Origin of the sequence: Paenibacillus sp. FJAT-26967 (assembly GCF_001541095.1) — a bacterium.
GTDB lineage: Bacteria > Bacillota > Bacilli > Paenibacillales > NBRC-103111 > Paenibacillus_F.
Genome location: NZ_LMXH01000001.1, coordinates 1,576,842 through 1,634,512, shown reverse-complemented (window position 1 = coordinate 1,634,512; position 57,671 = coordinate 1,576,842). Strand labels below are relative to the sequence as shown.

The 57,671-nt window shown below is 51.1% G+C and carries 54 protein-coding genes (1 of these 54 only partly in view); 5 read left to right on the top strand and 49 right to left on the bottom strand.

What is annotated here, in order from left to right; translation table 11 throughout:
- The 19 genes from trmD to AR333_RS07170 all read right to left on the bottom strand — a co-directional run.
- Nucleotides 1–720, bottom strand: partial view of a tRNA (guanosine(37)-N1)-methyltransferase TrmD gene (gene trmD, locus AR333_RS07260; protein ID WP_068774602.1) — the 5' portion only. The gene continues 93 nt to the left of window position 1, outside the view; 720 of the gene's 813 nt are visible here — the first part of the coding sequence; the start codon lies at nt 718–720; its stop codon lies beyond the left edge, outside the window.
- The gene (gene rimM, locus AR333_RS07255) at nt 717–1,238 is read right to left on the bottom strand and encodes a ribosome maturation factor RimM (protein ID WP_068774601.1); all 522 of its coding nucleotides are present in this window, start codon (nt 1,236–1,238) and stop codon (nt 717–719) included. The genes trmD and rimM overlap by 4 nt, the downstream gene beginning before the upstream one ends.
- A 184-nt stretch (nt 1,239–1,422) precedes the next feature.
- Nucleotides 1,423–1,653, bottom strand: a complete 231-nt coding sequence (locus AR333_RS07250) for a KH domain-containing protein (protein ID WP_068774600.1) — start codon at nt 1,651–1,653, stop codon at nt 1,423–1,425.
- Nucleotides 1,654–1,677: 24 nt separating this feature from the next.
- Entirely contained in the window at nt 1,678–1,950 is a 273-nt protein-coding gene (rpsP, locus tag AR333_RS07245) for a 30S ribosomal protein S16 (RefSeq protein ID WP_068774599.1), read from the bottom strand.
- Between the two features lie 75 nt (nt 1,951–2,025).
- A complete protein-coding gene (gene ffh / locus AR333_RS07240; protein ID WP_068774598.1) occupies nt 2,026–3,387 on the bottom strand; it encodes a signal recognition particle protein in 1,362 nt (453 codons plus the stop codon).
- A 75-nt stretch (nt 3,388–3,462) separates the two neighbouring features.
- Nucleotides 3,463–3,813: a YlxM family DNA-binding protein gene (gene ylxM / locus AR333_RS07235; RefSeq protein ID WP_068774597.1), complete on the bottom strand. Its 351-nt coding sequence runs from the start codon at nt 3,811–3,813 to the stop codon at nt 3,463–3,465.
- A 123-nt stretch (nt 3,814–3,936) separates the two neighbouring features.
- Entirely contained in the window at nt 3,937–4,929 is a 993-nt protein-coding gene (gene ftsY, locus AR333_RS07230; RefSeq protein WP_068774596.1) for a signal recognition particle-docking protein FtsY, read from the bottom strand.
- A 137-nt stretch (nt 4,930–5,066) separates the two neighbouring features.
- Nucleotides 5,067–8,645 (bottom strand): chromosome segregation protein SMC, encoded by a 3,579-nt coding sequence (gene smc / locus AR333_RS07225; RefSeq protein WP_068774595.1) that lies wholly within the window; start codon nt 8,643–8,645, stop codon nt 5,067–5,069.
- 231 nt (nt 8,646–8,876) lie between these two features.
- Entirely contained in the window at nt 8,877–9,578 is a 702-nt protein-coding gene (gene rnc / locus AR333_RS07220; RefSeq protein ID WP_068774594.1) for a ribonuclease III, read from the bottom strand.
- A 21-nt stretch (nt 9,579–9,599) separates the two neighbouring features.
- A complete protein-coding gene (fabF, locus tag AR333_RS07215) occupies nt 9,600–10,835 on the bottom strand; it encodes a beta-ketoacyl-ACP synthase II (protein WP_068774593.1) in 1,236 nt (411 codons plus the stop codon).
- 112 nt (nt 10,836–10,947) lie between these two features.
- Nucleotides 10,948–11,181 (bottom strand): acyl carrier protein, encoded by a 234-nt coding sequence (acpP, locus tag AR333_RS07210; RefSeq protein WP_068774592.1) that lies wholly within the window; start codon nt 11,179–11,181, stop codon nt 10,948–10,950.
- A 106-nt stretch (nt 11,182–11,287) separates the two neighbouring features.
- Complete coding sequence (fabG, locus tag AR333_RS07205; RefSeq protein WP_068774591.1) at nt 11,288–12,028, bottom strand: 3-oxoacyl-[acyl-carrier-protein] reductase; 741 nt, start codon at nt 12,026–12,028, stop codon at nt 11,288–11,290.
- A 37-nt stretch (nt 12,029–12,065) separates the two neighbouring features.
- Nucleotides 12,066–12,992 carry an ACP S-malonyltransferase gene (gene fabD / locus AR333_RS07200; RefSeq protein WP_068774590.1) on the bottom strand — a complete coding sequence of 309 codons (927 nt, stop codon included), beginning with the start codon at nt 12,990–12,992 and terminating at the stop codon, nt 12,066–12,068.
- Nucleotides 12,993–13,016: 24 nt separating this feature from the next.
- Entirely contained in the window at nt 13,017–14,003 is a 987-nt protein-coding gene (locus tag AR333_RS07195) for a beta-ketoacyl-ACP synthase III (protein ID WP_068774589.1), read from the bottom strand.
- Nucleotides 14,004–14,013: 10 nt separating this feature from the next.
- On the bottom strand, nt 14,014–15,003 hold the full coding sequence (gene plsX, locus AR333_RS07190; protein WP_068774588.1) for a phosphate acyltransferase PlsX: 990 nt from the start codon (nt 15,001–15,003) through the stop codon (nt 14,014–14,016).
- The gene (gene fapR, locus AR333_RS07185; RefSeq protein WP_068774587.1) at nt 14,987–15,601 is read right to left on the bottom strand and encodes a transcription factor FapR; all 615 of its coding nucleotides are present in this window, start codon (nt 15,599–15,601) and stop codon (nt 14,987–14,989) included. The genes plsX and fapR overlap by 17 nt, the downstream gene beginning before the upstream one ends.
- Nucleotides 15,602–15,783: 182 nt before the next feature.
- On the bottom strand, nt 15,784–15,957 hold the full coding sequence (gene rpmF / locus AR333_RS07180) for a 50S ribosomal protein L32 (protein ID WP_068774586.1): 174 nt from the start codon (nt 15,955–15,957) through the stop codon (nt 15,784–15,786).
- Between the two features lie 34 nt (nt 15,958–15,991).
- On the bottom strand, nt 15,992–16,504 hold the full coding sequence (locus tag AR333_RS07175) for a DUF177 domain-containing protein (RefSeq protein ID WP_068774585.1): 513 nt from the start codon (nt 16,502–16,504) through the stop codon (nt 15,992–15,994).
- A 58-nt stretch (nt 16,505–16,562) separates the two neighbouring features.
- Nucleotides 16,563–17,666: a SepM family pheromone-processing serine protease gene (locus AR333_RS07170; protein ID WP_084783524.1), complete on the bottom strand. Its 1,104-nt coding sequence runs from the start codon at nt 17,664–17,666 to the stop codon at nt 16,563–16,565.
- A gap of 127 nt (nt 17,667–17,793) precedes the next feature.
- On the opposite strand from AR333_RS07170, the gene AR333_RS07165 reads away from it, so the two are divergent.
- A complete protein-coding gene (locus AR333_RS07165) occupies nt 17,794–19,122 on the top strand; it encodes a hypothetical protein (protein WP_068774583.1) in 1,329 nt (442 codons plus the stop codon).
- A 52-nt stretch (nt 19,123–19,174) separates the two neighbouring features.
- On the opposite strand, the gene coaD is transcribed toward AR333_RS07165, so the two are convergent.
- Nucleotides 19,175–19,690 (bottom strand): pantetheine-phosphate adenylyltransferase, encoded by a 516-nt coding sequence (gene coaD / locus AR333_RS07160; protein ID WP_068774582.1) that lies wholly within the window; start codon nt 19,688–19,690, stop codon nt 19,175–19,177.
- A 17-nt stretch (nt 19,691–19,707) separates the two neighbouring features.
- Nucleotides 19,708–20,286 carry a 16S rRNA (guanine(966)-N(2))-methyltransferase RsmD gene (gene rsmD, locus AR333_RS07155; protein WP_068774581.1) on the bottom strand — a complete coding sequence of 193 codons (579 nt, stop codon included), beginning with the start codon at nt 20,284–20,286 and terminating at the stop codon, nt 19,708–19,710.
- 528 nt (nt 20,287–20,814) lie between these two features.
- Here rsmD and AR333_RS07150 point away from each other — a divergent pair.
- The gene (locus AR333_RS07150; protein ID WP_068774580.1) at nt 20,815–22,113 is read left to right on the top strand and encodes a hypothetical protein; all 1,299 of its coding nucleotides are present in this window, start codon (nt 20,815–20,817) and stop codon (nt 22,111–22,113) included.
- Nucleotides 22,114–22,582: 469 nt separating this feature from the next.
- On the opposite strand, the gene AR333_RS07145 is transcribed toward AR333_RS07150, so the two are convergent.
- Together AR333_RS07145 and AR333_RS07140 are read right to left on the bottom strand one after the other, a co-directional pair.
- Nucleotides 22,583–22,891: a hypothetical protein gene (locus tag AR333_RS07145; protein WP_068774579.1), complete on the bottom strand. Its 309-nt coding sequence runs from the start codon at nt 22,889–22,891 to the stop codon at nt 22,583–22,585.
- A 45-nt stretch (nt 22,892–22,936) separates the two neighbouring features.
- Nucleotides 22,937–24,289 carry a cell wall metabolism sensor histidine kinase WalK gene (locus AR333_RS07140; protein ID WP_068774578.1) on the bottom strand — a complete coding sequence of 451 codons (1,353 nt, stop codon included), beginning with the start codon at nt 24,287–24,289 and terminating at the stop codon, nt 22,937–22,939.
- A gap of 218 nt (nt 24,290–24,507) precedes the next feature.
- Between AR333_RS07140 and AR333_RS07135 the strand changes: the two genes are divergently transcribed.
- Nucleotides 24,508–24,963 carry a MarR family winged helix-turn-helix transcriptional regulator gene (locus AR333_RS07135; RefSeq protein WP_068774577.1) on the top strand — a complete coding sequence of 152 codons (456 nt, stop codon included), beginning with the start codon at nt 24,508–24,510 and terminating at the stop codon, nt 24,961–24,963.
- A gap of 113 nt (nt 24,964–25,076) precedes the next feature.
- Here AR333_RS07135 and AR333_RS07130 read toward each other — a convergent pair whose 3' ends face one another.
- The 8 genes from AR333_RS07130 to AR333_RS07095 all read right to left on the bottom strand — a co-directional run bounded on the left by AR333_RS07130 (nt 25,077) and on the right by AR333_RS07095 (nt 33,476).
- Nucleotides 25,077–25,832, bottom strand: coding sequence for an SOS response-associated peptidase (locus tag AR333_RS07130; protein WP_084783523.1), 756 nt, complete (start codon nt 25,830–25,832; stop codon nt 25,077–25,079).
- A 182-nt stretch (nt 25,833–26,014) separates the two neighbouring features.
- On the bottom strand, nt 26,015–26,515 hold the full coding sequence (locus AR333_RS07125; protein WP_068774576.1) for a hypothetical protein: 501 nt from the start codon (nt 26,513–26,515) through the stop codon (nt 26,015–26,017).
- A complete protein-coding gene (locus AR333_RS07120; RefSeq protein ID WP_068774575.1) occupies nt 26,512–27,768 on the bottom strand; it encodes a DNA polymerase IV in 1,257 nt (418 codons plus the stop codon). The genes AR333_RS07125 and AR333_RS07120 overlap by 4 nt, the downstream gene beginning before the upstream one ends.
- Nucleotides 27,769–28,000: 232 nt before the next feature.
- Nucleotides 28,001–28,288, bottom strand: coding sequence for a stage VI sporulation protein F (locus AR333_RS07115; RefSeq protein ID WP_068774574.1), 288 nt, complete (start codon nt 28,286–28,288; stop codon nt 28,001–28,003).
- Between the two features lie 125 nt (nt 28,289–28,413).
- Nucleotides 28,414–30,459: an ATP-dependent DNA helicase RecG gene (gene recG / locus AR333_RS07110; RefSeq protein ID WP_068774573.1), complete on the bottom strand. Its 2,046-nt coding sequence runs from the start codon at nt 30,457–30,459 to the stop codon at nt 28,414–28,416.
- A gap of 2 nt (nt 30,460–30,461) precedes the next feature.
- The gene (locus tag AR333_RS07105; protein ID WP_068774572.1) at nt 30,462–31,313 is read right to left on the bottom strand and encodes a DegV family protein; all 852 of its coding nucleotides are present in this window, start codon (nt 31,311–31,313) and stop codon (nt 30,462–30,464) included.
- A gap of 15 nt (nt 31,314–31,328) precedes the next feature.
- The gene (locus AR333_RS07100) at nt 31,329–33,098 is read right to left on the bottom strand and encodes a DAK2 domain-containing protein (protein ID WP_068774571.1); all 1,770 of its coding nucleotides are present in this window, start codon (nt 33,096–33,098) and stop codon (nt 31,329–31,331) included.
- 18 nt (nt 33,099–33,116) lie between these two features.
- Complete coding sequence (locus tag AR333_RS07095; protein ID WP_068774570.1) at nt 33,117–33,476, bottom strand: Asp23/Gls24 family envelope stress response protein; 360 nt, start codon at nt 33,474–33,476, stop codon at nt 33,117–33,119.
- 281 nt (nt 33,477–33,757) lie between these two features.
- Here AR333_RS07095 and rpmB point away from each other — a divergent pair, with 281 nt between their 5' ends.
- The gene (rpmB, locus tag AR333_RS07090) at nt 33,758–33,946 is read left to right on the top strand and encodes a 50S ribosomal protein L28 (protein WP_068774569.1); all 189 of its coding nucleotides are present in this window, start codon (nt 33,758–33,760) and stop codon (nt 33,944–33,946) included.
- Nucleotides 33,947–34,027: 81 nt separating this feature from the next.
- Here the strand turns inward: rpmB and spoVM are convergent, their stop codons facing one another.
- The 18 genes from spoVM to AR333_RS07000 form a co-directional block, all read right to left on the bottom strand.
- Nucleotides 34,028–34,108 carry a stage V sporulation protein SpoVM gene (gene spoVM / locus AR333_RS07085; RefSeq protein WP_036658759.1) on the bottom strand — a complete coding sequence of 27 codons (81 nt, stop codon included), beginning with the start codon at nt 34,106–34,108 and terminating at the stop codon, nt 34,028–34,030.
- 266 nt (nt 34,109–34,374) lie between these two features.
- Complete coding sequence (rpe, locus tag AR333_RS07080; RefSeq protein ID WP_068774568.1) at nt 34,375–35,037, bottom strand: ribulose-phosphate 3-epimerase; 663 nt, start codon at nt 35,035–35,037, stop codon at nt 34,375–34,377.
- Between the two features lies 1 nt (nt 35,038).
- Nucleotides 35,039–36,031, bottom strand: coding sequence for a ribosome small subunit-dependent GTPase A (rsgA, locus tag AR333_RS07075; RefSeq protein WP_068774567.1), 993 nt, complete (start codon nt 36,029–36,031; stop codon nt 35,039–35,041).
- A 21-nt stretch (nt 36,032–36,052) separates the two neighbouring features.
- Entirely contained in the window at nt 36,053–38,194 is a 2,142-nt protein-coding gene (gene pknB, locus AR333_RS07070; RefSeq protein WP_068774566.1) for a Stk1 family PASTA domain-containing Ser/Thr kinase, read from the bottom strand.
- The gene (locus AR333_RS07065; protein WP_068774565.1) at nt 38,191–38,952 is read right to left on the bottom strand and encodes a Stp1/IreP family PP2C-type Ser/Thr phosphatase; all 762 of its coding nucleotides are present in this window, start codon (nt 38,950–38,952) and stop codon (nt 38,191–38,193) included. The genes pknB and AR333_RS07065 overlap by 4 nt, the downstream gene beginning before the upstream one ends.
- 14 nt (nt 38,953–38,966) lie before the next feature.
- Complete coding sequence (gene rlmN, locus AR333_RS07060; RefSeq protein WP_068774564.1) at nt 38,967–40,034, bottom strand: 23S rRNA (adenine(2503)-C(2))-methyltransferase RlmN; 1,068 nt, start codon at nt 40,032–40,034, stop codon at nt 38,967–38,969.
- Between the two features lie 249 nt (nt 40,035–40,283).
- Complete coding sequence (rsmB, locus tag AR333_RS07055) at nt 40,284–41,804, bottom strand: 16S rRNA (cytosine(967)-C(5))-methyltransferase RsmB (RefSeq protein WP_068774563.1); 1,521 nt, start codon at nt 41,802–41,804, stop codon at nt 40,284–40,286.
- Between the two features lie 131 nt (nt 41,805–41,935).
- The gene (fmt, locus tag AR333_RS07050) at nt 41,936–42,886 is read right to left on the bottom strand and encodes a methionyl-tRNA formyltransferase (protein WP_068774562.1); all 951 of its coding nucleotides are present in this window, start codon (nt 42,884–42,886) and stop codon (nt 41,936–41,938) included.
- On the bottom strand, nt 42,883–43,371 hold the full coding sequence (gene def / locus AR333_RS07045) for a peptide deformylase (protein ID WP_068774561.1): 489 nt from the start codon (nt 43,369–43,371) through the stop codon (nt 42,883–42,885). The genes fmt and def overlap by 4 nt, the downstream gene beginning before the upstream one ends.
- Nucleotides 43,372–43,613: 242 nt before the next feature.
- The gene (priA, locus tag AR333_RS07040) at nt 43,614–46,226 is read right to left on the bottom strand and encodes a primosomal protein N' (protein WP_068774560.1); all 2,613 of its coding nucleotides are present in this window, start codon (nt 46,224–46,226) and stop codon (nt 43,614–43,616) included.
- Nucleotides 46,211–47,518 carry a bifunctional phosphopantothenoylcysteine decarboxylase/phosphopantothenate--cysteine ligase CoaBC gene (gene coaBC, locus AR333_RS07035; protein ID WP_068774559.1) on the bottom strand — a complete coding sequence of 436 codons (1,308 nt, stop codon included), beginning with the start codon at nt 47,516–47,518 and terminating at the stop codon, nt 46,211–46,213. The genes priA and coaBC overlap by 16 nt, the downstream gene beginning before the upstream one ends.
- A gap of 152 nt (nt 47,519–47,670) precedes the next feature.
- A complete protein-coding gene (rpoZ, locus tag AR333_RS07030) occupies nt 47,671–47,886 on the bottom strand; it encodes a DNA-directed RNA polymerase subunit omega (RefSeq protein WP_068774558.1) in 216 nt (71 codons plus the stop codon).
- Between the two features lie 7 nt (nt 47,887–47,893).
- Nucleotides 47,894–48,526, bottom strand: a complete 633-nt coding sequence (gene gmk / locus AR333_RS07025) for a guanylate kinase (RefSeq protein ID WP_068774557.1) — start codon at nt 48,524–48,526, stop codon at nt 47,894–47,896.
- Nucleotides 48,516–48,776, bottom strand: coding sequence for an extracellular matrix/biofilm regulator RemA (gene remA / locus AR333_RS07020; protein WP_009672664.1), 261 nt, complete (start codon nt 48,774–48,776; stop codon nt 48,516–48,518). The genes gmk and remA overlap by 11 nt, the downstream gene beginning before the upstream one ends.
- A gap of 31 nt (nt 48,777–48,807) precedes the next feature.
- Nucleotides 48,808–49,692 (bottom strand): YicC/YloC family endoribonuclease, encoded by an 885-nt coding sequence (locus tag AR333_RS07015; RefSeq protein ID WP_068774556.1) that lies wholly within the window; start codon nt 49,690–49,692, stop codon nt 48,808–48,810.
- A 31-nt stretch (nt 49,693–49,723) separates the two neighbouring features.
- Nucleotides 49,724–51,607: a bifunctional homocysteine S-methyltransferase/methylenetetrahydrofolate reductase gene (locus tag AR333_RS07010; protein WP_068774555.1), complete on the bottom strand. Its 1,884-nt coding sequence runs from the start codon at nt 51,605–51,607 to the stop codon at nt 49,724–49,726.
- Nucleotides 51,608–51,733: 126 nt separating this feature from the next.
- Entirely contained in the window at nt 51,734–52,570 is an 837-nt protein-coding gene (dapF, locus tag AR333_RS07005) for a diaminopimelate epimerase (RefSeq protein WP_068775160.1), read from the bottom strand.
- Nucleotides 52,571–52,771: 201 nt separating this feature from the next.
- The gene (locus AR333_RS07000) at nt 52,772–55,558 is read right to left on the bottom strand and encodes a calcium-translocating P-type ATPase, SERCA-type (protein WP_068774554.1); all 2,787 of its coding nucleotides are present in this window, start codon (nt 55,556–55,558) and stop codon (nt 52,772–52,774) included.
- A 173-nt stretch (nt 55,559–55,731) separates the two neighbouring features.
- On the opposite strand from AR333_RS07000, the gene AR333_RS06995 reads away from it, so the two are divergent.
- The gene (locus AR333_RS06995) at nt 55,732–57,489 is read left to right on the top strand and encodes an NFACT family protein (protein WP_068774553.1); all 1,758 of its coding nucleotides are present in this window, start codon (nt 55,732–55,734) and stop codon (nt 57,487–57,489) included.
- Nucleotides 57,490–57,671: the final 182 nt, after the last annotated feature.

Here is a 57,671-nt window from a genome sequence, read left to right as displayed (position 1 = left end):
CTTGTAGGTACGATAAAGAGACTGCAGGCGTCTCCACTCTGTAATGTTGGCATGGTGACCAGAGACGAGCACATCCGGCACCGTCCAGCCCCTGAATTCCACGGGACGGGTATAGTGCGGATATTCGAGCAGTCCCGTGCTGAAGGAATCGGTTACCGCGGACTGTTCATTGCCAAGTACTCCTGGCAGCAGACGCACGACACTGTCTATGACGACCATAGCCGGCAGTTCTCCTCCGGTAAGAACATAGTCGCCGATTGACAACTCATCCGTTACCAGAAACTCACGGATACGCTCGTCATAGCCCTCATAATGCCCGCAGATGAAGATCAGATGATCTTCTTTCGCTAGCTCCTCCGCCTTTTTCTGCGTAAAAGTTTCTCCCTGCGGACACATCAGAATAACCCGCGGCTTTGCGCCGCCTGGTCCTGTAGTAGGATTAGGAACGTTTTGTCCGGCAGCCGGGTCCGCATCCGTCGCATGAGCATCTACCGGCAGAATTGACTCTACAGCCGCAAAGATGGGATCTGGCTTCAGGACCATCCCGCCGCCGCCGCCGTACGGATAATCATCCACCGTATTATGCTTGTTGGTCGCAAAATCCCGAAAGTTAACCGTGGACAAACGGACAAGTCCTTTGTCCCGGGCCTTGCCCAGAATACTCGATGAAAAGACACCTTCGAACATAGCGGGGAATAAAGTCAGCACATCGATGTTCATAAGTCGAGGAGTCCCTCCAGCAGATGTACGGTCACTACCTTTTCCTTCACATCGACATCCAGTACCACATCATCTATGACTGGCAGAAGCAGCTGCTTCTTGTTCGGCCTGCCTACTACCCAGACGTGGTTAGCCCCCGGTGTCAAGATCTCCTGAATGAGGCCAAGTTCTTCGCCCTCTTCCGTAATAACACGGCATCCGATAATCTCATGATAGTAATATTCATCATCTTCCAGGTCGTCCAGATAACGTTCTTCCACTTTTAAAAGGGAACCTTTAAGAGGTTCAACCTCGTTAATATTAGCGAACTCTTTGAACTGTACGATGTACATATTTTTATGCAGTCGCGAAGTTTTAACTGTCACCGGAATGTGCTTTCCCTTGGCATCTTCAATAATAAGCTTGCTTCCGTCCGCATACCGCTGCTCCGGAAAATCCGTATGGGGCACTATTTTAAGTTCACCGCGCAAGCCGTGTGTGTTAACGATCGTCCCAACCGTATATAATTTATCGCTCATATTTATATATTTCCACCTCCGTACTGATTTCAAACCTTGCATCTATTAGAAAACAGGTGATCCAGAGCCCGTTCCCGTTCACCTCATCGAGCTCTGTCCTCCTACCTGTAAAGACCATTACTCAAGAAACCGGTTACCGGCCAAGATGAAAGAAAAAGGCTAGGAATGATCCTAACCTTTTCCTCTATGACATTATTTCCACCGTAATACGTTTGCTTTCCTTCACTGCTGCCGACGTGACGACTGTGCGAAGAGCTTTGGCAATACGTCCCTGTTTGCCGATAACTTTACCAACATCATTGGGATGAACAGACAGTTCGTAAACGATGCTGCTCTCGCCTTCCACTGCATTCACACGCACGTCTTCCGGATGATCCACGAGTGCCTTAGCGATAACGGTAATGACCTCTTTCATAAAGACCTCCGAAAATGAGCAGGATTACTTCTTCAGCTTAAGCTCGTGATGCTTAGTCATAAGACCTGCTTTGCTGAACAGGGAACGAACGGTATCAGACGCTTGCGCGCCGTTTTGGAGCCATTTCAGTGCTTTTTCCTCGTCGATTTTAACGACTGCAGGTTGAGCAACCGGGTTATAGTAACCGATCTCCTCGATAAAACGTCCGTCACGCGGAGAGCGGGAATCGGAAACAACTACACGATAAAAAGGAGCTTTGTGAGCACCCATACGCTTCAAACGAATGCGAACTGCCATGAACTATCACCTCCATCATAGAATAAACAAGTGTGTGCCGCCAATAACGGACACTTATATGTGGATCCCGTCGGTTTAGCCGAACGGGAACTTAAAACCTTTACCCATTTTCTTCATCTTATTCATTGCTTTCGGATTCATCATACCCGAGAACTGCTTCATCATCTTGCGCATATCATCGAACTGCTTGATGAGCCGGTTGACATCCTGTACAGAGTTGCCGCTGCCTAAAGCAATACGTTTACGACGGCTGGCGTTAATGATTTCAGGCTTACGCTTCTCTTCCTTGGTCATCGCCTTGACGATCGCTTCGACGCGTCCCATCTGCTTATCGTCTACCTTCACATCTTTGATGCCTTTCATCTTGCCGGCACCCGGAAGCATATCCAGCAGCTGGTCCAGCGGACCGAGCTTCTTGACCTGGTCCATCTGCTCAAGGAAGTCCTCGAATGTGAACTCCGCATTGCGCATTTTACGTTCCATTTCTTTGGCCTTGTCCGTATCGATACCGGCCTGCGCTTTCTCGATTAGGGTGAGCATGTCCCCCATGCCGAGAATCCGTGAAGCCATCCGCTCCGGATAGAAAGGTTCAAGCGCGTCCATCTTTTCGCCCATTGCGGCGAATTTAATCGGGCAGCCTGTAACCGCTTTGACCGACAGGGCCGCGCCACCACGCGTATCGCCATCGAGCTTCGTCAGAACGACGCCCGTCAGCTCAAGCTGCTTATGGAAGCTTTCCGCGACATTGACCGCGTCTTGACCCGTCATGGCGTCAACTACGAGCAGTGTCTCGTGCGGCCCCACTGCTTCGCGTACCTGCTGGAGCTCTTCCATCAGCGTTTCATCGATGTGCAGCCGGCCTGCCGTATCGACAATAACATAATCGTTATTGTTGTCTTTGGCATGCTGGAGACCATTCTTAGCAATCTCCACGGGGCTCACTCTATCTCCCATAGAGAAAACCGGAACTTTCAGCTGTTCGCCCAGAACCTGCAGCTGCTTAATCGCAGCGGGACGGTAAACGTCACACGCTACAAGCAAAGGCCTGTGATTCTGCTTCTGGAGCATTTTGGCCAATTTCCCGGACGAGGTTGTCTTACCTGCGCCCTGAAGACCGACCATCATAATAACTGTAGGCGGTTTGTTCGCTTTGGCCAGCTTCGTGTGTGTTCCGCCCATCAGCTCGGTCAATTCTTTGTTCACAATATCAATGACGACCATGCCGGGGGTGAAGCTTTTCATTACGTCTTGTCCGATTGCGCGTTCTTTAACTTTGGCAATGAATTCCTTCACGACCTTGAAGTTAACATCCGCCTCAAGCAAGGCAAGCCGTACTTCGCGAAGCGCTTCGCTGACATCCTCTTCCGTCAGTTTGCCTTTGCCTCTCAGCCTGTCGAAAACACCTTGGAGCCTGTTGCTCAAACCTTCAAATGCCACGTAAACCGCCTCCTTTCATGTCCGTCATCCATCTATATCTCTGTTCTAAACGTTCCATTCCAACATTCACAAGGGTTATTCCATATGAACGATACGGCGCAAATAATCCGAAGCGCAGTCAGCGAGATCTTCAGGCGAATCCTTCAGTTTCTCTTCCGCTTCACCCAGCAGCTTCAGCCGCCGTTCGTGTTTGCTCAGCAAGGCAAGCTTGCTCTCATAATCTTCGAGCGTAACCTCGGCACGCTTCACATGCTCATAAACGGCCTGCCGGCTTATCTTAAACTGCTCCGCGATTTCTCCCAAGGAGTAATCATCGTGAAAATACAGCTTCAAGACGGTCTGTTGTTTGTCCGTCAGCATAGGCTCGTAAAAATCGAACAGAAGATTGATTCGGTTCGTTTTCTCCAGAATTTGATCTTCCGTCATAGCCCGACCTCCGTCAAGGTTCTACACTTTACACCTGCAACAACAGTCCTTATGATAACGGATGCCGGAAAGGATGTCAAGCGTCTGACCTTGTCAGCAGTAAAAAGATAAGAATCGGCTGGATTACTCTGCCCTTTCCTTCTCTTCCGCTATCCATTTGCCGAAAAGCGCATGAACAAACTGTTCGGAATCAAACGCTTGAAGATCGTCCATTTTCTCGCCGAGACCCACGAATTTAACCGGAATGTTAAGTTCCTGGCGAATCGCCACGACAATACCGCCTTTGGCTGTGCCGTCAAGTTTCGTAAGCACCAGACCTGTCAGCCCCGTTTTGTCACCGAACATTTTGGCCTGCTGAAGCGCATTTTGCCCGGTTGTAGCATCTAGCACCAGCAGAACCTCATGAGGACCTTCCGGCACTTCACGGCGGATAACCCGGTAGATCTTATTGAGTTCTTCCATTAAGTTCACTTTATTCTGCAAACGTCCTGCCGTGTCACACAGCAGAATATCTGCGCCGCGGTTTTTAGCCGCCTGCACAGCATCGAACATAACGGCCGCCGGATCTGAACCGGCCTGCTGCTTGATCACATCTACTCCAACCCGCTGCCCCCACGTCTCCAGCTGCTCGATAGCACCGGCACGGAATGTATCCCCCGCAGCCAGAAGCACTTTCTTGCCTTGGGACTTGTACAGGTGCGCCAGCTTACCGATTGTGGTGGTCTTGCCGACACCGTTAACGCCTACAAAAAGAATAATTGTCGGACCTGATGCGGCCATGCTCATGGAACTGTCCTCACTGCCTTTTAGCAGCTCCGTCAGTTTCTCCGATAGAACCGGCTGAAGATCATTCGGGTCCTCGATTTTCCGTTTGCGCACTTCGCTGCGCAGTTGTTCAATCAGTTCCATTACGGTATTTACGCCAACATCTGCACCGATCAGAATTTCTTCCAGCTCTTCGTAAAACTCTTCATCGATTTTTTTGCGGCGGCTGAACAAATCATCTACCCGGTCAACAAATACGTCGCGGGTCTTCGTCAGACCCTCCTTGAATTTATTCGTAACGGCCTCCGTTTTACTGGAGATGCTTTCTTTTAATTTTTTAAAAAAACTCATACTCAGTTGTTCCTCGCTTTCCTGTTTCAATAGTCTGTCAGAGTTTATCTTGCATCTACTATGTTATAACCGATGCCGGGCTTGAAGCGCTTCAGACCAAAGTCGGGGAATTGTTCCCGCACAGCCCAGATATGCATCTATGAAGCGGAAATCATTGCTTCCTCATCCTCAAGACGTACGGAAACAAGCTTCGATACGCCACCTTCCTCCATCGTAACTCCATATAAGACGTCAGCTTCTTCCATCGTACCTTTGCGGTGGGTAACGACAATAAACTGTGTCGTTTCCGAGAATTCACGCAAATATTCAGCGAAACGGGTAACGTTGGCTTCATCCAGCGCGGCCTCAACCTCGTCAAGGACACAGAACGGTACCGGCTTGACGCACAGTATGGAGAACAGCAGCGCAAGCGCGGTCAAAGCCCGTTCGCCGCCGGAGAGCAGCTGCAGGTTTTGAAGCTTTTTGCCCGGCGGCTGCGCTACGATCTCGATCCCCGTCTCCAGGAGGTTCTCCGGATCCGACAAAATCAGATCGGCTCTGCCGCCGCCGAACAACTTCACGAAAACGACGACAAAGTGAGAACGAATCGCATCGAAGGTCGTTTTGAACCGTTTCGACATCTCCTGGTCCATTTCACGGATGACTTGATACAAGGTAGTCTTGGCCTCAACCAGATCATCCTTTTGAACAGACAGGAAATCATAGCGCTCCGATACCCGGGCAAATTCCTCGATTGCGCCCAGATTGACATCACCTAGTGCTGAAATCGAGCGTCTAAGTTCACGGACTTTGTTCTGGGCACCGGTAATATCCTCGGGTACAGGGTAGCGTTCTTTGGCAAGCTCGTAGCTCATCTCATAGTCTTCGCCCAGCTTCTTAAGCAAGTTCTCCAGCTCCACATCGAGTCGGTTCACGCGCACTTCATGCTGGACAGACTGCTCCTCCACTTGTTTAAGGCGTGTCCTCTGCTCCCGGGTTTCGTTCTCTGCTTGTTCAAGCTTGTCGGCCCAAACCGTGCGCTCGGAGCGCTTGAACTCAATCTCCTCCGTGCATTTCTGCTTACGGAGTCTTAAAGAGTTCAACAGTTCGACCTGCTTTACGGATTCCTCGGTGTGGTACTCCATCTCGGCGCGCAGCTGCCAGAGCTGGCGGCGGTTCATCTCCAGTTCCTCCTTGGCATCGGAAAGATCCTGCTGGAGACGTCTCTGCTGATCCTGCAGCGATTGTTTCTCCTGCGAAGCGGAAGCCACGCGCACCTTCAGATCGGTAAGCTGATTCTGAAGTTCCTCCTTAGCAGATTCATTCGCTCTGCGCGATAGTTCCGCATCACGAATCGCCTGCTGGAGAGCTTCTTCTTCCTGCTGCAGTTCATCAAGCTGCTGCCTGTTATCTTCAGCACGGCGCAGGTACTGGCTGCGCTCTTCAAGAAGGGTGGAGCGGTCGTCCTGCTCCAGAGTCAGTTGTTCTTCGATGCGGCGGACTTCCGCTTCAAGCGGTGTCAAATCCGCACGGATCTGCTGTTCCTCGATCCGCTTCTGCTCACCGCGCTCACGCAGTTCCTCAAGTTTGGCGTTGTCTTCGACAATCTCCTTGCGGGCTTGTGCGGCGCGCGACTTCAACTGCTGCAGCTGAGTTTCGGAGGTCAGAATGTCTTTATCCATCTCCTCGATCTGACGCTGGCGTCCCAGGAGATTAGAGGTTTTCTTCTGCAAACTGCCCCCTGTCATCGAGCCGCCGGGATTGACGATATCCCCTTCAAGGGTTACGACCCGGTAACGGTAGTTTGCTTTTGCCGCAATCTGGTTCGCATCTTCCAGACTATCTGCGATAATGACCGTCCCAAGCAGGCTTGAGAAGATATTATGATACTGCGGATCGAATTTGATGAGATCGACACCGATCCCGACGAATCCGCTTGCTGAATGCAAAGCACTGCGCTCTCCTTCTCCGATAGACCGGCCCCGTATAACATCCATAGGCAGAAAAGTAGCACGCCCCAGCTGACGCCTTTTGAGGAAAGCAATGGCCTCGCGACCGTAAGCTTCCGTCTCTACGACGACATTCTGCAGCGCCCCGCCGAGTGCAGTTTCAATCGCAACCTCGATTTCAGCCGGCACTTTCACCAGCTCGGCGATAGCCCCGTGTATGCCCTTCAGACCGTCAGGCCGGCTTTTGGCCTTGAGCACCTCTTTGACGCCATGCATGAAGCCGTCGTAATCGTTCTGCATTTCTTTCATTGTATCCCGCCTGGATGTCAGTGCATCAATCTTCTGTTCCCACTTGCGTAACATGCCTGCCGACTCTTCCAGCAGATTCTGTTTCTTTTTGAGATTCTCGCTCAGATCGAGATAAGCGGAACGGATCTTCTCGACTTCCTTACGTGTCTGATCCAGCTTATTTTGCAAATCCTTGCGCCGGGTAGCGATATCCGTCTGCATAGCTGCACGCTTCTGCCCTTCTTCTTCCAGACGGCCCAGGCGCTTAGCCAGGCTTTCAAGCTGCTGCTCCGCATATCGAATTTCATTGCGGCACTGCGCCATCGCGTTCATTTTATCCAGGAGTTCCGACTTCAGCTGGTCTTCTACCCCTGATTTAAGGCCGCCGCTCACGCCAAGCAGCCGGTTCTCTTCCTCCGACAGTTTAGCCTGATATTCAAAAAGCTGCGCGCCGATATGTACGATTTTGTCCCGGTGCTCCGAAAGCTCCGTTTCCTTCTCAGCAAGCCTGCTTTCTTGAAGCGTAATCGTCTGATCCAGCTGCTGTTCATTGGCGGCAAAATTCTTCTTCCGCTCTTTGAGTACTTCGCCGTGTCCTTCGCACTTCTCCAGGTTTTCACTAATATCGAGCAGCGTTCCCTGAAGCTTCTCCAGTTCTTCCTCCAGCCGCTTCGTTTCCCAGCGGTGTTTCTCCAGCTTTGCATCATGCTGACTTACGAACGTAGACAAACTCAGTTGTTCCTTCTTCAGCACAGTCAGCTTCTCATTGGTCTCTGTCCAGGATACATAAATCTGATCAATCTGATGAACGTAGACCGCGATCTCGCTATGTTTCAGCTCTTCCTTCAGCTCTTTATAGCGGACAGCTTTCTCCGCTTGCTCTCTTAAAGGGTTAATCTGATCTTCAAGCTCGGTAATCAAGTCATGAATCCGCAGCAAATTCTGCTCCGTTTCATTCAGCTTCTTTTCCGATTCTTTCTTGCGTGATTTGTATTTCACAATTCCGGACGCTTCTTCAAAAATACTGCGCCGCTCTTCAGATTTCGTACTCAAAATCTCTTCAATACGGCCCTGCCCGATAATCGAATAGGCTTCTTTACCGATCCCCGTATCCATAAATAATTCTGTAATATCTTTCAGACGGCAGGACTGCTTGTTTATAAAATACTCACTGTCGCCGCTGCGGTGTACCCGCCGGCTGACCGTGACTTCATTATAGTCAAGAGGAAGGGCCTGAGAGGTATTGTCGAGAGTCAGGGAAACCTCTCCGTAATTAACCGCCCGGCGCGCATCACTGCCTGCAAAAATAACATCCTCCATCTTACCGCCGCGTAAACTGCGGGCACTCGTTTCACCAAGTACCCACCGGATGCCGTCCGAGATGTTGCTCTTGCCGCTTCCGTTAGGACCGACGACCGCTGTTATGCCTTTTACGAATTCCAGCTCCGTACGGTCTGCAAATGATTTAAATCCGGATAATTCAATCCGCTTCAAGAACATATCTATTTTTCACCTCAAAACTTTTCATAGGAAAAGTTACTTCGTAAACTACCGATCCTTCACAAGGATCAACAAACCGGCCACCCTAAGATAGCCCAGGCTCTATTGTATCATAACCCGTGTTCAAAGCAGAGGGCAAAAGAAAAGAGCAGCTCGGCTGCTCTTCATCTCATTTATATCTTGCCGCTTCGAACTATGCTGGAGCACAGCTATCGCTAAACTGCATAGCGGCTAGTTTTCCATTAAGACATTCAACTTGGTTAATGCCTGCGAGGCTGCCTGCTGCTCCGCTTCTTTCTTGGAGCGTCCGGCGCCTTTGCCAAGCTGCTTGCCGTCCATACAAACCTCAGAGACAAATTCTCTCTCATGAGCAGGTCCGCGCTCCTCCACGATCCGGTATTCAAGCGAACCCATGTTGTGATGCTGGGTGTATTCCTGTAATTGGGTCTTATAATCAATGATCAGCAATTTGCCTTCTGCCGAAACATAAGGAAAAACGTGCTGGTTTAAAAATGATTTGACCGCTTCAAGCCCCTGATCCAGGTACAGTGCTCCGATAAAACCTTCGAACACATCGGCGAGCAGAGCAGGACGCGAACGTCCACCGGTCATCTCTTCACCTTTGCCTAACTGTACATAGATGCCAAAATTAAGTTTCTCTGCAAAATTCACTAATGAAGGCTCACACACAATCGATGCCCTCAGTTTCGTGAGCTCCCCCTCCGTACGGTGGGGATACTTGAAATACAAGTATTCGGAAACGGTCAACTCCAGGACAGCATCGCCTAGAAACTCCAGGCGCTCATTATCCTGATAGTTGGCCATACGATGCTCATTCACATAAGAAGAATGAGTAAACGCCTGCCTCAACAAATCGTGATTTTGAAAACGGATATTGACGTCGGCTTGAAGCTGGTTAACATCTCGGTTCATGTTCTCACCACCGGCCGCTTGTTAGGCTTCGAATTTTCTGAAAATAAGCGTAGCATTGTGTCCGCCGAATCCAAACGAATTGGACATGGCTACCCGCACATCGCTTTTACGCGGAACGTTCGGAACGTAATCCAAATCCAGTTCAGGATCGGGATTATCCAGATTAACCGTTGCAGGAATGATGCCGTTCTGCAGAGTCAAACCGCAAATAACGGCTTCAACACCGCCGGCTGCTCCAAGCAGATGACCGGTCATCGACTTCGTTGAGCTCACAGCTACTTTATAAGCGTGATCGCCGAACGCCTTCTTAATGGCCATAGTCTCTGACTTATCGCCAACTGGTGTACTGGTTCCATGCGCGTTAATATAGTCGACTTCTTCGGGCGCAATGCCTGCATCCTTGATAGCCTTAACCATACAGCGCGCTGCACCTGCGGGATCGGGCTCTGTCATGTGATGGGCGTCGCCGCTCATGCCATATCCGATAACTTCGGCATAGATGTGGGCACCGCGCTTCTGAGCGTGTTCCAGCGATTCAAGAATAAGAATCCCTGCCCCCTCACCCATAATGAATCCGTCCCGGTCCTTATCGAAAGGCCGGCTTGCTTTCTCCGGCTCATCGTTGCGCGTAGACATGGCACGCATAGCACAGAAGCCAGCCACTCCCGTAGGGCTAATGGTCGCTTCCGCACCGCCGCAGATCATGACATCGGCTTCACCGTACTTGATAAGCTTGTAGGAGTCTCCGATGGAATGTGTGCCTGTGGCACAGGCGGTTACTGCCGTGGAGTTCGGCCCCTTCGCTCCGGTAATCATCGAGATTTGGCCGGAAGCCATATTCGCGATCATCATCGGAATGAAGAACGGGCTAACCCGCTTAGGACCTTTCTCAAGCAGAATTTTGTGCTGCTCTTCCCAAGTCGACAAACCGCCGATCCCGGAACCCACATACACGCCAACCCGCTCCGGATCCGTGTCTTCTTGTATGTTCAGCCCTGAGCTTTTCAAAGCATTCAGACTCGCTGCCACAGCTAGCTGTACAAAACGGTCCATTCTTCTTGCTTCACGTTTATCTATATAATCTTCGGGGTTAAAATCTTTGACGGATGAGGCGATTTTTGTCGGATACTGGCTTACATCGAAACTTTCGATTTCGCTGATACCGGACTTGCCTGCAAGCAGATTACCCCAGAACGTATCCACATCTTGACCTAAGGAGCTGATTACTCCTACACCAGTAATTACGACTCTATTCACGTGTACCACCTCTGAAGTTTAAGGGTGTTCTCTCGTTTTTCTAGGATCAGAAAATGAGGAGAAGTCCCGCCTTTGAGAACGGGACTCTTTTAGAACGGGACTTGAAGGAATGTTACGTATGAGATTTTATGTAATTCACTACTTCTCCCACAGTCGTAATCTTCTCAGCATCTTCGTCGGAAATCTCCAGATCAAATTCATCTTCCAATTCCATAACTAATTCTACAACATCGAGAGAATCAGCACCTAAATCATCTTTGAAAGACGCTTCGAGGGTAACTTCAGACTCTTCTACCCCTAAGCGGTCGATGATAATTTTATTCACGCGATCCAGTACGTCGGACATCCGGCTCACCTCCTCCTTGGTATTATACGAGAATCCCAAACAAATTGCCATACTTGTCTAACCGGGTGCGGCACGTCCCAAGCGTTGCCCTTCGAAAAGAGCCCTGCTACATGTACATGCCCCCGTCGACATGAATCGTCTGGCCTGTCATATAGGCAGCTTCCTCTGATGCGAGGAACCGGACGATCATGGCAATATCCTCCGGCTTGCCCAGCTTGCCCAAAGGAATTTGCTGCAATAAAGCAGCCTTCTGCTCCTCAGGAAGCTTGTCGGTCATGTCGGTAGAGATAAAGCCTGGCGCTACCGCATTCACCGTGATACCCCGTGAAGCAAGTTCGCGCGCAGAAGCTTTGGTCAGCCCGATGACGCCTGCTTTGGCGGCCACATAGTTCGCTTGGCCCGGATTGCCCAAAACACCCACAACGGAGGATATATTGATAATCCGCCCTGAACGCTGTTTCATCAGAGGTCGGGTTGCTGCCTTGATACAATTAAAAACGCCTTTCAAATTCGTGTTAATAACGGCATCAAAATCTTCCTCTTTCATGCGCATGATAAGATTATCTCTTGTAATGCCCGCATTATTCACGAGGATGTCCAAATTACCCAGTGCTTCAATCGTTTGTTTGATGAGATCCTCAGCTTCCGCCGACTTGCTGACATCCGCACGGATTTTAACCGCCCGCTGTCCGAGAGCCTCGATCTCTTTGACAACCTCTTCCGCAGCCTGTTCGCTGCCTGAGTAGTTAACGGCTACATCGGCTCCCTTGGCAGCAAGCTCCAGGGCGATCGCCCGGCCTATGCCGCGGGAAGCTCCCGTAACGAGTGCTACTTTACCATTAAGCATCCCTTATCCCCCCATCCGTTTATTGAAATGTAAAAGGCTACAGTCCGGCCTGCAAGGCAGCTTCCAGACTGTTAATTGAAATCACCTTAACGCTGCGGTCCACTTTCTTGATCAGACCTGCGAGCACACTGCCGGAGCCGATTTCGTAGAATGTGTCTGTCCCCTGCTCAATCAGCCAGACAATGGTATCTTCCCACAGGACGGGGGAGTACACTTGGCGGACCAGGAGCTCCCTGATTTCGTCGGGAGACGATACGGGTCTTGCTGTAACGTTCGCCACTACAGGAACTGCCGCGTCTGCTAACGATATATCCGATAAAACATGCGCCAATTGCTCAGAAGCCGTCTTCATCAGCGAAGAGTGAAAAGGTCCGCTCACATCGAGCGCAATAGCACGTTTGGCACCCGCTTCTTTGGCGCGTTCGATGACAGCCTGCACACCTTCACGTGTGCCGGAGACCACGATCTGCCCCGGGCAGTTTACGTTAGCGAGCTCAACAACGTTTCCTTCACTGCTGATCCGCCGGCACAGCTCGTCCAAAGCCGCACGTTCCGCTCCCAGAACCGCCGCCATGACTCCGCGTCCGTTAGGCACCGCCTGTTCCATAAATTCTCCACGGGCGCGGACCACACGGACCGCCTCTTCGAAACTGAGGACACCCGAGGCGACGAGCGCCGAATATTCACCCAGGCTGTGACCGGCCGTGTAATCGGGCTGGATGCCTTTCTCACGAAGCACTTCCAGATATGCCGTGCTCGTGGTTAACAGTGCAGGCTGCGTGTGATACGTCATTTTCAATTCTTCTTCGGGCCCGTCAAAAATTAATGAAGACAACGAATAGCCTAACGCCTTGTCGGCTCCATCAAATATGTGCTTAGCTCCGGCATGAGCGGAATAAGCATCCCTGCCCATTCCGACAGCCTGGGCCCCCTGACCCGGAAATACGAAAGCGATTTTACTCATATGTGTAAGATTCCTCTCTGTCTATTACCAGACCAATACGGATGCTCCCCAGGTAAGACCGCCGCCAAAACCGACGAGAACCGTCGTGTCGCCTTCTTGGAGCCTTCCCTGCTCTACAGCTTCAGCCAGAGCCACTGGAACGGAGGCTGCGGACATGTTGCCGTAGCTATCCAGATTGATCATGCATTTGTCTTCCGTAAGGCCCAGCCTGTTAAGCGCGGATTGAATAATCCGGATATTCGCCTGATGCGGAATAAGCAGATCGATGTCATCCTTCTCAAGCCCCGCTTTGGCCAGCGCATCTTCAGCAGCCGAACCCATAATGCGGACCGCGAATTTGAACACTTCATTGCCCGCCATATGGATATAATGCAAGCGTTGATCAATGCTTTCGGCTGATGCCGGGAACCGGGAACCGCCGCCTGCGATCTTAAGAAGATTCCCCCCCGAACCATCTGCGCCCAGTTCAAAGGAACGAAACCCACGTCCTTCCGGTACAGCCCCGATAACCACAGCGCCCGCACCGTCACCGAATAAAATACAAGTATTGCGATCGGTATAATCCGTAATCCGCGAAAGCGTGTCCGCTCCCACTACAAGTGCATATTTATAAGTTCCCGTTGCGATAAAATTAGCCGCATTGGCCAGGCCGTAAATAAATCCGGCACAAGCCGCCGCAAGATCAAAAGCAGCTGCATTCTTGGCTCCGAGCTTGTCCTGCAGGATGCAGGAAGCAGAAGGGAATGCCATATCCGGAGAGATGGTAGCCACGATGATCAGATCAATCTGGTCCGCTGTGATGCCCGCGTTCTGTATAGCGATGCGGGAAGCTTCCAGAGCCAAGTCGGAGGTTGCCTGATCAGGGGCAGCTACTCTCCGTTCCCGGATGCCGGTCCGCGTAACAATCCACTCGTCGTTTGTTTCTACCATCGTCTCCAGTTCTTTGTTAGTTAAAACCCGCTCGGGTACATATTTACCGGTTCCTAGAACGCCTACTGGAATGCCATACATGTCGTTCCACTCACTTCCCGTTCTTGATTTCCACAGCAATTGCTCCAACCAAATTGTTCTGTAATGCCGTTCTGGCCTGGCGTACCGCGTTCTTGAAGGCGTTAGCATCGGATGAGCCGTGACTCTTGAGCACTAACCCTCCTAGTCCCAGAAGCGGGGCGGCACCATGCTCCGTATAATCAAACTTATTCTTGAATGCAGCAAGCCCCGGCTTGAGAATAGCGGCACTCAATTTAGTCAGTGTGCTTCGTGTGAATTCTGTCTTCAACGCGGAGAAAATGACCGAAGCAGTTCCCTCCAAAGTTTTGAGCATAATATTGCCGGCAAAGCCGTCACAAACAATGACATCGCACTCCGCTTGCAAAATATCGCGGGATTCAATATTGCCCACGAAATGAATAGGCGCTTCTTCCAACAATGGATACGCCGCTTTCGTCAGCTCATTCCCCTTCATAGCCTCTGTTCCGATATTGAGCAATCCAACACGCGGACGCTCAATTCCATGCACCTTGCTCCGGTAAATACTGCCCATAATGGCGTATTGAAGCAAATGTTCCGGGGTAGCATCCATATTCGCTCCCAGATCCAGGGCAAGCACCCCCACTCCATCAAGAGTCGGAATCATAGGCGCCAGTGCGGGTCTGTCAATTCCCGGGATGCGCCCGACAATAAGCAGGCCTGTCGTCATCAAGGCGCCCGTATTGCCCGCTGAAATCATGGCATCGACTGCGCCTTCCTTGACGAGACGGCCTGCAACCACCATTGATGCGTCTTTCTTCCTGCGTACGGCCTTGACCGGCTCATCATCCGCTTCGATTACTTCCGAAGCGTGCGCAATGTGCAGATTCGGCAGCTGCTCGGTTAAGAGCGGCTCAATTCTGGCTTTGTCGCCGACAAGCGTCAGCTCCACATCCTTGTATTCCTTGGCTGCCGCGACCGCCCCTTCAACGACGGCTCCGGGGGCATGGTCTCCGCCCATTGCGTCAATTGCGATCCGCATTGGTTGTTCCTCCTTCTGTCCGGTGCTGTTCTTTTCTAGAGTGAAAAATAACAAAGCTGCCTTCGAACACCACTTCATCGCCAATAAAAGTCTGTACGTCCACTTTAGCCTTACCTTTGGAGAGAGAACGCACATATGCCTTCGCGATACACTTCTCTCCAAGCATGGCGGATCGTATAAAACGAATATCTGCTGAGGCGGTTAATGCAATCGGATCGTCAATCACCGCTACAGCAAGAGAGTTAGCCTGAGCGAAAAGATGATGTCCGCGGGCTATCTGTGTTCTTGAAAATACATGCTCTTCATTAAGCTGGAACATGGAAATACCGCTTTTGTCGAGCTGAAGATCAATAACTTCCCCAAAAACTTCATCAATCGGCAGTGAACGTACCTGATCATAGGAACGCTCAGCCATATGTTTGATCCGTTCGCGAAGCTCGGGAATTCCAAGCTCCAGCCTATCCAGGCGAACAGTTTGAATACTCACTTGAAACTTCTTCATCAGTTCATCATCCGTCAGAAACGGATTATCTTCAATAGCCGCAAGCAGCTGCTGCTGACGGCTGCGCTTAGGAAGACGTTCGATGACAAGCACCACCCTGCTTGTAGAGTCGACTTGAAAGATATAGCCTCCTCTTATTACCTAGTACTAAATGTAGTATATATAATTTGCGGGCAAAAGGGAAGCCATCTAAATCTAAAACTGTTAAAACAAACCTTGCGGGCAAAAAAAAATAGCACTTCACCAAAGATGAAGTACTATCTGTACCTGAAACGAAATTAAGCTTGTACGATTTCTCTGCCTTTGTAAGTTCCGCAGTTTTTGCAAACGCGGTGAGACAGTTTAAGCTCTGCACACTGCTCGCATTTAACCATGCCCGGAACTTCCAATTTGAAGTGGGTACGGCGCTTGTCGCGGCGGGTTTTGGATGTCTTTCTAAACGGTACTGCCATGAATTCCACCTCCTTAACGTAATTCCAATCATCCTTATGATTTGAAAAAGTCAGCCAAACCGGCCAATCGCGGATCAATCCGCTCATTCTTGCAGCCGCATGGATTCTGGTTGCGGTTCGTTCCGCATTCAGGGCACAGCCCCTCGCAGTCTTCCCGGCAAACCGGCACCAGCGGCAGCTCCAGCTCGATCGTTTCTTCAATAAAAGGTTTCAAATCTACTTTATCTTCGTGAACCAGATGAATATCATCTTCATCACTCTCCGGAGCTTGAGCCACGATGTCCGGTTTCGAAGTAAAAATTTCCCTGAAGGGAATGTTCAGCGTCTGCTTGAACGGCTCCAAACAACGGGAACAGCCAAACTCAATCTCGACGGAGAGCTTGCCTGTAACTTCCACAGCGTCAACCGCTGCAGCTGCTTCCAGATCTGTCACTATCGGTCCTGCTGACAATATATCCTTGCGGCCCTTCAGCAGGAAGTCGCTGCTTAGCGATTCTTGACTGAAGGATTGTCCTTTGGCAGTAATGTCCTTTAAATTAATCCACATGTTTTATCACCTCAAACAAACAAAGATAATTATAGCCACTATTGCTTACTCTTGTCAATCATTTCGGCGGTAAGGATTCTAAATATTTAAGAGCGTCCTCCATTGTAGCCACGGGAACAATCTTCATCTTCGAGTCAATTTCCTTGGCGCGCTCTACCGCAGCGGTATAATTATAAATCGTTCCTTTATCGGTTTTGAGATCCTGCGGGGCAAAAAAGATTTCGGCACCTTCTTTGTCGGCGGCAATAATTTTGTGTTTGATCCCGCCGATTACTCCTACCGTGCCATCCGGGTTGATCGTTCCGGTTCCGGCTATCTTATGTCCCTTGGTGATGTCTCCCGGTGTCAGCTGATTATAGATCTCAAGAGAAAACATCAGACCGGCCGATGGACCCCCGATCTCTCCCGCCTTGATGACCACCTGCTTATCTTCCTTCTCGGCCTGGACGCTTTGCATTTCGGCAAGTGAGATCCCGATTCCGACACGTCTTTTGCCCGTATCTTTATCCGGAGGCAGGACGCCGAGCGGCATGGAAGCCTTCATCGTTTTGTCTCCCCGAAGGTAAGTGATCTCAATCATATCGCCTTCCTGCTTGCCTTCAATATAGCTCAGTAAATCCTTGGAACTTAAGATTTCTTTATCATCCGCTTTCAGAATCTTATCACCGGTTTGAAGATGCTTCTCTGCAGGCATCCCTGCCGTTAATCCGGTAACCAGGATGCCTTCTCCTTTTATACGATAAGGAATATTCGCTTTGCGGTAAGCAGCCTGGATCGCTTCGCTTTGAGAAGTCAGCATAACGAACTGCTGCTGCTGGGAGTAATCACGCTCCGACATCCCTTTGAGAACATCCTTCTTAAGCTGGAGCTCATCGTACGGATTCGCCAGTGACCAGAGGTAAGTGACAATATTCGCGTTAGCCACCCGCACGGTAACCAGCATAAGATCTCCCTTCTCTTCCGTATTCGTCTCATCCGGAACTTGCACCATCGGGTGAATGGCCTCAGCGGTACCCGGCATGTAAATAAAGAAGGGAAGCGGCACATAGAACAACACAGAAAAAGTAATTAAGCCGATAAGCAGCGATGTGACGAACCGTTTGGAACGTCTGGGGGGGCGCCTTCGCACCATATCCTTATCGCCTAAATCGTTCTCGGTCATCTTAAAGGTTCCCTCCCGTACGGTCCTGATAAATTTATGGATACAGAGTAGTGTATGCTTGCCGGGCTTGGTCTAAACATGCCCGGTCAGGCGTACACATGTACCAAATGAATTGAGGTGTTTAATTATGCCCAGATCAATAACGCGCCAGCCGAGCGGCAGCGGTTACCGGACTACGCTGCTGCTGGGGGCCATGGCCGCCGCGCTGGTTACTTCCATTATTGCTTTTCCCGACAAAGCCCTCCAGGCTTCCTTGGAAGGCATTACGATTTGGTGGAATATCGTTTTCCCGGCACTGCTGCCGTTCCTGATTCTTTCCGAACTACTGACGGGCCTGGGAGTCGTACATGCACTCGGAACCCTCCTGGACCCGCTTACGAAGCTTCTCCTGCGTCTTCCCGGGGTAAGCGGGTGGGTACTCGCTGCGGGAACACTGGGCGGCTTCCCTGCAGGAGCGACCCTCACGGCCCGGCTGCGCCGAGAGCGGCTCATCACGCGCCGCGAGGGAGAGCGGCTGCTTGCGCTGTCGCATCTGGCAAGCCCGGTGCTGATCATTACCGTGATCGGCACCGGCTTCCTGCACAGCCCGCGGCTGGGCCTGATGCTCGCTGCGGTCCATTACGGAGCCGCGCTGCTTCTCGCTTTTGCCCTGCCTGGAGCGCCCAAAGGGAAAGCGGATCACTCCGATGCCTGCGCGGAGGAAGATTCCGCTGGCGCAGACGGACCCGCGGGCGCCGGGCAGCCGAACAGCGGCGGTTCTCAAGTTCCGCCGCTGTGGAAAAGATCAGCCCGCACCCTGCTCCGCGCACGCCAAGAAGACGGCCGTGCCTTCGGCCAGTTACTGGGAGATTCCGTGGTGAACTCCGTTCAATCCCTGATGATTGTGGGAGGCTACATGATGATCTTCTCCGTCCTCATCCACATGATGACGTTCCCGGAAATAACGGGAGAGGTCGGCCGCTGGACCGGAATCACGTTTGCCTCTGACCTTGTTCACCATCTGGCCACGGGCTTATTCGAGATTCATCTGGGTACTTACGGGCTTGCGGGATCGGAAGCGGGCAAAGTACCTGCGGGAATCATTTTTGCCTCTATCGCGGCTTTGCTCGGATTCGGCGGGCTTGCTTCCCACGCTCAGGCAGTAAGTGCCCTGCAAGACACAGGTCTGCGCTACTTGCCGTTTCTTATCGCCCGTTTGCTCCATGCGTCGATCTCGTACGTGCTTGCCCTCTTGATGTGGAGAACGATCCAAGGCCCCCTCCTAAGGGGTACCCCTCAACTTATCGAGGTTTCCGGAGCCCCTTATGTACCGGCTGCAAGCAACCCAAGTCCATTTCATTCTGCCAGCCTGCTGGCCTTTTCCGGAATCCAGCTCAGTATGCTGCTCATTCTCCTTACGGGCGCCTGCCTGATCTCTGCAGCAATCTATCGCTTCAAACACACAGCCAGACGATAACGGCAAGAGGTCTTCCTGGGATGGGATCTATACAGCCGGATGTCCCGGCAAATTATGACTGGACCGAACCTGCAGCAAATTTAAGCTTCAGTTCCTTCTCCACTTCCTGCGGAACAAAGTGTGAAACCGGTCCATGGAAGCGCGCGATTTCTTTTACAATACTGGAACTAAGGAACGAATATTGCGGCGACGACGTCATAAAGAACGTTTCCACATCATCATTCAATTTCGTATTCATCGTCGCAAGCTGCAGTTCATATTCAAAATCAGAGACCGCACGCAGCCCCCGGACAATGATGTGAACATCCTTGGACTTCATATAATGGATCAGCAAATCGCGGAACCCGTCCACCTCAACGTTCGGAATATCCCGCGTTACTTGCGTTAATAACTGAATACGCTCTTCCAGAGAAAAAAGCGGGTTTTTGGACGTATTATTCAAAACCGCGACGATTAACTTGTCAAACACTTTAGCAGACCTGCGGATAATATCCAGATGGCCGTTGGTTACGGGATCAAAACTGCCCGGATAAACAGCAATTTTCAAATTCGGTTTTTCCTGAAGCACAGCTGTGTCAGCTCCTTTTATAAGTCGGTCTCCACCGGACTAGTCTCTTCACAAACATAAATCGTAATAGCCGTATCCCCATAATCGGATCGCCTCTGCAGGATAAAGCCTTCCATAGCCTCAGGAAGCACATCATCGGCATCATGTTCGACCACGATCGTTGCGCTCTCTTCCAGCAGGTGCAATATCCGCATCGTTTCCATCAGTTCTTGTATGATTTTAAACCGGTAAGGCGGGTCCAGAAAAACGAGATCAAACTTTATGCCCCGCTTTCCCAGCGCTTTAAGCGCTCTTCCCGCATCATTACGGTAAATCTCTGCCCGTTCCGCAAGCTTAGTCGCTTCCAGATTGTGACGGATCGTATCCAAGCTTTTTTTCTCTCGGTCAATAAAAATGCAACTATCCAGCCCGCGGCTTAACGCCTCAATGCCCAGGCCACCGGTCCCTGCAAACAAATCCAGCGCCTTCCCACCGTCAAAGTAAGGGCCGATCATAGAAAAGATCGCCTCTTTCACCTTGTCGGTCGTCGGGCGCGTGCTCATGCCAGGTACGGATTTTAATGCCCGCCCCCGGGCGTTTCCTGATATGACTCTCATGCTTTCCCCACCATTTACTTGTGTCAGTTTTCTGTTATCGTACCACAATCTAACTTCTCTGCACAAAAGGGACGAAAAAATTTCCAAAGTTTACGTATAAACTTCCTGATAGAGGGACATCATGGAATTATCGACATCGAAAGTGTCGTAGACAACCGCGGAGAAGACTTACGTTTCCCCATAAGCTCTTCGTCCGGTTTCTCCTCTCCCATGAAAGGCCCTCGTTGCGAAACGGGGGCCGATTTTTTTTGGTAGTACAGTAATTTACGCAGTTCTTGAAATAATTCCTAAAAAATTTATGGTTTCTTAATAATTCATATGATACATTACGTATCAAGGAGTGACTAAGCGAATGAAGGTAAGAAATGTTATGTCCATCATTTTGGGTATTTGTGTTTTTGTAATTCTTTGTGCCTTCCTAGGATTCACAAATGCGTTCTCGTTTATCGGATTATTGCTATTCTTTTTTATACTAAACACATTTAATGACTTCTTTGAACTATTAATAAATAGAGGTGATGACACTTAATGATTGCATTGAATATTCTTAACCTATCTTTTATGGCCTCACTTGCGTTTGTTTTAGGAGTGAAGTTTTTTAAGAAGAAACTTTTTACAGCGTTTGATTTTTTCGTTATTGGTATTATTGTGTACTACCTTATTCCTTTCTCAGCAACAGAAATTTTTCTGTCTGACAGAAATACATTTCAAACAAAAGTAGAGACAAAAGTTTACACATTCCTCGTGATCTTTATATCAACTTTGATAGCCTTAGTCGGTTATAAAATGACCGCCAAAGTAAAACTATTAAGGGTTGCAGATTTGAAACTATTTCCGGTGTTTAAGCAGGTTATCGGTGTTATAAGCATAGCAATCTTTTTCTACATAATCTGGATCTACGTCACAAAAATTGATTTTTCAAACCTGGAACATAACATGCAATTACGGGAGCTATTGAGCGGACTTGGACCATTCGCAGTATTGCTCCAGATCCCAAACGGTCTAGCCTTATATTACATATATCGGGCTGCCAAATACAAAGAAAATTACAAGCTGGCTACAATTTGGATGATCGTAGCTCTGATGACAACGTTCATCCGAGGCGAACGGACTGACTTAGTTTTTATCGCTTTATTCCCATTCCTGGCTTGGTACTTTTACAAGAAGACCGCCAAACCTATTATCGTTGGCATTGTTGTTATTTCGATTATCTTATCCATTTACTCGGCTAACTTTAAAGTTACCCACATAAACAATGACGAAGGGTACGGTCAAACCGCTATAAAAATGATCGAAGATGACTTTGATCGTAATTGGGTAACATGGGCCGCTATTGATAACGCGAGTCTGACTAAATCAGAATTACTCCCTTATCGGGGATCGGGTTATGTGTATACACTTTTAGGGTATGTGCCGCGGAGCATAGCACCATTCAAGGGTTACAATTCTCCTCAGTGGTTCACGCTTAATATATCGCCACAAATGGGGTATACGCTCTATGGGGTTTCTGATGTTTCGGAGCTTGACTGGGGGTATGCGTTTGGGTTTCAGGTAGAATCAATTTTAAATTTCGGATTCATTGGTTTAGTGTTCGTATCGTTTTTTGTAGGTGTTGCTTTGCGTTTCCTTCAAAACCTACTTGTACGTTTTGAAGTGCTTTATCCCATAATCGCCATTATGGCCCTGCAATTCTCTGCTCTAACTTCTTTTACGCTAATGACTATTCATGTACCCATATTAGTGACTGCGCTGATAATATATATGAGTGGTGACAGAAAAGAAACTTCTACGCGCTCAGCATTTGTAAATACAGCTATAGGGAGATAAACTCAGCCCAAAGCTGAATTTATCTCGGACCGGATTAGGTCGCTAATGCCATTATTACGAGCGATAATAATTGTGTTTAACCAAGCAAGCTCAGACTTAGTGAGCTTCCGAGTATAAGCTTTTCGGCCCAACTATAGTCAGTCCACCTTTTCTTTATAAGTCATGACGAATCACCTGGATTCACAACCTATAGACCAACATCCACTCCTTGCGGAAGGAACTGGCATACAATACAGTATCCTGATAGCGGAGAGGAGGTTTCTCGTATGGGAGATAACCGTCACAACCGTCGTCATAAGCACAACCCCGTTGTGGTTTTCCTTAAGCCCGGTCAAAAGGCTATTGTCATCTGTAAAAGACATAAACGCCGCCGGCCCGTTTAAGCAGCTGATTCTATAGAAATAAGGTCAGACCCTCCGGGGTCTGACCTTATTTTCGTTCAACTGATTAAAATCCAAGTCCCGCACAATCAGCACGTCTCACAAAGAGCAGGACCTGACCATTTATTCATCCGGCGCCGCTCGACCACTTCAAAATGATAAATGGTATTGCGGGTCAGCACCCGGAAATCCTGACCGTCCCGGTCTATGGCTTGAACACGGGTTGTCTGAAAAGAGCGATAATCGTCTACCCGGCTGAGCAGCATCGAGCTTCCGACTTCCGTAGGTTTCATTTCCTGAAGCAGACTGCCGGTCAGTTGATCGTAACTGAAGGAAGTGTGCCGCTTAGGCGTCATTCCATCATTCTCGTAAATTTGCAGAAGCTTAAGATATCTCATCGTCGTCCCTCCTATCTGAAGGTATGCCGCGGTATTGGCTAGTTATTATTGCGTTTGTGAAAAAATAGGCAGCCTCACGGTAAAAGTTACCCCTTGGCCTGCTGCGCTGGCCGCAGAAACGCTCCCGTTGTGGGCTTCGACATACTGTTTTACGATTGCCAATCCGAATCCGAGGCCCGGCTGGGCGGCTGCGGCTGCGCCATCGTATGCTGTCCTATAAAAACGTTCAAATAGATGCGGTATTTCTTCACCCGGCAAGCCCGCCCCGTCATCCCGCACGGTTACAACCACTTCCAGATCATTGGCCGTAACGGATACAACGGTTTCCGAGCGGGCTTGACGGAGAGCATTCCCGAGCAGATGAATAAATACCTGCTCCAGCTTGTAGCGGTCGCCATAGACGCTCACCTCTCTGGAAGCTGTGTAGCGGAGATGGATTCCGGCTGCTTTGGCCTCTTGCGTATGCCGCTCAATAAGCGGGTCCAGAATGCTTCTGAGCGAGAACCACTGCTTCTCCATCTCCAGACGGCCCGCTTCTGCCAGCATGAGCTGCTGCATATCCGTGACGAGATACGACATTCGGCTCACTTCCTCGAACAGGATAGCTGCCTTATCCGTCGTTAACCGGGCTTCGTCTATGCAAGCCTGCTCAAGCTGTGACTTCAGCAGCGTGAGCGGCCGCCGGAGCTCTTGAGTCAGATCCGCAATCATGCGTGGGCGTACACTCTCCATTTGACGAAGTTTATCTTCGATCCCCTTCAGAAGAGCATCCGCTTCAGATGCTTTTGCTTCCCAATCCAAGGACCCGGTCTCTCTGCTCCGTCTAAATGGCTCTTCCCCGCCATTTCCTCTTGCCAGGATGGCAAGACGGAACGAGATTCGTTCGAGCAGCGACTGAATTCTTCTGTTTCCCCGTTTAAGGGATATACCGACAACCAATCCTACCAAGAGTGAGCCTGCGGCTGCCGCTGCCCAAAAAGGCGGTTCCGGGTGCAGGAATCCCGGCTCATCAATGCTATAGAAGCCGATTGTAACATCCCCGTTTTTTAACGGACGCACATTCAAGGGTTTCGAGACGTCTCCCGCAGCTGCACTTTGTGTACGAGCGTCAAACAAGAGTCTCTGCTCCGCATTATACAGGCGTAAGCCCGAATCATTCCCCGTCTGCTGCGGATCGGCATCATCCTTCAACCGCTTGATAACGGGGGACCAGCTTTTATCAACACCGTACATGGCGTTTAAATACGAATCCCAGAACAAATGGTTTCTACTATTCAGCTTCTGCTGCTCTGTCCATAGGAAAGCATACGCTTGTCCGAGAATCATGCAGCCGGTCAACAGTGCTAGTAGAGAGCCGATCCATACGGGTTTCCTGTGTGGGTTTATTGTCCTTCTCATCTCTACCTCCGCAAGCTAGTCCGCTCTTTTTATTGTATCACATCGGCTCTTTAAAAAGCTTCTTTTCTCCCCGGCAGGGGCGGATAGTTTTTGTTCCACTTCTTACAAGCCGGGAGGAGGGGATCATTGACTTTTTTTCACGCAGCACTTAATATTTAAATATATTTAAATACTCATTAGTAAAATATACCTTTTGACGAAGGGAGGAGCGACTCTTCATGACGGATAACGAAATGATTGTCAATCGTATTTTGAAGACAACCATGTCATTTTACCGGAAGATTGGTCCGCAAACGTCTCACTTCAAAGAAATGGGACTAACCCCGCCTCAATTTCATGTACTGAACTGGATTGCCGAAGAAGGACCCGGTAAAATTACTCAGCTGGCCGAAATGATGGAGGTCAAACCGAGCGCGATTACGGTCATGATTGACCGGATGGAAAATAATCAGCTCGTGACCCGGCATCATGATGAAACAGACCGGCGAGTGGTAATGGTCTCCATAACCGAGCATGGCCTCAAAATCCTCAAAGAAGCGCGGCAGCGGGCTACAGAGAGTATCAGGAACTATTACTTCCGTCTGGACCCGAGCGAGCTGGAAGTTCTTCTGGCTATTTATGAAAAGCTCGAGAATATTGCCGATAAGGCCGAAACCTCTCCGAAACCAGACTGATCGGTATGTATAAAGAAAAGCCGGGATCCTAAAGAAGGATATCGGCTTTTTGTGCTTGAAATTTGGAATAAGAAACGAAAACGTCAGAGCATCCTTTATAAAGATTCACTACTTTAGAACAGCCAGCTTTGCTGGATAAGGGCCCCAGTCTTCATAGGCGTCCCTCCGCGCGAATCAACCGCTCCCGGAGATGCCTGCAGATCTACCCGTTCAACTAACGCGGGATTAACATTGCGGACATTTCCGACCAGCGAAGAGACTGGATAAGCCTCCATTTCTTCAGCGGCATAGGCACGGAGGAGCGGAAGCAGGGCCTCCGGCTCCCGTACGTCGCGGCTCAGCCATAATCCTTCCTCCTCCGGGCGAAGAATAACCGGCATGCGGTCGTGGATATCCGCGACGAGACGGTTCGGAGTGGTTGTCAGCACCGTGCAGGTACTGATCTTCCGGCCCTCCGGGGATGTCCACGTATCGTACAGGCCTGCCATCGCAAACAATCCCCCGTGTTTCAGCGTAATCCGCAGCGGCTGCTTACCTCCTGCCGTACGCTTCCATTCGTAAAAGCCATCCGCGGGAATCAGACAGCGTCTGCGCCGCAGCGGAACGCGGTAGGCAGGCTTATCCGCAGCTGTCTCGGCACGCGCATTGATCATTTTGGAGCCGATCCCTTCGTCCTGGCTCCATTCGGGAATAAGCCCCCATTTCAGTTCACCGATACGGCGGCGGCTCCCATCATGAATAACGGCAAGCACCATCTGACCCGGAGCCACGTTATATTTGGGCAGGTGATATGGTATGTGAGAGCCGTCGAGGTCAAACCGGGTCATCAACTCCTCCAGCGTGACCGTTATCGTATATCTTCCGCACATCCGGGGAGCCTCCCTTCCGTTTCGTTTCTGTTTCTTTCCGTCAGGTTCCAGCACGGGTCAAAGTTTCTCTGTGCCGGCTCAGATGCAAACGCAGCTGTTGCTCCTTTCATTGTACAGGATCCCGCTATCCTCGCAACTGCCTTCTTGAGCAGATCTGTAGTGTGCGGCACCCATAGTCCTTCTCAAGAGTTCCCCCTTGTAGACAGCTGTTGAGCTATCTCTTCAATATATCTTTGGATCTTAATGGATATCTCCGACTTGACCACGTCCCGGACAATGGCAATATCATCTTCGTATCCCCGGCAAATAAACTTAACCCGCAGGTTCCCGTCTATTTTCTCATCCTCATAGACTTTAATCCCCTGCTCGCGAAGCAACTTCTTCGTTTCGGAAATATCCCGCACAATCCGGTCGATAAGGATATTGGCAACTACTAGATACAACTTCTTCAGGGTATTATCCATTACTTGGGTTTGGGTTTTACGCAGGCTCGTTTCCACGATCGTCAGCATAATCGGAAGAATGGCAAAGTTCTTTATAAGAACGAGTTCTTCCAGCGCAGCCATCTGCCTCTTTTGTTCGGGGTGCTCCTTTCTTCTTTGTATAAGAGCTTCACGGTGCTCAGGCAAAAGCATTCTACTGGATTCCCACAATCCATTTCCCGATAATTTTTTGCTGTTCACTTGTAATGCCCCCCAATTTTGTGCGACCGTTCTATCGCCTGACCTGATGCCTGGTAAGAGGAAGCCCTCAGAATCGAAGTCGTTCCAAACCGATTTTTGATTTCGTCTGTTGCATGCTCAAGTTTACGGGTCTTCTCCCTATTCCCGAAAAAAGTAAGCTGGTACACATTATCCGGCGTAAGATCCGATAAAGTGACGGATAGTTTACGCACAGGGTGCCCGTTCCAATGCTTATAAAATATACGCCGGACGCCTTCATAAACCTCGCGGGTCATGTTGGTAGGATCCGGCAGCGTAGCTTGGCGATGAAAGCCCGTGGGCAGGTCATAATCCGCCCCCATCGCTCCAGTATGTATCACGCTTCCTGCAAAGCCTTTGGATCTGCAGCGCCGGCACACTTCTTCGGCCAATTCAAGCAGGACAACATCAATCTCTTCTCTGCTCGTATAATCCCTCGGCAGCGTCATGCCATGGCCGATTGCCTTCTGGGATTGATCGAAGGTTCCCGGCGATACCGGTGAATCATCAAGACCGTGCGCAGTGCGCCAGTAAACTTCCGCCTGGATATCACTGTTCTTCCCCAAACGTACTTTCATTTTCCTCTTAAACTCGGGCAGAGGCAGCGTGGCAATATCTCCTATTGTATAAATGCCCATCCGTGCAAAATGCGCCGTCATCCGGCTGGCTACCCCGTACATCTTGTTCACCGGCTGGGGCCAAAGCAAGGTTGCGATCTCTGATTGGGGCAGGGTAAAAATGCCATCCTCGGATTTTTTGGCATAAATGTCTGTCGCCATCTTGGCCAGAATCTTCGTTTCGGAAATTCCTACTCTTGTACGTACGCCGGTAGATAGCAGCACCCGTTCCTGAATCTGTTTGGCAATCTGGACAGCCGTACCGAATATTCCCGTACTGTCTGTAATGTCAATGAATTGCTCGTCACAGCTGAACGGCTCTACCAGATTCGAAAACTTCTCATAAATCTCCGTAATCAACAAAGAACAGTTGATGTACGTTTGCATCCGCGGCTTTAGGACGACAACGTCCGGACATTTGGCTACAGCAGTCCCCACTGTCTCGGCCGTCGTAATCCCCCATGATTTGGCCATCGGGCAGGCCGCAAGCACAATTCCGGCTCTTCTCTCCGGGTCTCCCGCTACAATGACCGGATATTCCGCATATTCCGGATGCGCAGCCTTCTCCACGCTTGCATAGAATGACTGACAATCCGATAGCAATACCAAGCGTGACATAAAATCACTCCAATAAGAATGTATGTTCCCTTATCTATTATACTCATAATACCGAACATATATTCGTTAATCAAGCGGTTAATCCTGTAAAAAAATCGGCTTTTATTGCACAATTCCGGAATATGTAAATAAATTAGAAAAACACCGTCCGCCCTCATGCAGCATCTGCATAAAGGACAGCTGGCGTTAATATGTGGACTTCATCAAAAGAGGCTTGCAACCTTCTTTCTGTTTAACGGAACATCCCCCACAGTTTGAGCAGATGAAACGTATTGTTAGGGTCTATTTTCTGGGCAATAACGAAATCAATCAGTACGGCTGCCTGCCCTTGAGTAAGCGGCTCTCCCACGATCTTAGACAGTTGAGACACGAACGAAGCCACCTTCTGCCGATTCTGTAAATCGGATTTTGTGACGCCCTGCAGCAGCCCTTTAACCCGCTCTTTGACTTCCGGTTTTTTCATTTTCGTTTTGATCCGCTCCACCAGAGCCGGGTCTATTCCGTATTGCTGATAGCTCACTTCAACACCTCCCGATATCCCATCCGTGCTAGCATATGTGGGAACCTGCCTAATCGTGCCTGTCTCAATCCAATTTCTCTCTCACAAAAAAGAAACCGACCGGCCTGAGGCCGATCGGTATAGATTTAATCCATGACATCCCCATCAAAAATAAGCTCGCGCTGCAGGAAGTCCCGCAGCGGCATGTACTCCGCAGCCGTCCAGAATTCCGGCCGGGCTACCAGCTCGGCCGCATCGTCGCGGGCCAGCTCCATCGTTTCGAAATCGACCATCATATCGGCGATCCGAAAATCCGGCAAACCGCTCTGCTTGGTGCCGAAGAAGTCCCCCGGACCGCGAAGCTCCAAATCCCGGCGGGCGATTTCGAAGCCGTCTACCGTGTCTGTCATCGCCTGCATCCGCTCCTTGCCGACCTCTGTCTTCGGATCGGCAATCAGGACGCAGAAAGACTGATGCTCTCCGCGTCCCACTCGTCCGCGAAGCTGATGCAGCTGGGACAATCCGAACCGGTCCGCGTCGTAGATCACCATCAGCGTCGCATTCGGCACATCAACTCCGACCTCGATGACCGTAGTCGAGACAAGGGTATGGATTTCGCCGTCCTTGAACCGGCGCATCACATCCTCCTTCTCGGCAGCGCTCATCCGTCCGTGCAGCAAGCCTACCCGCAGATCGGGGAATGCTTGCTGCAGCTGGACGTGGACGTCAATGGCATTCTGCACGTCCAGCTTCTCGGATTCTTCGATAAGCGGACAAATCACGTACGCTTGTCTGCCTTCATCCGCTTCGCGGCGAATGAAACCAAGCACACGGTCGAACATCTCGTGACGAACCCAGTACGTCTTGATCGGCTTACGGCCTTTGGGCAGCTCACGGAGCGTCGAGACGTCCAGATCGCCGAAAGCCGTAATCGCAAGCGTCCGCGGAATCGGCGTCGCCGTCATCGTCAGCACATCGGGGTTCATCCCTTTGCGCCGCAGGATGCTGCGCTGATTGACTCCGAACCGGTGCTGCTCATCGGTAACGACAAGCCCCAGCTTGCGGAAATACACATCCTCCTGAATGAGGGCATGCGTGCCGACAATAATGTCGATCATCCCCATTTGGAGGGAGGCCAGAATTTCCCGCCGCTGCCGTGCGGTCGTGCTGCCTGTAAGCAGAGCCACCTGGAGACCGTAAGGCTCGAACATCGCTTTGAGCGAGCGGGAATGCTGTTCGGCCAGAATCTCCGTCGGCACCATCAGCGAGCCTTGGCAGCCGGCTGTCACGGTCGCATATAGCGCAGCTGCCGCAACAACTGTCTTGCCTGCGCCCACGTCACCTTGAAGCAGCCGGTTCATCGTGAAGGACTCCTGCATATCATGCAGAATCTCCGCGATAACCTTCTTCTGCGAAGGCGTCAGGGTGAACGGCAAGGCACGGACAAAAGCGCGGACCTTAGGCAGGTCCACTTCCTGGGCAAGCCCGCTCATACGCTCGCGGGTGATCGCGCGAAAAGCGTGCATTTTGAGCTGGAACAGGAACAGTTCCTCGTACACCATCCGTTTCCGCGCTTCGTTCCCGTCTTCCATCCCTTCGGGCCGGTGGATAATCTCCATGGCCTTTCTGCGTGGAAGCAACCTGTATTTGCGCAGAAACTCGGCAGGAATGATTTCACTTACCATCGCGCTGTATTGCACAAGTGCCTGAGCAGTAGCCTTGCGCATCCATTTCTGTGTAAGGGACCCGCCAATCGAATAAACCGGCTGCAATGTGCCGGTTTTGGTCGTTCCCTTATCCGGAAATTCGGAATCCGCCACCGTCATCTGATGACGGCGCTGATCCCATTTTCCAGTCAATACAATATCACGGTTAGGAATCAGCTGATCTTTGAGAAACTGCCGGTTAAACCACACGGCGGTAACAAAAAAGTGGTCAATGACCACTTTACAGCTGAGTCTATTTTTGCGGCCGAACCGCTGTAAGACGGGCTGGGACATGATTTTACCCTGCACCGTAATTTTTTCTCCGTCTTTGACAAGCGTCAAATCGCGGATGGAATAGTCTTCATAACGATACGGGTAGTATTCGAGCAGATCGGCAACGCGGGTAATGCCAAGCGCCTGCAATTCCTCGGCCTTCTGTCCGCCGATACCACGGACTTCTGTCACCGGTATAAGATTTAAATCCATGACTAGGCAGGGCTCACGAATGCAGCCACTGTACCCGGACCTGCATGTGCACCGATAACCGGGCCGATTGAGATGTACTGCATGCTTTTAACCGTAAAGTTCTGCTCAATCAGGCGATGAAGCTCTTCCGCCGCTTCCATATTGTTGGCATGTGCCACACTGACATGAAGAGCGCCGCTAGGTACGTCCCGGTGCAGCATATCAATGATGCGGGCCATTGCCTTCTTCTGCCCCCGCACCTTATCTACGGATGCAATTTCCCCTTCGGGGTCAACCGATAGAATAGGTTTAATATTGAGCAGAGAACCGATCAAAGCGGATGCCTTACCGATTCTCCCTCCCTTTTGCAGAAATTCAAGCGTATCTACTAAGAAATAAATAGCGAACGTTTCCCGCATGCTGCGTACGATCTTCGTACATTCTTCCACGCTCTTGCCTTCCCGGGCCGCTTCGGCTGCAGCAACCACGAGTGCTCCTATGCCGTAACAAGCCGACTTGGAATCAATCACTTCCACTCTGTCCGTTTCAAGCATGGATTTGGCAAGCAGCGCGGACTGGTACGTTCCGCTCATGGCCGAGGACAGGTGGATGGATATAATTTGAACCTCCGGGTCTTCCGCAAGCAGCTTTTCATAGAGAGTAAGGAACTCCGCCGGTGACGGCTGGGAAGTCGAAGGCATGCTTTTGGCGGCAACCAGCTTATGATAGAACTGGTCGGGCTGAAGCGTGACCGCATCCAAATACGTTTCTCCGTCGAGATGAATTTTGAGCGGAACCATTTCAATACCCAGCTTTTCACGTGTGGCTGCGGGAATATCTGATGTGCTGTCCGTTACAATGCGAACACGGCTCATATGCGTACCCCTCTCTTACTCTACGGAAAATATATAGGCATAAAGCGGCTGACCGCCCGGATGGAGCTCGATTTCAATCTCAGGATGACGCTCTTCAATGTACGCGGTAAGACGGGCTGTGTGTTCCTCATCCGCATCCTCACCCGTCAGAATTGTGACGATCTCTGCGTCTTCGCCGATCATATGATCAATGAGCTTGCAGCTCGCTTCAATCAGATCCTGCTCGGATACAACGATTTTCCCATCCTGAATGCCGATAAAATGCCCTTCCTTGATCTCAATGCCATCAATGGAAGTATCACGGACCGCAAATGTAACTTGTCCGGACCGGACATTCTGAATAGCTTCGTTCATGGTCTGTTCGTTCTCTTCGGCGCCCGCTTTCTCCTGGAAAGCAAGAATAGAAGCGAGCCCCTGCGGAATCGATTTCGTCGGTATGACGACGATCCGCTTGTCCTCTACAAGATCTTTGGCTTGTTTGGCAGCCATAATGATATTGGAGTTATTGGGGAGAATAAAGACCGTTTCCGCAGGAATCTGCCCGATCGCTTTGACAATGTCCTCGGTACTCGGATTCATCGTCTGGCCGCCGGATAAGACAACATCCACACCCACGCTCGTCAGAATCTCATTGATCCCTTGGCCGAGTGCGACTGCTACGAATCCGTAAGGCTTCAGCTCAACAGGCGCTTGAACAACGGAGCGTTCCGCCTCTGCCTCAGCTTCGCGCTCATAAACCTCAGCAGCCTCTTCGAGAATATGCGAATGCTGGTCCCGCATGTTCTCGATTTTGATGCGGGTCAGATCCCCATAGCCCATAGCCAGATTCATAACTTCGCCCGGATATTCCGCATGAATATGAACTTTCACCAGTTCGTCATCCGCTACAACGAGCAGGGAGTCCCCGTGATTGCCCAACTGGCTGCGGAAATTAATTTCATTGAAATCAAGGCCTTTTGTCTTGCCCGGCACTATTTTCAAAAGAAACTCGGTACAATAGCCGAATTCAATATCATCGGTAGACATGTGCAGTTGAGCAGGGCTCGTTCTGTCCATATGATGCGCTTCATGCGCAAGCTGTAAGGACTCGATGTTCTTGTCCTTGGTCAGCTGCTCCAGTACGGGGGCATCCCCCGCCATTAGCGATTCCGAATCTTCCAGTTCACCTTTGAGCGCCGTCACGAAACCTTCATAAATACAAACCAGCCCTTGACCGCCGGCATCAACAACACCGACCTGTTTAAGAACGGGAAGAAGGTCCGGGGTCTTGGACAGCGTCTCGTTAGCCTGCTTCAACACCTCTTCGACCAGTTCCGTTATATCCGAGGTGCGTCTTGCTATCTGCACGGCGTGCTTGGCGGCTTCTTTGGAGACCGTGAGAACGGTACCCTCTACAGGTTTGACAACCGCCTTGTAGGCCGTGTCGACCCCCTGCTGAAGCGCCGCCGCAAACTGCTGCATATCCACTTCTTCGAGATCGTGTGCATATTTAGCAAAGCCTCTGAATAATTGGGACAGAATAACGCCGGAGTTTCCTCTTGCGCCCATCAACAGTCCCTTTGACAACGCCTCAGCGGCTTTGCCGATATGCGAAGATGGCTTGCGTTTCAGTTCCTCAACGCCTGAAGTTAAAGTCAGGTTCATATTCGTTCCGGTATCACCGTCAGGAACCGGGAAAACGTTCAATCCGTTCACCCGTTCCACATTTCTGCGCAGGTTGTCAGCTCCAGCAAACACCATCTGCATAAAATCATTGCCGTTTATTGTGTTAAAGCGCTTACTCAATGGTATTCTCCTTCCTGATTAACGGGATACCCTAACCCCTTGAACGAATATATGAACCTCGTCAACATGGAGACCAACAACTTCATTCAGCACATACTTCACTTTGGTCTGAACGTTGTGGGCTACGACAGATATTTTAGTTCCGTAGCTTACAATAATGTATAAATCAATCTCTACGCGGTCCTGTTCTCGGCGAACCTCTACACCACGCCCCAGATTATCACGTCCGAGCAGCTCAGCAATACCGTCTTTAAGCTGTTTGCGCGAGGCCATCCCTACCAAGCCGTAGCAATCCAGCGCGGCAGAACCGGCAAGTACTGCGACAACTTCGTCGGTTACATGTATTTTCCCTAACTCATTCGTAACTTCGATTGGCATGGAAATACCAACTCCTTCAAAAAAGGTCAATAGGACTAATCCTCATTGTACTATAACCGATGAAATAAATAAATGACAAAAATGGCGTCTATTCGTTGACTATCTCTTTTTCGCTATGCTATTATGTTTAAGTGTGTTTATTGAATGCGGTAGAACGAACCCAAACCGATGCCCTGAATTTACAGGCGACGAGCCACATGTTTACAACAAGCTGCCTTGCTTGTACTAGGCTTATGCTTACCATGCTGGCGGTTTCGTATACTTATAAGGAGGTGTCATTCATGTCTCGCAAATGCTTTATCACTGGCAAATCCCCGAAGACCGGAAACCATGTTTCTCACGCAAACAACAAGAACAAGCGTACATGGGGCGTTAACGTACAAAAAGTACGCATCCTGGTGGACGGTAAACCAAAGCGCGTTTACGTTAGCACCCGTGCCCTGAAATCCGGCAAAGTGGAGCGCGTATAATCGATTGCTCATCAAAGACAAAAAGCACCTTGAGGGGTGCTTTTTTTCGTGCCTTCATAGAGCTGGAACGGAAGCTTCATATTAGTTCTTGCTGAAGGTGTTTAGTATCGCTTTGACAAATCCGCCCAGAAATTTCGGCAGTTTGACTGTGTAGAATTTCATCCTCTACCCCTCCTTCATGTTTGCCAGCAAGCCGTGTCTCATCATCATCTCTAGTATATTCGCACATGGGCAAAAACGTGCTTGGCCAAGAACGAATATGCTGCTCCGTTCCTTGCTGCATCGGCACCACTTTCTTCTTATAACCCGACAAAAAAAGGCTACAAGAATTCTTGAATTCTCGTAACCCAGTGTATGCTCCATATCGGAGTTATATGACGCTTCGGCGCATTCTTGCCGTCCCGGTCAAAAGAGAAGGCCTGCGTGAATCAGGCTTCAGAAGCTTCTCGGATTGCGCGTATGGCTTCGGCACGGTCGGGACGGCCAAACACCGCATTGCCCGCCACAGCCATCGTAGCGCCCGCCTCGTGGACCAGAGGAGCGGTCTCTGCATTAATGCCGCCGTCCACTTCGATCACAACATGATCCAGCCCCCGTTCACTCAGGCTGCTCCGCAGCGCACGGATTTTGGCGAGCATGCCCGGAATGAATACTTGACCGCCAAAACCCGGATTTACCGTCATAATCAACACCAGATCCAGGCTTTCCTCCAGGACGTGCTCGATCGCAGTCAAGGGAGTCGCCGGATTAAGTACAACCCCGGCCTTAACCCCCTGTTCCTTGATCTGGTGCAGCGTCCGGTGGAGGTGGGGACAGGTTTCTGCATGAACCGAGATATAATCGGCGCCCGCTTTTGCAAAATCCGCAATATAGCGCTCAGGCTTCTCGATCATGAGATGAACGTCCAAAGGCAAAGACGTATGGGGACGAATGGCCGATACGATAGGCGGTCCCAGCGTAATGTTGGGCACGAAATGCCCGTCCATCACATCAACATGTATCCAGTCTGCACCCGCTTGTTCTACCTCCCGTATTTCCTCACCCAATTTGGCAAAATCGGCAGATAGGATGGATGGAGCTATTCGCAGCATCTCAGTACCTCCTTTTCTTTTCTTTCATTTCATTCAGAAACAACAGATAATGCTCATAGCGCGTAAGAGCAATCTCCCCCCGCTCGCTTGCTTCGCGTACTTTGCAGTCCGGTTCATGGAGATGCACGCAGCCACGGAATTTGCATTTCTCGGCAAAAGGCTGGAACTCACGGAAACACGATCCGAGATACTCAGCCTCCAGTTCAACAAAATCCAGCTGGCTGAACCCCGGCGTATCCGCTACATACCCGCCTTTGACAAGAGGAATCAATTCGACATGGCGGGTGGTATGTTTGCCTCGTCCGAGTCTATGACTGATCTCGTTCGTCTGGAGATCCAGACCGGCGACGATAGCATTGAGCAGGGAGGACTTGCCCACGCCGGATTGACCGGCGAAGACACTGATTTTGCCGTTGAGGTACTCCGCGACCTGATCCACGCCTTCTGCCCGTCTTGAGCTGGTCAAGAGGACAGGGTAGCCGATGCGGCGGTACAAGCCGATCGCCTCCTGCAGCCATTGGGGCATAGATGCAAGCAGGGCCGCTTCGTCCTCCTTGCCCGCCGTTAAGGATTCATAAGAGTCATCCCCTGAATCCGCTTCGCTGCCGGTCTCGGCCGTTCCGTTTATAAGATCGGCCTTGGTCAGGCAGATGGCCGCTTCGAGTCCGGTATTCTCAATGTGCACGAGAAATTTATCCAAGAGCTGTAAGTTCAGTACCGGCTCCACTACCGAGAAAACGAGCATAGCCGTATCTACATTGGCAATCGGAGGCCGGATCATCTCGGAGGAACGTTTATCAATCTCCGTTACCGTACCTTCACCGTTCTCCGTCAATTCGAACTTCACGCTGTCACCGACTAAAGGAGAGATCCCCCTTTTTTTGAAAACCCCTCTTGCCCGGCACTGGACAAGATCATCCTGTCCCAGTTTGCTGCCGTCCGGCAGCACGTAATAATATCCGCTGAGCGCTTTGACGATCAATCCTTGAGGCATTAAATCTGTATCCCCCTTCAATTAGTCGTCATGGTCTTCCTTCTCTTTGTCCTTGTCCTTGTCTTTGTCCTTATTCTTATCTACCTTGTCCTTACCGCCGGATTCCGTTACAAGCTTCCCGGGCTGCTGCTGAGAAGTTGCGCTGCTGGACGGTGTGGGAGAAGGACTGCCGTTCTTTTGATTCAGGTAATCCTGATAAGTCTTTGTTGTAACGCTAACGATTTTGTCATCTTCCTTAACCGTTATTACGGCGTTTTTTTCGGGAGAGACAATGACCGTGACATCTACGGCCGATGCCTGGCTGATCGTTTCAGCCCGGTACTGCTCATTGTCTCTTTGGGCATCCGTAACGATGACCTTAAACGTAGAGGTTTTACCGGGAGCAGAAGGAACAAGCGGCAAGTTTACGACCATTTTACCGGCTTCCTGCGGCATACCGGAGCTGACGATCAAACCGATGGTTTGACCGATTGGCACATCATTATCCGCTTCGTACGGGAATTGTTTGATTACTTTGCCTTTGGCGACCTTGTAATTCGGCTCTTCCGTAATAGCACCGACCTTGAGTTTGCTTACACTGATCCGGCTGACCGCTTCCTCTTTGGAAAGGCCGACCAAGTTAGGCATTTTGATTGTTTCCTTGCCCTTACTGGCTACGAGCTTCACGGATATTGCCGCCGCATCAAACTCTTCATTTTCCTTCGGAGTCTGCTCTAAGACCGTGTTCGGCTCCGCCTTGTCGGAGAAATCGTAAGTGATCTTAATTTGCTCTTCTTTAAGCCCGAATCCCTGCATCAGCTGCGCCTTCGCATCTTCCGCATTGAGTCCCGTCAAAGCCGGCATTTTCTTAAGTTCAGGCCCCTTGCTTACTTTAAGCCGTACTTGGGACTGTTCTTTCAACTTAATACCGTCGCCCTTGGGGGTCTGGTCCGTCACCGTGCCTGCGGCTTTAGGGTCAAAGACCTCCTCCACCTCGTAAACGAGTTTGGCAGCCGTCAATTTGGCTTTGGCCTGCTCTAACGTACTGCCAATCACATCAGGCACCGGTACCTCGGCAATAACCGCTTTCTCTTGAATAAAATAGATGGCGGCCCCGAGAAGGACGGCGATAGCCAACAGAATTCCGATCCATATCCCTGCTTTTTTACTGTTTTTTTTCTTAGGCAACGGGTCCGCCCTGGAAGATGCTGCCGCTTTGGGGGCCTGCTGGCTTTCTTCCTCATCCTCTTCGTCATCAAAAACATGCACGCTCTGGTTAGGACGAATAGCGGGGATGACAATCGTATTCTCATCATCGTCATGATGAATGTCGTTATAAAAACTGATTTTAGGCTCATTGCGGCGATTCGGCTGCAAACAGGTTTCCAGATCCTCCGTCATCTGACGGGCTGACTGGTAGCGCTCCTCCGGCTTCTTCCGCACAGCCTTCAGAATGATATTCTCCACGCTCTGAGGAATGGTCGGATTAAGATTCCGAGGATCCTGTATATCTTCCTGCAGGTGCTTGAGCGCAACACTGATCGGGCTTTCTCCGTGAAACGGCAATTCTCCGGTAAGCATCTGATAGAGGACAATGCCAAGAGAATACAGGTCTGATTTCTCTCCCGTATTCGTCCCTTTCGCATGCTCCGGTGAAAAATAATGAACCGAGCCGACGACCGAACCGGTTTGTGTAATCGTCGAAGATGTCGCAGCTCTTGCGATTCCGAAATCCGTCACTTTCACGCGCCCGTTCTTGCCGATTAGAATATTGTGCGGTTTAATATCGCGATGAATAATTTCATTCTGGTGTGCGTGCTCCAGCGCATCCGAAATTTGAGCGCCATAGTGGACGGCTTCCTCAACAGGCAGCGGCGCCCGCTCTTTGATCAGCTCATTGAGCGTACTGCCTTCTACATATTCCATAACGATGTAATGAACATCGCCTTCCTGCCCTACGTCATAAATACTTACTACGTTCGGGTGAGACAAGGAAGCCGCCGCCTGCGCCTCCCGGCGGAATCTTCTTATAAATTCTTCGTCGTTCACATACTGCTGGCGGAGCATTTTGACGGCGACTTTGCGGTGCAGCAGAATATCGAGCCCTTTGTAAACAAGAGCCATTCCGCCACCGCCGATTCTTTCGAGAATTTCATAGCGGCCGCCAAGTTTGGTTCCGATCATGCCTGATCCCCCCCTGAAGCCGGCTCAGGTTCATTGGCTATAAGAATGAGCGTAATGTTATCGTCTCCGCCGGCGTCAAGAGCAGCCTGCAGCAGCCCCTGCGCCATCGTTTCCAGGTCCGGCCCCTGGCGGATAATCGACAGCATCGTCTGATCATCGATCATTCCGCTGAGTCCATCCGAACACAAAAGAATGATATCTCCTTCTTCCCACAGCAAATGCTGAATGTCCGGTTGTGCATCCGGTTCCGTACCCAGCGCCCTTGTAATTACATTGCGCCGAGGATGACGATCCGCTTCGTCCGGAGTCAATTGACCGTTCTTGAGCAGTTCATTGACAAGCGAATGATCCTCCGTCAAACGCAGGATGGAAGGTCCGCTGATTTTGTAGGCGCGGCTGTCTCCGATATGGCCGACAATGGCGATCTGCCGCGAAGCCAGCAGAACAACCGCAGTGGTACCCATCCCCTGCAAATCATCGCTTCCGGATGCATATTCGAACACCTTGCGGTTAGTCTGGCGGATAGCCTCTTGGACAGCCTCTTCGCACTCCTGTACGGACATCGCCGCACTCAGAGACTGAAGCTCTCCCAGGATCATATCGATCGTCATCTGGCTGGCGACGTCGCCAGCCTGATGGCCTCCCATCCCGTCAGCCACTATAGCCAGGGAAAAGCCGTCTATACCATGCTGAAAAACGGCCCGATCTTCATTAACCGACCGGACGCGTCCGATATCGGTTGCACTTACCATTCTCATCGGCAATCACCCCGTTACTTCGCTTCCATATGCTTTGCCCGCAGTTGACCGCAGGCTGCAGCAATGTCGCTGCCTTGTTCCCGGCGTATGGTCGCGTTGATTTTGTTGCGTTCCAGAATGCGCTGAAAGTTAAAAATATCGTCACGGGTCGTCCGTACATAATTACGTTCCTGCACATAATTGACCGGAATCAGGTTCACATGACACATAGGCATTTCTTTAAGCACCTGCGCCAGTTCCTCGGCGTGTTCCGCCTGGTCGTTTACATTGCCCATCAAAGCGTATTCGAACGTAATACGGCGGCCCGTCTTGGCCATATAGTACTTGCAGGATTCAATCAGGTCCTCGAACGGAAAACGTACGTTAACCGGCATCAGCTTCGTACGCAAAGCGTTATTCGGCGCATGAATGGAGATAGCCAGGTTAATCTGGGTGTCCTCATCCGCAAAACGATATATATTCGGGACGATCCCGCTCGTAGAAACCGTAATGTGGCGTTGACCGATGTTAAGGCCCTTCGGATGGATCATGATGTTCAAGAATTTCATCATCGCATCATAATTCTCGAACGGCTCGCCGATTCCCATAATGACAATGGAGCTTACGCGTTCGCCTTTAGCATCAAGCAGCTGCTGCGCTTTTACGATCTGGGCGACAATTTCGCCGGGACGCAGGTCGCGTTTGAGCCCGCCCAGTGTAGATGCACAGAACGTACAACCGACCCGGCAGCCTACCTGCGTAGTCACACATACGCTGTTCCCGTAACTGTGTTTCATAATGACCGTTTCGATCGCATTCTTATCCGCAAGCTCGAACAAGAACTTCACTGTTCCGTCTTTGGACTCATACTTAGCGATTTCCGACAAAGTCACGAAAGAAAAACTGGCTTTCAATTTCTCGCGCAGCGCTTTGGACAGATTCGTCATCTCCTCAAAGTCCGTGACACGTTTCACATACAGCCAATCAAAAATTTGTCCGGCCCGGAAAGCCGGCTCTTTATTATCCTCTGTCCACTGCTTCCAGTCTTCAAGACTATAGTCGTAAACAAAAGGTTTATCTACCTGTAAAGTTTTGTTTCTCATAGTTTCACACCTAACTTATATGCAAATGAAGATCCGAAATATATCCGAATCCTACCTATTTTATCATAAAAAAAAGCGGAACACACTATACATGCCCTTCTCCCCTAAGAAGGCTGGCTTGTCTCTGTAATAAAGATCACGTCTTTGCAGCGATGAACCGGGCCTGACCTGACAAAATACGACACTTCCAAACCGCCTGAGCTGGTTAGCCTGCGGCACGCTGCAGGCCAGCTCTATTCCCGGCACCCGTTATTCTTTTCTCAAACGGGCAATAAAAAAGCCGTCCGTACCATACTGGTCCGGTGTAATCCGGATCATGCCGGAGGATGCCTGTCCGCTCATCCCGGAATCCGGCCAATTTTCTGCGGGAATCGGATCGAGTTTGAATTCGGTGTGAGCCTTCAGAAACTGCTCGACCGCTGCTTCATTCTCTTCCCTTTCAATCGTGCAGGTGCTGTAAATGAGAATCCCGCCGGGCTTCAGCAGCCCGTGCACCGCTTCGAGAATACTCTTCTGGACACTGCGGATTTCCTTGATGTCCGATTCCTGCTTGCTCCACTTTAAGTCGGGTTTGCGGCGGATAACGCCGAACCCCGAGCAAGGGGCATCGAGCAGGATGCGGTCAAAAGACTCCGGAGCGAATTCCTCGCTCAGCTCTCTCGCATCCTTCACGAAAGTGCGGACCGACTCCAGGCCAAGACGCTCGGCCTGCTCGTCGATCAGCTTCTGCTTGTGAGGATGCAGATCGCAGGCCCAAACTTCGCCGGTGTCGCCCATCTTCTCGGCGATATGCGCCGTTTTGCCGCCGGGCGCGGCGCAGCAGTCCAGAACCTTCATGCCCGGCTTCGGTTCAAGCGCCTCCGCAACGAGCATGGAGCTCTCGTCCTGGACGGAATAGTCGCCCTTGGCGAAGCCTGCCGCAAGCGCCATGTTGCCGCCGGAGGAGACGACGATCCCGGACGGCGACAGAGCCGACAGCTGCGCGTCCAGTCCCTCTCCGCGCAGCCGCTCCAGCAGACCGGCGGCTTCGCCGCGCAGGACGTTCGCGCGTATGCTCACGTGAGGCGCCTCGTTGTTCGCGGCGCATATGCGTTCGCACGCATCCACTCCGTGCTGTGCGATCCAGCGGCGGACCAGCCACTCCGGATGAGAATACTGCAGCGCGATACGCTTAGTATCATCTAATCCATCCGGGAGAATGAGCTCTTCGCGCCGTCTAATCGCGCTGCGCAGTACGCCGTTCACCATACCCGAAATTCCCTGATGACCTTTGCGCTTGGCAATATTTACGGCCTCGCTCACAATCGCATGATCCGGGACTCTTTCGAGGTAGAGCAGCTGATAGAGACTCATTCTGAGCAAGCTCAACACCCATGGCTGGAGTTTACTGAGGCCTTTATCTCCCTTTGTTACCAGTTTCGCCAAATAATAATCAATTGTATTCCGTCTTTGAATAGTTCCGTATACGATCTCGGTTGCCAGGGCCGCATCTTGGCGAGGCAAATCGCTTTCCTTCAATATCTGATTCAATTTAAGATTGCTGTAAGCCCCCGCTTCCTCAACGTGAGTCAGTACTTTCAGTGCCGCATCGCGCGCCGTAGGCTTGAGTGCAGCGCGTCCGGAAGCAGAACCGCTCCCTCCTAAGCCCGGTTTCTTGGAAGCCGGTTTCCTGGCCCCTGCATGCCTGGAAGCAGGGTGAGCCGCTTTATTCGCAGCGTGACGGCTGTCTGCTTTGGATTTCTGGCCGTTCTCTGTGCTCTCCCGTTTCATAGGTTCAGCCACATCCTTTGCTGTATAGTAGTAGTTCATCTCATCTTAGATTTACCATCTATTTTTCACGGAAAAACGCAGGAACAGACGGTACAAGCACCGAAAATTCCTGCGTATCGCTAATTGTCGACTTATTCACCAAGCTTCGTACCGGGCGCAATAGAGGTCCCCCGCACGAGCTGCGCAACGTCCATCGCTTTTTTACCGGAAGGCTGTACGGTTAACAGCACTACACTGCCGTCCCCCGTTGCTACTTCGATGCCGTTCTCGTCTGCACGAATAATGGTACCGGCCGCTGCAGCTGCTGACCCGGCTTCTCTGGAACTGCCTTCGGGTTTCGCGCACGACCACACTTTGAGAACTTCACCATTCCATGTCGTGTACGCACCCGGAAACGGGTTCAGACCTCTTATCTGATTCCAGATTGCCCTGGAAGGCTTCGTCCAGTCGATCCGCTCATCTTCACGGCCGATGTTCGGAGAATAGATCGCTTCCTCTTCGTTCTGAACGACCGGAGTAACCGTACCGGCTATGAGTTCAGGAAGAGTGCGCTTAAGCAGATCCGCACCCGCCCGGCTGAGCTTCTCGAACATGGTGCCAGTCGTATCTTCGTCACCGATGGCAACTTCGATCTTAGAAATCATATCTCCTGTATCCAGGCCCACCGCCATATACATAATCGTCACGCCCGTTACCTGTTCACCGCGGATAATCGCATGATGGATCGGAGCTCCGCCACGGTACTTCGGCAGCAGAGATGCATGGATATTAATACAGCCCAGACGCGGAATGTCCAGCACGGCTTTGGGCAGAATCTGGCCGTAAGCAGCTGTTACGATCAGATCGGGCCCGATCCGGCGGATTTCCTCTACAGTATCGGATGTACGGAGCTTTTCGGGCTGAAATACAGGAATCCCGTGTTTTTCAGCTTCTACTTTGACGGGAGGAGGCGTCAAAATACGCTTACGGCCTTTGGGACGATCAGGCTGCGTGATGACGGCTGCTACTTCGTACCCGCCCTCTAGTAAAGTTTGAAGCGGCAGCACGGCAAAGTCCGGCGTTCCCATAAAAACTATTTTCACTTGCCGCTACCTTCATTTTCTTCAAGCTCCGGACGGTATAAACGGATAGCAAGATCCGTGAAAAGAACGCCGTTCAAATGATCCACTTCATGCATCATGCAGCGCGCAAGAAGCCCTTCTCCCTCATAAACAACTTCCTCGCCGTTGCGGTCCTGTCCTTTTATAGTGACATGAAGAGGGCGCTTCACTTCCCCTTCCAGTCCCGGGATGCTCAGGCATCCCTCCGGTCCGATCTGCTCTCCGCTTTTCGCAACGATTTCGGGATTCACAAGCTCGATCAAGCCGTTATCATCCCCTACATCCATGACAATGACGCGCTTAAGAATGCCGACCTGCGGCGCAGCCAGACCTACGCCCGGAGCGTCGTACATTGTATCCGCCATATCATCCAGCAATTTGTGCAGATTGGAATTGAACTTCGTCACCTGCTTGGCGGTTTCGCGCAGGACTGAATCTCCTTCTTTTACAATCATCCGAATGGCCATACCATTTACCTGCCTTTTTTTGTAGTTAAGGGAATAAACTCCTTAAGAAGTTCACCCCAGATTAAACGATAAGTGGAAAGTGACGTTTCTCTCCCAGCACGCAGCAAGAACTGCAAATCGAATCGGACATTATTCCCGATGCCATCAGAGTCCATACTGCTTATACGAAGTCGATGAAAAGTATGCCTATCCTCTATTTGAAAGGGTCCGTGCCACCTTCTATATACTTATTCCGGCTTAAGCTACATCAGCATCTGAGGATCCACATCTACGCTGATAAGCATTTTTTCCTTTGCCGCTCTCTCGGCGAATTCATCCAGGACACGGCTTACAATACGGGAGGCCGATGCCTCTCCACGATATTTTACCACGCATTGGAACCGATATCTATCCTTGATCCGAGGAATGGGCGAAGCGACGGGACCCAGCACATCCATGAAAAAATCTTCTCCGCAGGACGCTGCCCTCCCCTGCTCCATAGCGCCCAGTTCCCGCAAGCGCATCGCCACGGCCTCAGCCGTACGGACCAGAAGCGGAATCTGTTCATGGGTAATCGTCATCAGGATCAGCCGGCAGTAAGGGGGGTATCCGAGCTGCCGACGATGAGGCAGCTCCTCCGCAATAAACGCGTCATAATCATGCCGGCTTGCTGTGATGACGCTATAGTGCTCCGGTGTATACGTCTGCACGAAGACTTCGCCCGGCAGTGTATGCCGGCCTGCCCGGCCCGCCACCTGTGTCAACAGCTGGAACGTCCTCTCGGCGGAGCGGAAATCCGGAAGGTTAAGCACCGTATCAGCTGCAATAACACCGACCAGTGTCACATCCGGGAAGTCCAGCCCTTTGGCGACCATTTGGGTACCGAGCAGTACATCCGCTTGTTTGTTGCGGAACATGGTGAGCCATTTCTCGTGAGAGCCTTTCTCGGTCGTTGTGTCGACATCCATGCGGATGACCCGGATCCCGGGAAAGAGCTTCACCAGCTCTTCCTCTACCCGCTGGGTACCGGTTCCGAAATGCCGGATATGCTCGGAGCCGCAGTCGGGACAAAGCTCCATCTGTCTCTCAGCATAGCCGCAGTAATGGCAGCGGAGCGTGCGTGATACCTGATGGTACGTGAGCGATATGTCGCAGTGCGGACAACCCGCCACATAGCCGCACGTTCTGCACATAACGAACGTGGCATAACCGCGCCGGTTGAGCAGCAGAACCGTCTGCTCCCCTTTTTGGAGCCGCTGCTCCAATCCACGGTGCAGGGCCCGGCTGAACATAGAGCGGTTGCCGCTCCTGAGCTCCTCCCGCATATCTACGATATGCACGGGAGGAAGCGGACGTCCCGCAACGCGCGAGGGCATCATGAGAAGCTTATATTCGCTTCCGGTCCCCGCAGTTGACCGGGTACGATGAATGCTCTCAAGCGAAGGGGTCGCCGAACCCAGCACAACAGCCGCCCCGTGATAGCGCGCTCTCCATGCAGCGACATCCCTTGCATGATATTTCGGGCTTTCTTCCTGTTTATAGGAGGACTCGTGTTCTTCGTCGATAATAATCAGGCCGATTTTACGAAACGGCACAAATACCGCTGAGCGGGCGCCAATAACTACGCGTACCTGCTTGCGCATGATTTTGCGCCATTCATCGTAGCGTTCACCGGCGGATAAACGGCTGTGCATAACGGCTACTTCATCCCCGAACCGCCCCTTAAATCTCTCTACCATTTGGGGGGTCAGCGAAATTTCAGGAACAAGTACAATCGCTTCACGCCCCTGCCCGAGACACCGGCTGATCGCCTGCAGATAAACCTCCGTCTTGCCGCTTCCCGTCACTCCTTGAAGCAGATACACTTGATGCTCGCGCCTGTCGAGCGTTGCCGCGATTGTTTCGTATACAGACTGCTGCTCATCGGTTAAAGGAAGAGGTTTGGTTTCCTCAAAATGCCGATTGGCGTATGGATCCCGCATAACCTCCACTTCCCGAAGTTCGATCCACCCCCGGTCGGCCAATCCTTTGACGGTACTGGCCCCAACCTGGAGCTTATCCATCAGCTCAGTCAAACGGATTGGCTTCAAGTTTTCACTGAGGTATAGAAGCACCTCTTTCTGCTTATGCGAGCGGGCAGGAAGTTCATCGGCCAACCGGGCCAGATTCAATGGCTCCCGGGAAGCGGCTGAGTCTGCAGGAGACTCTGCAGCAGTCACAGGACTGCCGGCCTCACTCCGGGCTTCTTCGGGATGGGAAACGGAAACCGCCTCATTCTGCTTCATCTTCATGCCCGGCGGGAACACAGTCAGTGCCTTCTTAGCTGAACCGCGGTCCTTCATGCCCTGCTTTTCAAGAAGAAGGCCTTCCTCCAGCATATCGCGGATCAATCCGCCTTCTTCGGGAAAAGCTTCCAGCAAATCTTCCATTTTCACTTTCGTTTTACGTTGCAAATAGTCTATTATGCGTTCCTGTGCAGGGAGCAACAGCAGCATAGAAGGACTTCCGTCCGCTTCGTTGTCCGCAACCTGAACGTACCGTTCATATTTAGCCTTCAGCGCACCTGGCAGCATCGCCTGCAGCGCCGTTACTTCATGACATAAATAGGTTTCGCTCATCCAGTGTCCCAGTTCGACAAGCTCTTCTGTCAGAGGCGGAGCAGGGTCCAGAATGTGCCGTACGGCCTTGAGGCGTTTGGGATCCACTGACGTCGTATCGTGCAGTTCCACGACGAAACCTTGAAGAACCCGGGGACCGAATGGCACCCCTACGCGGCTCCCTACTTCAATCCATCCCTTCATAGAGGAAGGTACCGAATAATCGAATGCCCGGTTTGTTTGTTTGGCAGGTACATCTACTATTACCTTTGCGTACATGAAACGTCCCCTTGATGTCCCTCTTGATGTTCCTTTGCTCTTGGAACCTGGCCGGCTCCCGCTGCTTCATCATTATCATTGGACGCAGGAATGGCTCCGGCTTGTTTACGGTGGGCAGCAAGACGCACGATATACTCGGCAACTTCTCTCTTGCTCATAACCGGCAGTGCTTCTACCAGTCCCTCACGGTCAAACACCCGCACGATATTGGTATCCGTCCCGAAGCCGGCCCCTTCGAGCGACACATTGTTCGCTACGAGAAGATCGCAATTTTTACGGATCAGCTTATCGAGCGCATACTCATCGACCTTCTCCGTCTCCGCTGCAAATCCTACGAGGAACTGGTGCTTTTTAAACTTACCGAGCGTTTGCAGGATATCCGGGTTCTTAACCAGTTCGATGGTAAGGGTCTCCCCTGCTTTCTTCATTTTCTGCGGCCGCTGCTGAGCAGGGCGGTAATCCGCAACGGCTGCAGCCTTAAAAACAAAGTCCATTCTGTCATAACGGGCCATGACTTCCTGCAGCATGTCCTCGGCAGATATAACCGTTACCCGCTCTACTCCGGCCGGTACCGGCAGAGCTGTCGGCCCGCTGATCAGCGTGACGGCCGCTCCTAACGCTTGAGCGGCTTCCGCAAGGGCGTAGCCCATTTTGCCGGAAGAATCATTCGTGATGTAACGCACGGGATCTATCCGCTCCACCGTACCTCCAGCCGTAACGATCACCTGCTTTCCTTGCAAAGGTGCATCCGCTTTGAAGAAAGCGGCAATCCGATCAAAAATTTCTTCCGGCTCCGCCAGCCGGCCTTGACCTACATATCCGCATGCCAATTGCCCGGTACCCGGCTCCACGAACCGGACTCCGCGTTCTCTAAGCTTATTCATATTATCGATAACAGCAGGATGTGTGTACATATGCACATTCATGGCAGGAGCTACCATCACAGGAGCCGTTGTGGCGAGAAGGGTGGTGCTCAGCATATCGTCCGCTAATCCATAGGCCATTTTCCCTATCATATTAGCTGTCGCCGGTGCAACAACAACCAGATCGGCACGATCCGCTAAATCAATGTGAGAGATTACAGCCGCATCTTTCTCATCGAACGTATCTATAGCTACAGGCTTCCGAGTTAAGGATTGAAAAGTCAAAGGTGTTATGAACTGGGCGGCAGACTTTGTCATAATGACGCGCACATCAGCGCCAGCCTGACTTAGTTTACTGCAGAGTGCCGCCGCCTTGTAAGCGGCAATCCCGCCGCATACGCCCACTACAACCGTTTTCCCTGTTAACATCTGCGCTTCCCTCCAGATTAGAAAAAAATAACAACCGCTAAGGGTTGTCCGATTATTCGCGTTCCAGAGTTCCCGCTTAGGGCCTTCCGGATGCCGCTGTATAAACAGCGGCAGTCACAAGGACTGCCGCCGCTGCTAAATAATCTTTGCGATTATTCAGCGTCTTCTTTGTTTTCGATCTTCTCGTACTTCACATAATCTCCGTACAATTCCTCAAGCGCTACCCCGACTTGCTTATGGGATTTAGCATCATGAAGCTGTGTGTGGGTACCATCTCTGAGCATTCTTGCACGTTTGGCAGCAGCAACAACCAACGAATACTTACTGTCCACTTTATCGAGCAATTTATCAATTGAAGGATACAGCATGTTTGTTTCACTCTCCGATCCATTGTTCCAATCTAGGTAAAATCCGATCGCACTTGCAGTGTTCCGCAGTAAGAATGGACTGGATTTTGTAGCAGGCCTTATGTACCTCGTCATTGACGATACCATAATCGTAGTGCCGCATCAACCGAATCTCATCGAGAGCTACGGACATCCGGCTGCGTATGATCTCGTTCGTCTCTGTACCGCGGGTTACAATCCGATTCTCCAGCTCAGCCAGAGAAGGAGGGATCAGGAAAATAAAAGTCGCTTCGGGGAATTTCTCTTTCACCTTCAGCGCGCCCTGTACTTCAATCTCAAGGATAACATCCTTGCCCGAAGCAAGCGTATCTTCAACAAACCGGCGTGGTGTTCCATAGTAATTACCGACATATTCCGCATGCTCCAGCATTTCATCAGCGGAAATCAATTGTTCGAATTGTTCCCTTGTTTTGAAAAAATAATTAAGACCCTCTACTTCGCCTTCACGAGGCTTACGGGTTGTTGCTGAAACGGAATAGACCAGTTCGGGCGACATTTTGCGAAGCGCCGAACATACTGTACCTTTGCCGACACCTGAAGGGCCGGAAAGTACGATCAGAATTCCTCTATCCCGCTCCAAAGTGTTTGTGCTACTCGTCATGATCATCGTCCTTGTTCGAAAGTCGGTGTGCAACAGTCTCCGGTTGAACCGCAGACAGGATCACGTGGTCGCTGTCGGTAATGATGACGGCACGAGTTCTTCTTCCATACGTCGCGTCAATCAGCATGTGACGGTCGCGCGCCTCCTGGATAATTCTTTTGATAGGAGCAGATTCGGGGCTAACAATGGAAATAATGCGATTAGCCGAAACGATATTTCCGAATCCGATGTTGATTAGTTTGATGGCCATTACGTTTCCTCCTCGTGATACCGTCAGCGGTTCACTCGATATTCTGTATTTGTTCTCTCATTTTTTCTAACTCGGCTTTCAGCTCGATTACTCTATTGGACACTTCTATATGCCCAGCTTTGGAGCCGATGGTGTTTGCTTCACGATTCATTTCTTGAATGAGAAAATCGAGCTTGCGTCCGACAGGTTCCCGGGAACCGAGCAACTGTCTGAATTGGTTGATATGGCTTTGCAGCCGTGTCATCTCTTCGTCAACGTTGGAACGATCTGCAAACAGCGCGATTTCTGCTGCAAGCCTCTGTTCGTCCGCTGGAATCTGATCGGATAAAAGATCCTGGATACGCTGACGCAGCTTAGCGGCATAATCCCGCACAACTTCAGGCGCATACTGCATCATTTCGTTGTTCAAGCTATCAATTAACGACAGTCTGGCGGTCAGATCTCCAGCAAGGTAGGCCCCCTCGCTTTCCCTCATGCCGTTGAGGCTCTTCAAAGCCTCTTCCATGCAGGAGGTCAAGAGGTCAACAAGCGCATCGTCGGCAGCCGCCCGCTGTTCCGATATGGAAAGCAGATCCGGCAATCGGAGGAGGTCTGACACGACCAATCCGCCAGCAAGCCCATGGCGCTTCTGAATCTGCTCAGTTGCCTGCATATATCCGTCAACAAGTGCCCAATCCACAGACACCGATTTATTCGATACGGTTTCCCGTTCAATCGTCACAAAACAATCCGCGCGTCCGCGCTTAATGTAGCGAAGCACCGCTTTCTTGACGGTATCTTCATACGCCATCCATTCTTTCGGCATGCGAACGGAGATGTCGCAATATCTGTGGTTCACAGTCTTGATATCGAGCGACACCCGGTAGCCATGCGAAGAAAGCGAGGCATGTCCGAATCCGGTCATACTTCGTATCATTATCGGTTCACATCCATTAACCTATTGTAATTCATTTTACTAGGGGGGACAAGAGTAAATCCCGGCGCCCCGCTTTTTCCCATACATACTTGGTCAACTGGACACTCATATCATAGAAAAGGAATGGCGTCATGAAATAGATGCCGTTAAAGAGCGGCATGGCAGCATCCAGAAGCTCTCGGGAAATAGCCACACCTTCACGCCGGCCAGCCTCTCCTTCGAGACCCGCCATGCGCGCGCGCACCTCATCCGACAATTGAATGCCCGGCACCTCATTATGAAGGTATTCGGCATTCCGTCCGCTTGCAAGCGGCATGATGCCAATAAACAAAGGTGCTTTCAAATGTTTAGTCGCTTCGTACATACGCTCGATCAGAAGCGGATCGTATACCGGCTGCGTCATAATATAATCGGCGCCCGCTTCGATTTTGCGCTCTAACCGGTGCACAGCCTTGTCCAGGTGTTTGACATTCGGATTAAAGGCGGCACCGATTATGAAGTTCGCTTTCTTCTTGAGCGGTTTGCCCGAGAAAGCAATTCCCTCATTCAACTGCTTGATCATCCGGATCATTTCAAACGACGTCAGATCATAGACGGAGCTTGATCCCGGCAAATCACCGAACCGGGCCGGGTCGCCTGTAACCGCCAGAACATGATCGATTCCCAGCGCGTGCAGTCCCATCAGGTGAGACTGGGTACCGATGCTGTTGCGGTCTCTGCAGGCAATGTGTATGAGCGGACGGGCCTTCAGCTGTTCTTTAACCAGCATGCCCATAGCGAGGTTGCTCATCCTCGTCACGGCAAGAGAATTGTCCGCCATCGTAATGGCGTCAACTCCCATATCCTGGAGCGCTTTGCTGCCCTCCATAAATTTCGCAATGTCCAGATCTCTCGGCGGGTCCAGCTCCACAATGACGGTATGGCGCTTCTTGACCAGGTCTACGAGGCTCGGCTCGCTTGCGGGCTGGCTTGCGCTTCCCTGCGGCGCGTTCTCGATCACAACCGTCTGCGCGGCGGCACGAAGCTCGTTGATCGCCTCTTCGGCAGGCGTATAATTTTGCAGCACTTTAGCCATAGCTGCAATGTGCTCCGGCGTGGTGCCGCAGCAGCCGCCGATTATTCTGGCTCCGAGATTGGCAAAGCGCAGTGCACTCTCGGCAAAATATTCCGGGGTGGCCGCATACGAATAACGGCCATCTACGTAATCCGGTATTCCCGCATTAGGAAATACCGAGAACGGCATGTCAACGAGCGGCGCAACGTTCTGCAGCGAACGAAGAATACCGTTAGGACCCGTCCGGCAGTTAAAGCCGATCACATCGGCTCCTTCGTCCCGGACACGGAGGAACGCTTCCTGGAGCGGCACACCGTCCTGTGTAGCGTCCGTGCCTTCCGTTGCGAACTGGCAGATAACAGGCAAAGGGCTCAGCTGGCGAATCAGCTTCAGCGCGATGAGCAGCTCATCGAGGTCATAGAACGTCTCCAGGAGCAGCCCATCCACAGGTGAATCCAATAGCACCAGAATCTGCTCGCGCAGCGCAACCTCGACTTCCGATGTACGGACATTCTTCCGCTTGCCTGCACGGATAGATCCGATTGCTCCCACGATATAAGCGTCTTCGCCTACGGAACTGCGGGCAAGCTCTACCCCTGCGCGGTTAATGGAATCCACATCCTGCTCGAGTCCGTATTTGGATAATTTTTCCCTATTTGCGGAGAAAGTATTCGTTTCGATAATCCGTGCGCCAGCTTCGTAATACCGGCGGTGCACGTCAGCAATTACTTCGGATTGGACTAGGTTAAGCTCCTCATAGGAGATCCCGACGGGGAAGCCCTGCTGGTACAAATAGGTTCCCATCGCTCCGTCCCCGATTAGTACATTCTGTTTCAACGCCTGGCGGAGTTCCGGTTTCATGTTCTTCCCACCCATCAAAATAGTACATTTACTTTAACACAAACCACCAGCAAACTTAAAGGCAATTCTAAGAACGCAAGTAAACTCTTATACAGCCGGATGTCCTGGAATTTCAGAAGTAAAAATCTACAAACTAATTATTCCACGGTACACTTCTTCGGCAGGCCCTGTCATATATACCCGGTTGTTGCCTTCGTTCCATTCGATGCCCAGCTCCCCGCCTTTTAGGGAAATGACGGCTGTGCGCTCCGTATGCCCGTTCAGCACGGAAGCGACAAGGGTTGCACATGCGCCCGTCCCGCAGGCCAGCGTAGGACCCGCTCCACGTTCCCATACACGCATATCCGCATACTCCCGGGACCGGACAGTCACGAACTCAACATTCGTACGATTCGGGAACAGCGGATGCTTCTCAAGTTTAGGACCCCACTCGCCCAGATCAAAATTCGGAGCATCCTCCACATAAATAATGCAGTGCGGATTTCCCATAGAAACGGCTGTGAAATGGAAAGTTACGCCATCCACTTCCACCGGCTCGTTCAGGACAACGTCAGCATCGATAGTCGACGGTACTTCAAGCCCTCGCAGGACTGGCTCACCCATATCCACCCGAATGGCGGACGCTTTGCCGCTCTCGCCTTCTACCTGCACTTCCTGTACACCCGCTCCAAGGGTTTCCACGGTAATGGCAGCCCGCTTATTCTCATCGCGGTCATACACATATTTAGCTACGCAGCGGACCGCATTGCCGCACTGCTCCGCTTCGGTACCATCGGAGTTGATGATGCGCATCTGGACATCGGCCCGGTCGGACGGAAGAATGAAAACCAGTCCATCCGCTCCAATGCCAAAAAACCGGTTGCACCACTTAACTGCCAGCTGGGATACATTCTCCGGAAGCTCGCTATACCCCGATATCACAACAAAATCATTGCCGAGACCGTTCATTTTCGTAAATTCCATATGCCTCCACACACCTTGCTTAAGATAGTCATTGTCCATATCATAGCGTAAATGAAAATCGGTGCCTAGCGTAATTTGCCCGCTGCAAAAGAAAACACCCGGCAGAACGGCAGAGCGCCGCATGCGGATGTTAAGAACAAGCATGAAAAGACCAGAACCTAATTTCTTCCTTTACAATAACTTCTCCAGAATTTTACCGGGTTAACGTAAGCTTGGTTTTGAGCTGTACTTCATCGTTTTTTTCTTGGACGGGGACTGCATAATGCTGCCGATACCCATCAGGAATGTCGGAATCCCTGCGGCAATCAGAACGATAATCCATTCTTGCAGACTGAGCGGAACCGTTTTGAAAATAGGCTGCAGCTGCTCGATATACATCACACCGAGCATAAGAACGAGTGAGGATAAGACAGCGAGCACAAGGTATTTGTTCTGGAACGGATTGCGGTGAAAAATCGAGCGTGAGCTGCGGCAGTCGAATACATGAATAAGCTGGGCCATAACCAGCGTCGCAAAAGCTACGCTCTGTGCCTTGACGAGATGTTCGGCATCTCCCGGGTTTTGCCGCAGGACCAGCCAGAAAGCTCCCAACGTACAAATTCCGATCAAAAATCCTCTGGAAATAATTTTCCACCCGAGCCTGCGTGCGAATATGTTCTCCTTGGCCGAACGAGGTTTGTGCTGCATAAGATCCTTCTCGGCGGGATCAACCCCAAGGGCCATGGCCGGAAGACCATCGGTCACCAGGTTAACCCACAAAATCTGAATCGGGATCAGAGGCATCGGCAGGCCAGCCATCATGGCCAGGAACATAGTCAAAATCTCTCCGACGTTCGAGGCCAGCAGATAGCGGATAAATTTACGGATATTCTCGTAGATGCCCCGCCCTTCCTCAATAGCCGCTACAATCGTCGCAAAATTATCATCGCTGAGTATGAGCGAGGAGGCTTCTTTGGAGACATCTGTACCGCTGATGCCCATTGCAATTCCAATATCGGCCGCCTTGATCGCCGGGGCGTCATTTACGCCGTCGCCGGTCATCGCTACGACATGCCCTTTCTTCTGCAGTGCCTTGACTATGCGCAGTTTGTGCTCCGGAGATACGCGGGCATAGACGTAAATCTCGTCCACTCTGTTCTCCAGCGCTTCATCATCCATGACTGCCAATTGATGTCCGCTGATGCACAGACCGCCAGTTGGGAGCATACCCAACTGTTTGGCAATGGCTTCAGCAGTTGTGAGATGATCCCCTGTGATCATCACCGTTTTGATACCCGCTTTGCGGCATTTAGCCATAGCTTCGCGCACTTCCCGGCGAGGAGGATCAATCATGCCGCCGAGTCCGACGAATACAAGGCCGCACTCGGCATCTTCTTGCTCTTCGCACTTGTCCGTTGATTTCAGCTCCCGGTAAGCTGTACCGAGCACACGAAGAGCCGAGCGGGCCATTCCTTCATTAGCGGCCATAACTTTGGCCTTGAGTGTCGAAGTGAACGGGATAATTTTGTCGTCCCACAAAATATAAGAGCAGTTCTGCATGAGCACATCCGGTGCTCCTTTGGTTAGTACCAGTCGGCGTCCCGCGTGGTTAACGACGACAGACATCATTTTTCTATCGGAATCAAAAGGAAATTCAGCTACCCGCTGAAATTGCGGACTCAGCGATTCAGCAGTCATGCCCGCTTTTGCCGCAAGCACGACCAAAGCCCCTTCCGTAGGATCACCCTTGATACTCCACACTGTTTCCGGGCGCTCGTCCTTTGTTTTCTTCTTCTTGGAGGACGAGGACTCCAGCTCTTCCTGATACAGGACGGCATTGCTGCATAAAGCCGAGATCTGGAGAAATTGACGGAGCATCGCGTTCTTGGCGGGAACGACCCGCGCGCTGCCGCTGCTGATCTCCCCCTCCGGGGCGTACCCGTCGCCACTGACTTCAAGCAGTTCCCCGCCCACCCACAAATGTGTGACAGTCATTTTGTTCTGTGTCAAGGTGCCTGTTTTGTCTGAGCAGATCACCGAAGCGCAGCCAAGCGTTTCGACCGACGGAAGCTTGCGCACAATCGCTTTGCGTTTGATCATCCGCTGTACGCCCATAGCGAGCGCTATCGTAACAATTGCCGGAAGGCCTTCCGGAATCGCCGCAACAGCAAGGGAAACGCCGGCGAGGAACATCGTATAAGGAGGCTGTCCATGGGCTATCCCCGCAATAACGACCATAACGGTCAGGCAAACGGCGACAATGATCAGAATTTTACCGAGCTGCTCCAGCCGATGCTGGAGAGGAGTCTGCAGCACGTCTGTGTTTTGAATAAGATCCGCGATTTTCCCCATCTCTGTGGCCATTCCGATCCGTACTACGGTCCCTTTGGCAGTTCCACGGGTTACCATGGTCCCCATGAAACTGATATTGCGCTGATCACCGAGCGTAATGGCATCCGCTCCCAGAGGAGCGACCGTTTTGCCGACGGGTACCGATTCTCCGGTTAAAGCGGATTCTTCCACATAGAAGCTGTTTGTTTCAATCAGCCTGATATCAGCCGGAACCCGGTCTCCGCTCTCGAGATAAATGATATCTCCGGGTACAAGATTACGCGCGGGTACCGCATGAATCTCCCCTCCCCTGCATACCTTCGCATTCGGTGCCGAAAGTTCTTTCAATGCGCGCAGGGAACGCTCCGCCCGAAATTCCTGTATAAAGCCTAAAATTCCGTTCATGATGATAATGGCTACAATCGTTATGGCATCCAGGTATTCGCCGAGCAGTCCCGAGACAAGAGTAGCTCCCATCAATACGAGGACCATGAAATCTTTGAACTGGTTTAAAAACAGCGTGATCGGCGAAACGCTCTTGCCTTCGGACAACTCATTGCGGCCGGATTCGGCTTGCCTGCTGTCCGCTTCCTCCCAAGACAGCCCCTCGGCCAGGACAACTTGCTGCGCCTGGAGAACTTCATCCGCCGTCATCTGGTACCACTCTTTGTGACTCATCTCCGTTTTTCCCTCCCGGTTACTATCATCGCAAGACTGCTCCACAAGCTAAATGTATTCAGACAAGCCGCAAAATATCACAGCTTGGACGATACGGATTTCAGAAAGAAATTTAAATTTCATCCGGTTTATGGCATGATAGAGGGTAATGAACTTGAATAGGAGTGTCCACCATGGCCTTAGACGGACTGGTCCTTCACGCAATCGTGCACGAACTGCAGGAATGCGTCGGAGGCCGGATTAATAAAATACATCAACCTACCGGCAGTGATATCGTCATGCAAATACGCGCGAGGGGGCGCTCGCTCAAGCTTCTGCTTTCGGCGAATCCCACCTATCCGCGCATGAATGTTACAGAACAATCCTACTCGAACCCGCAAGAAGCACCCATGTTTTGTATGCTCCTTCGCAAGCATTGCGAGGGCGGGATTATCGATTCAATCGAACAGGTAGGACTAGAGCGGATTGTGCATTTTCGTATCCGTCAGCGGGACGAACTCGGAGACGTCAGTACAAAAACGATCGTGGTCGAGATTATGGGGCGACACAGCAATCTGATCCTAATGGACCCTTCAACAGGAACGATACTGGACGGCATTCATCACGTTACGCCTGCGATCAGTTCTTACCGCATTATCATGCCTGGAAGTGCCTATGTAGAGCCTCCGGAGCAGGACAAAGCCAACCCGCTTGATACGAGCGAAGCGGTGTTCCGCCGTCATATGACTTCCGGTATAGAGGAAGGGAATCCCCCGGAACAGCAGATTCTCCGCTCCTTTAGCGGAATCAGCCCGCTTGCCTCGCGTGAAATCGTACACCGGAGCGGCGTTAAAGCCGGTGAAGCTTATGTAGAGACAGATCTAGCGCCCCTGTGGCAATCTTTCCGCAGTGTAACAGATGCCGTACGCGAACGAAATTATACACCGGTCATTGTAGAAGATAGTCAATCCGGCAAACTGTTTTTTTCCGTAACGGAGTTAACACATATAGACGGCGAAGTTCAAATCTTCCCTACGATCAGTGAATGTCTGGAGAGCTATTACGGAGATAAAGCGGAACGAGATACCGTCAAGCAGCGCGCGGCAGATCTGGTTAAGCTGCTGCAGAATGAGAAAGCCAAAAATCTCAAAAAAATAGAGAAGCTTCGTGAAACAAAAGAAGCAGCCCAAGATGCAGACCGTTTCCGGATCATGGGCGAATTATTAACCGCACACCTGCATGAAATCCGTAAAGGAGACAAAAAGGCAGCGGTGACCAATTACTATGAAGAAGACCAGCCCCAGCAAACCATCGTACTGGATCCTCTTCTGACGCCTTCAGAGAACGCGCAGCGTTATTTTAAAAAGTATACGAAAAGCAAGAACAGTCTCGCTTATGTAGAGCAGCAGCTCGTACAGGCAGAAATGGAAATCGAATATTTATCCTCGCTGCTGCAGCAGCTCGGCACGGCTTCTTTGCGGGATATCGAAGAGATCCGGGATGAACTTGCCGAGCAAGGGTATGTGAGGCAGCGCAGCGGCAAAGGCAAACGCAAGAAGAAGACGGATAAGCCATCTGTGTCCTGCTTCACCTCAAGCGAAGGCCTGCCGATCTATGTGGGTAAAAACAACACGCAGAACGATTACGTAACGAACCGTTTGGCCAGTTCAGGTGACACCTGGCTGCATACCAAGGACATTCCCGGATCCCATGTCGTGATCCGCAGCCAGTCCTTTGGGGAAGCTACCCTTCATGAAGCCGCTCAACTGGCCGCATATTATAGCCAGGCAAGAGAATCCAGTTCTGTTCCGGTGGATTACACCCTGGTCCGTCATGTGCATAAACCAAGCGGCGCTAAACCCGGATTCGTCATTTACGAGCAGCAGAAAACGCTGTTCGTCACTCCGGATACGATGCTGATCAAGCAGCTCCCCCAGACAGTTAAAGCTTAGCATCGGTATAGGTTTGCAGTCGGAGTGAACCTTTACTCCGGCAGATCATAAAACACAATAAAAAAAGCTGATCAGCTCTTAATGGGACTGACCCCGTAATGTGAGACAAAACAAAACACCTTCAAGAAAATGCTTCATGTCGTAAGATATGGAGGACAACTTTGGAGGTGTTTTTGCATTGG

What these genes read in the sequence shown, in the direction of transcription:
- rimM (WP_068774601.1), bottom strand. Translation starts at nt 1,238, where the DNA reads ATGAGCGATAAATTATATACGGTTGGGACGATCGTTAACACACACGGC.
- AR333_RS07250 (WP_068774600.1), bottom strand. Translation starts at nt 1,653, where the DNA reads ATGAAAGAGGTCATTACCGTTATCGCTAAGGCACTCGTGGATCATCCG.
- rpsP (WP_068774599.1), bottom strand. Translation starts at nt 1,950, where the DNA reads ATGGCAGTTCGCATTCGTTTGAAGCGTATGGGTGCTCACAAAGCTCCT.
- ylxM (WP_068774597.1), bottom strand. Translation starts at nt 3,813, where the DNA reads ATGACGGAAGATCAAATTCTGGAGAAAACGAACCGAATCAATCTTCTG.
- ftsY (WP_068774596.1), bottom strand. Translation starts at nt 4,929, where the DNA reads ATGAGTTTTTTTAAAAAATTAAAAGAAAGCATCTCCAGTAAAACGGAG.
- smc (WP_068774595.1), bottom strand. Translation starts at nt 8,645, where the DNA reads ATGTTCTTGAAGCGGATTGAATTATCCGGATTTAAATCATTTGCAGAC.
- rnc (WP_068774594.1), bottom strand. Translation starts at nt 9,578, where the DNA reads ATGAACCGAGATGTTAACCAGCTTCAAGCCGACGTCAATATCCGTTTT.
- acpP (WP_068774592.1), bottom strand. Translation starts at nt 11,181, where the DNA reads ATGTCCGACGTACTGGATCGCGTGAATAAAATTATCATCGACCGCTTA.
- fabG (WP_068774591.1), bottom strand. Translation starts at nt 12,028, where the DNA reads ATGCTTAATGGTAAAGTAGCACTCGTTACGGGAGCTTCCCGCGGCATA.
- fabD (WP_068774590.1), bottom strand. Translation starts at nt 12,992, where the DNA reads ATGAGTAAAATCGCTTTCGTATTTCCGGGTCAGGGGGCCCAGGCTGTC.
- AR333_RS07195 (WP_068774589.1), bottom strand. Translation starts at nt 14,003, where the DNA reads ATGTATGGCATTCCAGTAGGCGTTCTAGGAACCGGTAAATATGTACCC.
- plsX (WP_068774588.1), bottom strand. Translation starts at nt 15,003, where the DNA reads ATGCGGATCGCAATTGACGCAATGGGCGGAGACCATGCCCCCGGAGCC.
- rpmF (WP_068774586.1), bottom strand. Translation starts at nt 15,957, where the DNA reads ATGGCAGTACCGTTTAGAAAGACATCCAAAACCCGCCGCGACAAGCGC.
- AR333_RS07175 (WP_068774585.1), bottom strand. Translation starts at nt 16,504, where the DNA reads ATGTGGATTAATTTAAAGGACATTACTGCCAAAGGACAATCCTTCAGT.
- AR333_RS07170 (WP_084783524.1), bottom strand. Translation starts at nt 17,666, where the DNA reads ATGACCGAGAACGATTTAGGCGATAAGGATATGGTGCGAAGGCGCCCC.
- AR333_RS07165 (WP_068774583.1), top strand. Translation starts at nt 17,794, where the DNA reads ATGCCCAGATCAATAACGCGCCAGCCGAGCGGCAGCGGTTACCGGACT.
- rsmD (WP_068774581.1), bottom strand. Translation starts at nt 20,286, where the DNA reads ATGAGAGTCATATCAGGAAACGCCCGGGGGCGGGCATTAAAATCCGTA.
- AR333_RS07150 (WP_068774580.1), top strand. Translation starts at nt 20,815, where the DNA reads ATGATTGCATTGAATATTCTTAACCTATCTTTTATGGCCTCACTTGCG.
- AR333_RS07145 (WP_068774579.1), bottom strand. Translation starts at nt 22,891, where the DNA reads ATGAGATATCTTAAGCTTCTGCAAATTTACGAGAATGATGGAATGACG.
- AR333_RS07140 (WP_068774578.1), bottom strand. Translation starts at nt 24,289, where the DNA reads ATGAGAAGGACAATAAACCCACACAGGAAACCCGTATGGATCGGCTCT.
- AR333_RS07135 (WP_068774577.1), top strand. Translation starts at nt 24,508, where the DNA reads ATGACGGATAACGAAATGATTGTCAATCGTATTTTGAAGACAACCATG.
- AR333_RS07130 (WP_084783523.1), bottom strand. Translation starts at nt 25,832, where the DNA reads ATGTGCGGAAGATATACGATAACGGTCACGCTGGAGGAGTTGATGACC.
- AR333_RS07120 (WP_068774575.1), bottom strand. Translation starts at nt 27,768, where the DNA reads ATGTCACGCTTGGTATTGCTATCGGATTGTCAGTCATTCTATGCAAGC.
- recG (WP_068774573.1), bottom strand. Translation starts at nt 30,459, where the DNA reads ATGGATTTAAATCTTATACCGGTGACAGAAGTCCGTGGTATCGGCGGA.
- AR333_RS07105 (WP_068774572.1), bottom strand. Translation starts at nt 31,313, where the DNA reads ATGAGCCGTGTTCGCATTGTAACGGACAGCACATCAGATATTCCCGCA.
- AR333_RS07095 (WP_068774570.1), bottom strand. Translation starts at nt 33,476, where the DNA reads ATGCCAATCGAAGTTACGAATGAGTTAGGGAAAATACATGTAACCGAC.
- rpmB (WP_068774569.1), top strand. Translation starts at nt 33,758, where the DNA reads ATGTCTCGCAAATGCTTTATCACTGGCAAATCCCCGAAGACCGGAAAC.
- spoVM (WP_036658759.1), bottom strand. Translation starts at nt 34,108, where the DNA reads ATGAAATTCTACACAGTCAAACTGCCGAAATTTCTGGGCGGATTTGTC.
- rpe (WP_068774568.1), bottom strand. Translation starts at nt 35,037, where the DNA reads ATGCTGCGAATAGCTCCATCCATCCTATCTGCCGATTTTGCCAAATTG.
- rsgA (WP_068774567.1), bottom strand. Translation starts at nt 36,031, where the DNA reads ATGCCTCAAGGATTGATCGTCAAAGCGCTCAGCGGATATTATTACGTG.
- pknB (WP_068774566.1), bottom strand. Translation starts at nt 38,194, where the DNA reads ATGATCGGAACCAAACTTGGCGGCCGCTATGAAATTCTCGAAAGAATC.
- AR333_RS07065 (WP_068774565.1), bottom strand. Translation starts at nt 38,952, where the DNA reads ATGAGAATGGTAAGTGCAACCGATATCGGACGCGTCCGGTCGGTTAAT.
- rlmN (WP_068774564.1), bottom strand. Translation starts at nt 40,034, where the DNA reads ATGAGAAACAAAACTTTACAGGTAGATAAACCTTTTGTTTACGACTAT.
- rsmB (WP_068774563.1), bottom strand. Translation starts at nt 41,804, where the DNA reads ATGAAACGGGAGAGCACAGAGAACGGCCAGAAATCCAAAGCAGACAGC.
- def (WP_068774561.1), bottom strand. Translation starts at nt 43,371, where the DNA reads ATGGCCATTCGGATGATTGTAAAAGAAGGAGATTCAGTCCTGCGCGAA.
- priA (WP_068774560.1), bottom strand. Translation starts at nt 46,226, where the DNA reads ATGTACGCAAAGGTAATAGTAGATGTACCTGCCAAACAAACAAACCGG.
- coaBC (WP_068774559.1), bottom strand. Translation starts at nt 47,518, where the DNA reads ATGTTAACAGGGAAAACGGTTGTAGTGGGCGTATGCGGCGGGATTGCC.
- rpoZ (WP_068774558.1), bottom strand. Translation starts at nt 47,886, where the DNA reads ATGCTGTATCCTTCAATTGATAAATTGCTCGATAAAGTGGACAGTAAG.
- gmk (WP_068774557.1), bottom strand. Translation starts at nt 48,526, where the DNA reads ATGACGAGTAGCACAAACACTTTGGAGCGGGATAGAGGAATTCTGATC.
- remA (WP_009672664.1), bottom strand. Translation starts at nt 48,776, where the DNA reads ATGGCCATCAAACTAATCAACATCGGATTCGGAAATATCGTTTCGGCT.
- AR333_RS07015 (WP_068774556.1), bottom strand. Translation starts at nt 49,692, where the DNA reads ATGATACGAAGTATGACCGGATTCGGACATGCCTCGCTTTCTTCGCAT.
- AR333_RS07010 (WP_068774555.1), bottom strand. Translation starts at nt 51,607, where the DNA reads ATGAAACCGGAACTCCGCCAGGCGTTGAAACAGAATGTACTAATCGGG.
- dapF (WP_068775160.1), bottom strand. Translation starts at nt 52,570, where the DNA reads ATGGAATTTACGAAAATGAACGGTCTCGGCAATGATTTTGTTGTGATA.
- AR333_RS07000 (WP_068774554.1), bottom strand. Translation starts at nt 55,558, where the DNA reads ATGAGTCACAAAGAGTGGTACCAGATGACGGCGGATGAAGTTCTCCAG.
- AR333_RS06995 (WP_068774553.1), top strand. Translation starts at nt 55,732, where the DNA reads ATGGCCTTAGACGGACTGGTCCTTCACGCAATCGTGCACGAACTGCAG.